Origin of the sequence: Salipiger pallidus, from assembly GCF_014643635.1 — a bacterium.
Taxonomy (GTDB): domain Bacteria; phylum Pseudomonadota; class Alphaproteobacteria; order Rhodobacterales; family Rhodobacteraceae; genus Salipiger; species Salipiger pallidus.
Genome location: NZ_BMJV01000001.1, coordinates 392396 through 449357, shown reverse-complemented (window position 1 = coordinate 449357; position 56962 = coordinate 392396). Strand labels below are relative to the sequence as shown.

At 64.2% G+C, this 56962-nt stretch carries 48 protein-coding genes, 3 tRNA genes and 2 pseudogenes (2 of these 53 cut by a window edge); 23 read left to right on the top strand and 30 right to left on the bottom strand.

What is annotated here, in order from left to right:
- The 4 genes from IEX41_RS02135 to IEX41_RS02120 all read left to right on the top strand — a co-directional run.
- Positions 1-170: the 3' portion of a YIP1 family protein gene (locus tag IEX41_RS02135; RefSeq protein WP_188788350.1), read on the top strand. It extends 418 nt beyond the left edge of the window; only the last 170 of its 588 coding nucleotides appear in the window; its start codon lies off the left edge, out of view; it ends in the stop codon at positions 168-170.
- Positions 163-1383 (top strand): cysteine desulfurase, encoded by a 1221-nt coding sequence (locus tag IEX41_RS02130; RefSeq protein ID WP_188788348.1) that lies wholly within the window; start codon positions 163-165, stop codon positions 1381-1383. The genes IEX41_RS02135 and IEX41_RS02130 overlap by 8 nt, the downstream gene beginning before the upstream one ends.
- 122 nt (positions 1384-1505) lie before the next feature.
- A complete protein-coding gene (locus tag IEX41_RS02125; protein WP_188788346.1) occupies positions 1506-1721 on the top strand; it encodes a hypothetical protein in 216 nt (71 codons plus the stop codon).
- Positions 1722-1940: 219 nt separating this feature from the next.
- Positions 1941-2017: transfer RNA gene (locus IEX41_RS02120), tRNA-Arg, on the top strand.
- A 527-nt stretch (positions 2018-2544) separates the two neighbouring features.
- Here IEX41_RS02120 and IEX41_RS21380 read toward each other — a convergent pair.
- Positions 2545-3147: pseudogene (locus IEX41_RS21380) on the bottom strand (hypothetical protein).
- Positions 3148-3939: 792 nt separating this feature from the next.
- Between IEX41_RS21380 and IEX41_RS21375 the strand changes: the two are divergent.
- Positions 3940-4341, top strand: coding sequence for a hypothetical protein (locus IEX41_RS21375; RefSeq protein WP_229672880.1), 402 nt, complete (start codon positions 3940-3942; stop codon positions 4339-4341).
- Positions 4342-4643: 302 nt separating this feature from the next.
- Here the strand turns inward: IEX41_RS21375 and IEX41_RS02105 are convergent, their stop codons facing one another.
- From IEX41_RS02105 to moaA, 9 genes are all read right to left on the bottom strand, one after another.
- Positions 4644-5828, bottom strand: coding sequence for a vWA domain-containing protein (locus IEX41_RS02105; protein WP_188788344.1), 1185 nt, complete (start codon positions 5826-5828; stop codon positions 4644-4646).
- Between the two features lie 64 nt (positions 5829-5892).
- Positions 5893-6618: an ABC transporter permease gene (locus IEX41_RS02100; protein WP_373285608.1), complete on the bottom strand. Its 726-nt coding sequence runs from the start codon at positions 6616-6618 to the stop codon at positions 5893-5895.
- Between the two features lie 44 nt (positions 6619-6662).
- Complete coding sequence (locus tag IEX41_RS02095; RefSeq protein ID WP_188788342.1) at positions 6663-7589, bottom strand: ABC transporter ATP-binding protein; 927 nt, start codon at positions 7587-7589, stop codon at positions 6663-6665.
- Positions 7586-8770 carry an ABC transporter permease gene (locus IEX41_RS02090; protein WP_229672877.1) on the bottom strand — a complete coding sequence of 395 codons (1185 nt, stop codon included), beginning with the start codon at positions 8768-8770 and terminating at the stop codon, positions 7586-7588. The genes IEX41_RS02095 and IEX41_RS02090 overlap by 4 nt, the downstream gene beginning before the upstream one ends.
- Positions 8771-8780: 10 nt before the next feature.
- Complete coding sequence (gene osmF / locus IEX41_RS02085) at positions 8781-9635, bottom strand: glycine betaine ABC transporter substrate-binding protein OsmF (protein WP_373285607.1); 855 nt, start codon at positions 9633-9635, stop codon at positions 8781-8783.
- Positions 9636-9895: 260 nt separating this feature from the next.
- A complete protein-coding gene (locus IEX41_RS02080) occupies positions 9896-10063 on the bottom strand; it encodes an apolipoprotein acyltransferase (RefSeq protein WP_188788339.1) in 168 nt (55 codons plus the stop codon).
- 11 nt (positions 10064-10074) lie between these two features.
- Positions 10075-11445, bottom strand: a complete 1371-nt coding sequence (locus IEX41_RS02075) for a DUF2927 domain-containing protein (protein WP_188788337.1) — start codon at positions 11443-11445, stop codon at positions 10075-10077.
- Entirely contained in the window at positions 11445-11897 is a 453-nt protein-coding gene (locus tag IEX41_RS02070; RefSeq protein WP_188788334.1) for a GNAT family N-acetyltransferase, read from the bottom strand. The genes IEX41_RS02075 and IEX41_RS02070 overlap by 1 nt, the downstream gene beginning before the upstream one ends.
- 388 nt (positions 11898-12285) lie before the next feature.
- Positions 12286-13290 carry a GTP 3',8-cyclase MoaA gene (moaA, locus tag IEX41_RS02065; protein WP_188788333.1) on the bottom strand — a complete coding sequence of 335 codons (1005 nt, stop codon included), beginning with the start codon at positions 13288-13290 and terminating at the stop codon, positions 12286-12288.
- A 141-nt stretch (positions 13291-13431) separates the two neighbouring features.
- Here moaA and IEX41_RS02060 point away from each other — a divergent pair, with 141 nt between their 5' ends.
- The 3 genes from IEX41_RS02060 (at position 13432) to IEX41_RS02050 (ending at position 16418) form a co-directional block, all read left to right on the top strand.
- Positions 13432-13863: a hypothetical protein gene (locus tag IEX41_RS02060; RefSeq protein WP_229672876.1), complete on the top strand. Its 432-nt coding sequence runs from the start codon at positions 13432-13434 to the stop codon at positions 13861-13863.
- A gap of 120 nt (positions 13864-13983) precedes the next feature.
- Positions 13984-14976 carry an LLM class flavin-dependent oxidoreductase gene (locus IEX41_RS02055; protein WP_188788329.1) on the top strand — a complete coding sequence of 331 codons (993 nt, stop codon included), beginning with the start codon at positions 13984-13986 and terminating at the stop codon, positions 14974-14976.
- Between the two features lie 71 nt (positions 14977-15047).
- The gene (locus tag IEX41_RS02050) at positions 15048-16418 is read left to right on the top strand and encodes a methyl-accepting chemotaxis protein (RefSeq protein WP_188788327.1); all 1371 of its coding nucleotides are present in this window, start codon (positions 15048-15050) and stop codon (positions 16416-16418) included.
- Positions 16419-16498: 80 nt separating this feature from the next.
- Here the strand turns inward: IEX41_RS02050 and IEX41_RS02045 are convergent, their stop codons facing one another.
- Positions 16499-17194, bottom strand: a complete 696-nt coding sequence (locus tag IEX41_RS02045) for a Crp/Fnr family transcriptional regulator (RefSeq protein ID WP_188788325.1) — start codon at positions 17192-17194, stop codon at positions 16499-16501.
- Positions 17195-18062: 868 nt separating this feature from the next.
- Positions 18063-18137, bottom strand: a tRNA-Phe gene (locus IEX41_RS02040).
- 726 nt (positions 18138-18863) lie between these two features.
- Between IEX41_RS02040 and IEX41_RS02035 the strand changes: the two genes are divergently transcribed.
- On the top strand, positions 18864-19487 hold the full coding sequence (locus IEX41_RS02035) for an SDR family oxidoreductase (protein ID WP_308421480.1): 624 nt from the start codon (positions 18864-18866) through the stop codon (positions 19485-19487).
- Between the two features lie 4 nt (positions 19488-19491).
- Here the strand turns inward: IEX41_RS02035 and IEX41_RS02030 are convergent, their stop codons facing one another.
- Positions 19492-20490 carry a GlxA family transcriptional regulator gene (locus IEX41_RS02030; protein ID WP_188788321.1) on the bottom strand — a complete coding sequence of 333 codons (999 nt, stop codon included), beginning with the start codon at positions 20488-20490 and terminating at the stop codon, positions 19492-19494.
- A 118-nt stretch (positions 20491-20608) separates the two neighbouring features.
- On the opposite strand from IEX41_RS02030, the gene IEX41_RS02025 reads away from it, so the two are divergent.
- A complete protein-coding gene (locus IEX41_RS02025) occupies positions 20609-21769 on the top strand; it encodes an S-(hydroxymethyl)glutathione dehydrogenase/class III alcohol dehydrogenase (protein ID WP_188788319.1) in 1161 nt (386 codons plus the stop codon).
- Positions 21770-21858: 89 nt separating this feature from the next.
- Here IEX41_RS02025 and IEX41_RS02020 read toward each other — a convergent pair whose 3' ends face one another.
- The 9 genes from IEX41_RS02020 to IEX41_RS01980 all read right to left on the bottom strand — a co-directional run bounded on the left by IEX41_RS02020 (position 21859) and on the right by IEX41_RS01980 (position 29662).
- Positions 21859-23271 carry a fused MFS/spermidine synthase gene (locus tag IEX41_RS02020; protein WP_188788317.1) on the bottom strand — a complete coding sequence of 471 codons (1413 nt, stop codon included), beginning with the start codon at positions 23269-23271 and terminating at the stop codon, positions 21859-21861.
- Between the two features lie 846 nt (positions 23272-24117).
- Positions 24118-24582, bottom strand: a complete 465-nt coding sequence (queF, locus tag IEX41_RS02015) for a preQ(1) synthase (RefSeq protein ID WP_188788315.1) — start codon at positions 24580-24582, stop codon at positions 24118-24120.
- 18 nt (positions 24583-24600) lie between these two features.
- Complete coding sequence (gene queE, locus IEX41_RS02010) at positions 24601-25311, bottom strand: 7-carboxy-7-deazaguanine synthase QueE (RefSeq protein WP_188788313.1); 711 nt, start codon at positions 25309-25311, stop codon at positions 24601-24603.
- Positions 25308-25661 (bottom strand): 6-carboxytetrahydropterin synthase QueD, encoded by a 354-nt coding sequence (gene queD / locus IEX41_RS02005; RefSeq protein WP_188788311.1) that lies wholly within the window; start codon positions 25659-25661, stop codon positions 25308-25310. Before queD ends, queE begins: the two co-directional genes overlap by 4 nt.
- Positions 25661-26362, bottom strand: a complete 702-nt coding sequence (gene queC / locus IEX41_RS02000; protein WP_188788309.1) for a 7-cyano-7-deazaguanine synthase QueC — start codon at positions 26360-26362, stop codon at positions 25661-25663. Before queC ends, queD begins: the two co-directional genes overlap by 1 nt.
- A gap of 195 nt (positions 26363-26557) precedes the next feature.
- A complete protein-coding gene (locus tag IEX41_RS01995; RefSeq protein WP_188788307.1) occupies positions 26558-26803 on the bottom strand; it encodes a hypothetical protein in 246 nt (81 codons plus the stop codon).
- Positions 26804-26902: 99 nt separating this feature from the next.
- A complete protein-coding gene (locus tag IEX41_RS01990; protein ID WP_188788305.1) occupies positions 26903-27541 on the bottom strand; it encodes a hypothetical protein in 639 nt (212 codons plus the stop codon).
- A gap of 40 nt (positions 27542-27581) precedes the next feature.
- Entirely contained in the window at positions 27582-28694 is a 1113-nt protein-coding gene (locus IEX41_RS01985; protein ID WP_188788303.1) for a zinc-binding dehydrogenase, read from the bottom strand.
- A gap of 167 nt (positions 28695-28861) precedes the next feature.
- Positions 28862-29662, bottom strand: a complete 801-nt coding sequence (locus tag IEX41_RS01980; RefSeq protein WP_188788301.1) for an IclR family transcriptional regulator — start codon at positions 29660-29662, stop codon at positions 28862-28864.
- Positions 29663-29990: 328 nt separating this feature from the next.
- On the opposite strand from IEX41_RS01980, the gene IEX41_RS01975 reads away from it, so the two are divergent.
- The 3 genes from IEX41_RS01975 to IEX41_RS01965 all read left to right on the top strand — a co-directional run bounded on the left by IEX41_RS01975 (position 29991) and on the right by IEX41_RS01965 (position 32459).
- Entirely contained in the window at positions 29991-30824 is an 834-nt protein-coding gene (locus IEX41_RS01975) for an SDR family NAD(P)-dependent oxidoreductase (RefSeq protein WP_229672875.1), read from the top strand.
- Positions 30825-30861: 37 nt separating this feature from the next.
- Positions 30862-31854: a DctP family TRAP transporter solute-binding subunit gene (locus IEX41_RS01970; RefSeq protein ID WP_188788299.1), complete on the top strand. Its 993-nt coding sequence runs from the start codon at positions 30862-30864 to the stop codon at positions 31852-31854.
- A 251-nt stretch (positions 31855-32105) separates the two neighbouring features.
- On the top strand, positions 32106-32459 hold the full coding sequence (locus IEX41_RS01965; protein WP_188788297.1) for a response regulator: 354 nt from the start codon (positions 32106-32108) through the stop codon (positions 32457-32459).
- 7 nt (positions 32460-32466) lie between these two features.
- Here the strand turns inward: IEX41_RS01965 and IEX41_RS01960 are convergent, their stop codons facing one another.
- The gene (locus tag IEX41_RS01960) at positions 32467-33672 is read right to left on the bottom strand and encodes a GAF domain-containing sensor histidine kinase (RefSeq protein ID WP_188788295.1); all 1206 of its coding nucleotides are present in this window, start codon (positions 33670-33672) and stop codon (positions 32467-32469) included.
- A 3723-nt stretch (positions 33673-37395) separates the two neighbouring features.
- Positions 37396-38131, bottom strand: a pseudogene (locus IEX41_RS01955) (IS5 family transposase).
- 324 nt (positions 38132-38455) lie between these two features.
- Between IEX41_RS01955 and IEX41_RS01950 the strand changes: the two are divergent.
- Complete coding sequence (locus IEX41_RS01950) at positions 38456-38848, top strand: TadE family protein (protein ID WP_188788293.1); 393 nt, start codon at positions 38456-38458, stop codon at positions 38846-38848.
- 2 nt (positions 38849-38850) lie between these two features.
- Positions 38851-40335, top strand: a complete 1485-nt coding sequence (locus IEX41_RS01945) for a pilus assembly protein TadG-related protein (protein ID WP_188788291.1) — start codon at positions 38851-38853, stop codon at positions 40333-40335.
- A 355-nt stretch (positions 40336-40690) separates the two neighbouring features.
- On the opposite strand, the gene IEX41_RS01940 is transcribed toward IEX41_RS01945, so the two are convergent.
- Positions 40691-40767, bottom strand: a tRNA-Ile gene (locus tag IEX41_RS01940).
- Positions 40768-40935: 168 nt separating this feature from the next.
- Positions 40936-41403, bottom strand: a complete 468-nt coding sequence (locus IEX41_RS01935) for a YbaK/EbsC family protein (protein ID WP_188788289.1) — start codon at positions 41401-41403, stop codon at positions 40936-40938.
- Between the two features lie 277 nt (positions 41404-41680).
- On the opposite strand from IEX41_RS01935, the gene IEX41_RS01930 reads away from it, so the two are divergent.
- From IEX41_RS01930 to IEX41_RS01920, 3 genes are all read left to right on the top strand, one after another.
- On the top strand, positions 41681-44467 hold the full coding sequence (locus tag IEX41_RS01930) for a [protein-PII] uridylyltransferase family protein (protein ID WP_188788287.1): 2787 nt from the start codon (positions 41681-41683) through the stop codon (positions 44465-44467).
- Positions 44464-44748, top strand: a complete 285-nt coding sequence (locus tag IEX41_RS01925; protein ID WP_188788285.1) for a hypothetical protein — start codon at positions 44464-44466, stop codon at positions 44746-44748. The genes IEX41_RS01930 and IEX41_RS01925 overlap by 4 nt, the downstream gene beginning before the upstream one ends.
- A 169-nt stretch (positions 44749-44917) precedes the next feature.
- Entirely contained in the window at positions 44918-47020 is a 2103-nt protein-coding gene (locus IEX41_RS01920; protein WP_188788283.1) for an OmpA family protein, read from the top strand.
- 139 nt (positions 47021-47159) lie between these two features.
- Here IEX41_RS01920 and IEX41_RS01915 read toward each other — a convergent pair whose 3' ends face one another.
- The gene (locus IEX41_RS01915) at positions 47160-48767 is read right to left on the bottom strand and encodes a peptide chain release factor 3 (protein WP_188788282.1); all 1608 of its coding nucleotides are present in this window, start codon (positions 48765-48767) and stop codon (positions 47160-47162) included.
- Positions 48768-48853: 86 nt separating this feature from the next.
- On the opposite strand from IEX41_RS01915, the gene IEX41_RS01910 reads away from it, so the two are divergent.
- The gene (locus IEX41_RS01910; RefSeq protein WP_188788280.1) at positions 48854-49108 is read left to right on the top strand and encodes a DUF7218 family protein; all 255 of its coding nucleotides are present in this window, start codon (positions 48854-48856) and stop codon (positions 49106-49108) included.
- A gap of 342 nt (positions 49109-49450) precedes the next feature.
- Here IEX41_RS01910 and IEX41_RS01905 read toward each other — a convergent pair whose 3' ends face one another.
- Entirely contained in the window at positions 49451-50467 is a 1017-nt protein-coding gene (locus tag IEX41_RS01905) for a Hint domain-containing protein (protein WP_188788278.1), read from the bottom strand.
- Between the two features lie 178 nt (positions 50468-50645).
- Between IEX41_RS01905 and IEX41_RS01900 the strand changes: the two genes are divergently transcribed.
- The 4 genes from IEX41_RS01900 to der all read left to right on the top strand — a co-directional run bounded on the left by IEX41_RS01900 (position 50646) and on the right by der (position 55244).
- The gene (locus IEX41_RS01900) at positions 50646-51425 is read left to right on the top strand and encodes an SDR family oxidoreductase (protein ID WP_188788276.1); all 780 of its coding nucleotides are present in this window, start codon (positions 50646-50648) and stop codon (positions 51423-51425) included.
- Positions 51426-51635: 210 nt separating this feature from the next.
- Positions 51636-52292 (top strand): tetratricopeptide repeat protein, encoded by a 657-nt coding sequence (locus IEX41_RS01895; protein ID WP_188788274.1) that lies wholly within the window; start codon positions 51636-51638, stop codon positions 52290-52292.
- Between the two features lie 36 nt (positions 52293-52328).
- Positions 52329-53660, top strand: a complete 1332-nt coding sequence (locus tag IEX41_RS01890; RefSeq protein WP_308421479.1) for an outer membrane protein assembly factor BamB family protein — start codon at positions 52329-52331, stop codon at positions 53658-53660.
- 117 nt (positions 53661-53777) lie between these two features.
- The gene (gene der, locus IEX41_RS01885; RefSeq protein ID WP_188788272.1) at positions 53778-55244 is read left to right on the top strand and encodes a ribosome biogenesis GTPase Der; all 1467 of its coding nucleotides are present in this window, start codon (positions 53778-53780) and stop codon (positions 55242-55244) included.
- 306 nt (positions 55245-55550) lie between these two features.
- Here der and IEX41_RS01880 read toward each other — a convergent pair whose 3' ends face one another.
- Both IEX41_RS01880 and IEX41_RS01875 read right to left on the bottom strand, forming a co-directional pair.
- A complete protein-coding gene (locus IEX41_RS01880) occupies positions 55551-56513 on the bottom strand; it encodes a zinc-binding metallopeptidase family protein (RefSeq protein WP_188788269.1) in 963 nt (320 codons plus the stop codon).
- A gap of 200 nt (positions 56514-56713) precedes the next feature.
- Positions 56714-56962: the 3' end of a TspO-related membrane protein gene (locus tag IEX41_RS01875; RefSeq protein ID WP_188788267.1), read on the bottom strand. Its footprint extends 453 nt past the window's final position; the window shows 249 of its 702 coding nt (coding positions 454-702); its start codon lies off the right edge, out of view; its stop codon occupies positions 56714-56716.

The following is a 56962-nucleotide window of genomic DNA, read 5'->3' as shown; positions in this document are numbered from 1 at the left end:
TGGTCGGGATCTGGATCCTTGCGAACTTCATCGATGTGGCGCATGGGTTCGGCAACGCTTGGAAGGCGGCCATGGTCCTGATCATGGCCGGTGCCTTAGCCAGCTTCGTGCTGGTTTCGGTGATGATGACTTTGGGCTTCGGGCCCGACACGGGTATCAATGATGTATGATGTGATCGAAATTCGCCGCGATTTCCCGATCCTCTCGCGCGAGGTGAACGGCAAGCCGCTGGTCTATCTCGACAATGGCGCCTCGGCACAAAAGCCGCAGGTGGTGATCGACGCGGTGACCCGCGGCTATGCCGAGGATTACGCCAACGTCCACCGGGGCCTGCATTACCTGTCGAACCTCTCGACCGAGAAATACGAGGGCACGCGCGGCATCATCGCCCGCTTCCTCGGCGCCAAGGACGAGGACGAGATCGTCTTCACCTCTGGTACCACGGAAGGCATCAATCTTGTCGCCTACGGCTGGGCCATGCCGCGCCTGCAGGCCGGGGACGAGATCGTGCTGTCGGTGATGGAGCATCACGCAAACATCGTGCCCTGGCATTTCCTGCGCGAACGCCTTGGCGTGGTTTTGAAGTGGGTCGACGTGGATGCCACCGGGGCGCTTGATCCGCAGAAGGTGATCGATGCCATCGGCCCCAAGACCAAACTCGTTGCCATCACGCAGGTGTCGAACGTGCTGGGCACCGTGGTGGACGTGAAGACCATCAGCCACGCCGCCCGCGAACGGGGCGTCCCGGTTCTGGTGGACGGCAGCCAGGGCGCGGTGCACATGCCCGTGGATGTCGAGGACATCGGCTGCGATTTCTACGCCATCACTGGTCACAAGCTTTACGGTCCCTCGGGGTCGGGCGCGATCTTCATCCGCAAGGAGCGCATGGCCGAGATGATCCCCTTCATGGGCGGCGGCGACATGATCCGCGAGGTCCGCAAGGATTGCGTGAGCTATGCCGAGCCCCCGATGAAGTTTGAGGCCGGTACCCCCGGCATCGTCCAGCAGATCGGCCTTGGTGTGGCGCTCGACTACCTCATGGACCTCGGAATGCACAACATTGCCGCCCACGAGGCCAACCTTGCCTCCTATGCCAAGGCGCGGCTCTCTGGCCTCAACTGGCTTCAGGTGCAGGGCCATGCGCCGGGCAAGGCTGCGATCTTCTCGTTCACGTTGGACGGAGCGGCGCATCCCCATGACATCTCGACGATCCTCGACAAGAAGGGCGTCGCAGTGAGGGCAGGGCATCACTGCGCCGGCCCGCTGATGGAGCACCTTGGCGTTTCGGCCACCTGCCGCGCGTCCTTCGGTCTCTACAACACCGAGGACGAGGTGGATGCGCTGGTGGACGCACTGGAACTGGCGCACGATCTCTTTGCCTGATCGCGGTCTGCAATAACGCCTGCGCAAGGTGTTCCCCAAGCTGTCCGTGACCATCGTTGGTTTTCTCAATGTGGCGGTGCCGGGGGCGTGCCCATGTGGAGCCGGCGTGGCTGTCGGATGGGATGTCTTCCATCGAAGGCGATGCGCTGACGGCGGGCTGGCTCGAGGGGCAGAACGCGATCCTGATCTCCTACCGGTTCTCGGGAGTGCCGGGCGCGATCCACGCGGACCTTCTGTCACGGGCCGACGTTCAACTGGCGACAGGCGGGCATTTTCTGGTCCATGGTTTCATGGTCCATACTGATCGCAGCGGCCCGTGGGCGGTGGCGCTCTGGTAACTGCTGCACACCGCAATCTTTCCCAAGGCGCGGTCTGCCGGCACCGATAGCCTCACAGTCTAGCTTACTGCGGCTGGTTTTGCAGCGGTCCAGATGCCCGAGATGATCCGCCTAGATGACCATGCTGGCCGAGCCCTGCTGCCCCTGTGCAAGGAAACCTGCGCCCGGCCCGATTTCCTGATTGCAGGCGCTTTGCGGATGGCTTATCACCCGCCTCAGGCACCCGTAGCTCAGCTGGATAGAGCGCTGCCCTCCGAAGGCAGAGGCCAAAGGTTCGAATCCTTTCGGGTGCGCCACTTTATCCCTTTGTTTTTTCTAAGATTACCCCGTTCGTTGGCAGCCAAGATTCGTGCGCCTCTGGCGCTTCGCCCCTTTCGCGGCCGACTAGCTTTAGGATGCCGACACGGTCGGGCGACTGAAAAATGAAACGCCACAGATAATTACACCGGCCTATCGCGGCTTACGCGGAAACCGCAAGGATTGCCGCAACGGACCGCATGGCCCCGTTAGCCTTGGAAACGCGCTGCGCGGGGGATGGGCTGCTTTGGTTTGCTGGTGAGGTGTCTGAAGCACCTCAAAAGCGCCTCCACTTGTTGTTCCGAAGAACGGGGTAACTCGTCGGCTTTCGAACCGGGCCCGATTTCAGAGACCTGGCTTTGGACGACCGATGTAGTGGGCGTGATGGAACGCGGCACGTATGCCAGTGCCTATTCCCTAAGCTCTAGCACTGGGTTTGCCGGTCGCCCACTTTGCGCGGGATAGAATGACGAAGCAATCGCTTACAAATTGTTCCGGATCACCTGAGCCTATTCCATCGCAAGGATCATGTTGCGCACCACCGGTAAATCTCGGACCGCCATCGGGGGCCGTTGAAGACGCCGTGGTGGCCTACGTTATCTTGAAGGTGATGTCGCTTCAGGCGAGGGCGCAGCGATGCTCACAAATCATGCGCTGCGGTGGTCTGGCCAAGCCCGCAGATGTCGTCGCGGCGGCCTTTGTCCGTCAGAGGGGCTGTGCGGGTGATCCCTGATGGATCACGCTTGCGGCCACGGTATGTCAAATCGCCGGTGGCCAATCCGGCTTGCTGAAAGTTGTGGTCGATGGTCTGGATGGAGAACTCCTCGGTGAGGTGGAGCACCGCGAAATTATCGTCGTAGAAGTCCTTGATGCGCTGCGCTTTCGCCGCTTCCCCGCCGGTGAGATGTTCGTAGAGCTTGCGATGCTGGCCACGGTGGCGGTCCATGTTCATAGGCATGAAGGCGGTCAGCTGCACGGCGCCGGGATAGACCCGCCGCCCGGCACAGGGGAGACGTCCGGGCACGGTGGAGATCACGTTGCGCTGTAACCAGGCCAGCGGCTTTTCATTGGCCAGATCATTCACCGAGCTGGGGCTGCGCACATCCACAGGCACGGCCACGAGTGGCATGCTGAGCGGGGTCGCGGTGCTTGCGGACATCACGGTGACTGCGGCGAGCGCCTGCACGCAGGGTTGGCAGACCCCGAGGATATGTCCGCCGCGGCCGATCTGTTCCATGAACCGGATGACATAGGCGACGTGATTCTCGCCTCCGAAGAGGCCGCCCTTCTGGGTGTTCTTCCAGCTGGTGATGTAGATGTCCTGATCCTGCCACAACGTCTGTAGGCTGCCTGCCAGCCGCGTCGCAAAGTGTTCTGAGAGGCGCCGTCACCAGCACCTTGGGTTGCCGGGTGTCGATGTCCTTGCGGAAGAGCAGAAGAGTGCCGAACGGCAGGTCAAGCGCAACCTCTTCGGTGACCGGCAGGTCGCGGTTGTCGGCCCTGACGCTGGTGATCTCGAAGGAGGGCCGTTCATGGCTGAGCCTCGATCGCGAAATCATGTCCGCGAGCCCCGCCTTGTGGCGAAGTAGCTCTGCCCATGGCCCCTCAGGGTGGGAGGGCCTGGAGGGCAGTTGCGCTGTGGGGCAGAAGGCCGATTTGTTCATCAAGCCTCTGGCATCGTGCATAAAACACGTTTGGTTATCTCCAGCTGCCTGTGAAAGGTCCGGCTAGAAAACGAACGCGCGCGACAAAAATTTCATGTCTCAGTGCAGCACGGTGCCGGTGAGACGTGGTCTTGGCCAAGGCAACACTGACCATTTCATCGAAGAGTTACTCGTCCTGAACGATGCGCGGCTGGTTGCTGTGCAAAACGTCCGACCGTGATTGCATGGAAGAGCCGGTGGACCCCACGGATGCGCAGATGCGGCAGAAACTGCTGCTGCCGTTCAAGGTGCGGATGCCGCGGCTGACCCATCGCAAGGTGCAGGTGTGGGACACGCTGGCCATCGCGGGCTATCTCAACAAGCTGTTTCCCGAGGCGGGGCTCTACCCGACCGATGTGGTGGCGCGGGCGCATTGCCGCGCGATCTCGGGCGAGATGCACGCGGGCTTCCACAACCCGCGCTCGGCGCTGCCCATGAACATCAAGGCGCGGCACGAAACGTCAAGATCTTCTCTGGTGCGCGCCCGGACATGGCGCGGGTGCTGGGGATCTGGTCCGAGTGCCTTGAGACCTGCGGCGGGCTTTTCCTGTTCGGGGCGCCCAGCATGGCCGATGCCATGTTCGCGCCGGTCCGCACCCGGCTTCGCACATACGCGGTAGAGCTCGACGATCCGCTTGACGCCTATATCGACCGGTTCCTTCCCTAAAAGCCGATGACCGAGTGGATTGCCGCCGCGCTGGGGGAGCCGGAGGAGATCGAGGGACTCGAGGTGAAGGTCTGACCCATCGGGCGCCGGGCTGAACGGCGCTGGTGGCTTTTTGCGTATTTTGAAAGAGAAGAAGGGGAAGGGCGCGCCCGGCGGCACGGTGCCGGGCGTTCGGGCTAGCGGGCGCAAGCAGCGGACTGGGCAGAGCGCGGAGCTGCCAATCGGTCACAGCTTTTGAGGACAGTCAGGCGTCGCTCATCTCGCCAGCGTTCTGATGCCGCGGTCCAGTCCTTCGAGGGTCATGGGCACCATGCGGTCTTCGAAGATCTCGCGGATCATGGCAATGCTCTGGGTGTATTGCCAGTGCTGTTCGGGGACCGGGTTGATCCAGAGGTGATCGGGCCATTGTGCCCGGGCGCGGGACAGCCATGTCTGGCCAGCCTCGGGGTTCCAGTGCTCGTTGGCTCCGCCTGGGTAGGCGATCTCGTAGGGGGACATGGAGGCGTCTCCGACGAAGATGCACTTGTAGTCCGGCCCATAGGTGTGAAGCACGTCCCAGGTTGGGGTCTGCGCCTCCCACCGGCGGCGGTTGTCACGCCACACGCCCTCGTAGAGGCAGTTGTGGAAGTAGTAGTATTCGAGGTGCTTGAACTCGGCGCGGGCGGCCGAGAACAGCTCTTCGACCACGCGGATGTGCATGTCCATCGACCCGCCCACGTCAAGAAAGAGAAGCAGCTTCACCGCGTTGCGCCGCTCGGGGCGGGTTTTGACGTCAAGGTAGCCGTTGTTCGCGGTCGCCCGGATCGTGCCGTCTAGGTCGAGCTCTTGATGGGCTCCATCGCGGGCCCACGAGCGCAGGCGCTTGAGCGCGACCTTGATGTTGCGCGTGCCCAGCTCCACGCTGTCGTCGAGGTTGCGGAACTCGCGCTTGTCCCACACCTTGACCGCGCGGCGGTGGCGGCTTTCCTTCTGCCCGATGCGCACGCCCTCGGGGTTGTAGCCATAGGCGCCGAAGGGAGATGTCCCGGCGGTGCCGATCCACTTGTTGCCGCCCTGGTGACGGCCCTCCTGTTCCTTGAGGCGTTGCTGCAGCGTCTCCATAAGCTTGTCGAAGCCGCCCAATGCCTCGATCTCGGCCATCTCCTCCGGGGAGAGGTGCTTTTCGGCCATCTTCCGCAGCCAATCCTCGGGGAGGTCCACGGCCTCGAGCACGTCCTTGGCGCTGATCGCCTCGAGCCCTTCGAAGCTGGCGGCGAAGGCGCGGTCGAAGCGGTCGATATGGGCCTCGTTCTTCACCATGGCGCTGCGGGCAAGGTAGTAGAAGCCCTCCATGTCATAGGTGGCCAGACCCGCGGCCATCGCCTCGAGGAAGGTGAGGTATTCGCGCAAGCTGACGGGCACATGCGCCTTGCGGAGGTTCTCGAAGAAGGGGACGAACATGCGCGGTCCTTTGGCCTGGTTCCGGCTTGACCTCAGGGTACGCGAATGGGGCGCTTCTGCAAGATCAGCTGCGGCCCATGCGGCGGGCGAGGCGGCGTTCGATCTGGACCATGGCATCGTAAAGCAGCGCTGCGAAGAGGCCAACGATCAGCCCGCCCTGAAGCACGAAGGCGGTGTTCGAGGTCAGCAACCCGGCGATGATCACCTCGCCCAGCGTCCGTGCCGCAACGGTGGACCCGATGGTGGCGGTGCCAAGCGCAATGACCAGCGACAGGCGGATGCCCGCTAGGATCACCGGAGCGGCAAGTGGCAGCTCCACCTGCCACAGGCGCTGGCGGCGGCTGAGCCCGGTGCCTCGCGCCGCCTCGAGCACCTGCGGAGGCAGTGTTGTGAGGCCGGTCATGGCGTTCTCGAAGATCGGCAGCAGGCCGTAGAGGAACAGCGCCACCAGGGTTGGGCCTACGCCGAAGCCCAATGCCGGCACAGCGAGGGCAAGCACCGCCACCGGCGGGAAGGTCTGGCCGATGTTGGTGATCGAACGTGACAGGGGGCGGAACGCTTCGCCCGCGGGGCGTGTGACGAGGATCGCCAGCGTCACCGCCACGATGGTCGAGGCCAGAGAGGCTGCCGCCACCAGTCCCAGATGCGACAGCGAGAGCGATAGCAGCGACGAGCGGGTGTAGATCACCGGGCCGCCCACGGGCGCGATGGGGGCGAAGACCGGCTCGAAGAGGCCTGGGGCAAGAACCAGAGCCGCGAGCAGGATGATGAGCGCGAGGCGCAGGGCCATGGGCGCGACGCGCAGGGCCATGGGCGCATTGCGGGGCGCTGTCGTCATGCGTGTGCTCCGGCGCGGCTACGGATTGCTTCCAGCGTCACGCGCTGGGTGGTGCCCCTCACCGGCAGCGACTCGCGGCCCGACCAGAGGCAGGCTGACAGTGCGTCGCGCAGCGTGGCATCGGGGGCAATCTCGGGCCCGTCCGCGGGCCCGCTTTCGGCGAGCTCGGACACCTGGAGCAGGGCGAGCAGGCGCAGGGGGCGGTCTGCTTCGCCCACCATCTCGGCCACGAAGGGGGTGGCAGGATGCGCGATGATCTCGGCGGGGGTGCCGTATTGCACTAGCTTGCCCGCATCCATCACGGCGATGCGGTCCGCAAGGCGGATGGCCTCGTCCATGTCATGGGTGACGATGAGGATCGTCGACCCGAGGTGCCTCTGGATCTGGCGCAGATCGTCCTGCGCGCGGGTGCGGATGATCGGGTCGAGCGCACCGAAGGGCTCGTCCATCAGCAGAAGGTCGGGCCGCGAGGCCAGCGCCCGAGCGACCCCCACGCGCTGCTGCTGGCCGCCCGAAAGCTCGGCGGGGAAGCGGTCGCGGAACTCGGACGGGTCCATGGAGAACAGCGTCAGAAGCTCGTCCACGCGAGCCGCGATCCTGTCCTTCGGCCAGCCCAGCAGGCGCGGCACCGCACCGATGTTGCGGCCCACCGTGTGGTGGGGGAAAAGGCCATGACCCTGGATGGCATAGCCGATGCGGCGGCGCAGCAGGTGCGGCTTTTCCGAATGGGTCGGGGTGCCGTTGATGCGCACCTCGCCCGAGCTTGGCTCGACCAGCCGGTTGATCATCCGCAGAAGGGTCGTCTTGCCTGACCCCGATGTGCCGACAATGGCGGTGATGGTGCCGGTCTCGATGGTCATGGACACCGCGTCGCAAGCGGGCTTGCCGTCGTAGAGGCGGGTGAGGCGGTCGATCTCGATCATCGGGCATGCTCCGGTGTGCGGCGGGAGAGGTCCACGAGGATGTCCATGGTGATGGCGGCAACCATGGCCAGCAGGACTGTGGGCAGGGCGCCCAGCAGGATGAGGTCCGTCGCGGTCTGGTTCAGCCCCTGAAAGACAAAGGTGCCGTAGCCGCCGCCGCCGATCAGCCCGGCAATGACCGCAAGGCCGATGTTCTGCACCAGCACGATGCGCACCCCTGCAAGAAGGACGGGAAGACCCAGCGGCAGTTCGACCTGCCACAGGCGCTGCATTGGGGTGAGGCCCATGCCGCGCGCGGCCTCGATGGCGGGTTTGGGCGCCGCATCAAGGCCCGCGACTGTGTTAGCGACCACCGGCAGCAGGGAATAGAGCACCAGCGCGACGAAGGCGGGGGCAAAGCCGATGCCGGCGATGCCCATGGCCTGAAGCGCCGGAAGCGCGGTGACCAGCGCGCCCAGCAGCGGGATCATGATGCCGAACATGGCCAGCGACGGGATGGTCTGCACGAAGCTGAGCGTGGCCAGCGTCGCCGCGCGCATGGCGGGGACCCGGTGGCAGGCGATGCCCAGCGGAAAGCCGATGGCGGCAGCCACGGCGAGCGAGCCCAGCGACAGCCACAGGTGCCGCACGGTGGCCCGCGCGAACCCGGAGGCGCGGGAGGCGTATTCGATGCCGATGGACAGCTCGGACAGCAGGCCCGATGCGAGGGTTGCCCACAGCGCGCCAAGTGCGCCCGCCAGCAGAACGGCCCGCAGCGCGGGGCCGGGGCGCATCTGCGCCAGTGCGTCGGCGGCCAGCAGAAGCGTCACCGCGAGGAGGCACCAGAAACCGGAGGCTGGTGAGACGCGGGCGTAGTCTCCGGCATCCTGCATCAACGCTGTTGCACCGTTTGTCAGAAGGAAGATTAACGCCGCCAGCGCCAGAAGCGCGCCGCCAAGGCGCAGCGCCGGGCGGGAGGCGGGCAGGCCAAGCGCCAGCCCGAGGGCGAGCACGGTGAGGCCGGGCAGGGTGATCCCCGGCTCGGCGATCTGCCAAGCGGGCAGACCCTCGCCCGCGACGATCCGGTTGGCGCGCAGAGTCATGAAGGGCAGCAGGAGAGACACTGCCCCAAGTACGGCAAACAGAAGCCCCGGAGGCGACAGCCCCCGGAGCCCTGCAGGTGTCGTGGCAGTATCGCTCACGCGGTCAGTCCTAGTTTCCGGCCAGCACCCCGGCGGTGGTCAGGTAGTCGCGGGCCACGGCCTCCGCCGGCTCGCCGCCAACCTGGATGCGGCCGTTCAGCTGCTGCAGCGTCTCCATGTCGAGCTCTGCGAAGATCGGGTCCAGCACCTCAGGGATCGAGGGGTACTCGTCCAGCACCTCTTGCCGCACGATGGGGGTGGGCTCGTAGACCGGCTGCACGCCCTGGTCGTCTTCCATCACCTTGAGGCCGGTGGCGCCGACACCGCCATCGGTGCCATAGACCATGGCCGCGTTCACGCCCGACGTGCCGCGCGCAGCGGCCTGGATGGTGGCGGCGGTGTCGCCACCCGACAGGATCACGGTCTGGTCTTCGGTCAGCTCGAAGCCGTAGGTCTCCTGCATGGCTGGAAGCACGGCGGGCGAGGACACGAACTCGGTCGAGGCAGCAAGGGTGATGTCGCCGCCATCCGCGATCCACTTTCCGAACTCGGTCATGGTGCTGAGGTTGTTTTCCTCGGCCAAGGGGCCGGTGACGGCGATGGCCCAGGTGTTGTTGGCGGGCGCGGAGGCCAGCCAGGCGATATCGTTGGCCTCGGCATCAAGCTCGGCGGCGCGCTCGTGGGCGGCCTCGGCGTCCTTCCAGACGTCGCTGTCCGCCTCGTTGAAGAAGAAGGCGGCGTTGCCGGTGTACTCGGGGTAGATGTCGATCTGGCCGGCCATGATGGCCTCGCGCACGACCTGCGTGCCGCCCAGCTGAAGACGGCGGTTCACCGGAAGGCCCGCATCCTCGAGTGCGAGGGCGATGATGTTGCCCAAGAGGCCGCCTTCAGTGTCGATCTTGGACGAAACGGTAATGTCGGCCATGGCGCTGCCCGCGATCGTGGTGGTGAGGGCGGTGGCCAGCGCGGAAGCGGCAAGAAGATTGCGGGGGGTCATGAGGGCACTCCCTGTGCGTAAAGTCTGCTTGATATCCTGTTGCAGGGCAAGTTAGCGGGATGAAGCGTTCTGCCAAGGGTGCGGATGGAAAGGATTGTGCCGGGGGACCGCGGACGGGTCCACCGCATGGCAACGCCGCACCCGGGGCCGGGCACGGCGATCAAATTCTTTGCGAAGGAATTTGGGGATCAGGTGACGGACTTTTCGATGATGATCGTGACGATCAGCCCGGCCAGACCGAAGGCGATGGCATAGACCACGACGAACTGCGCGATATCGGCCTTGTTTCCCTTGCGCTTGCGGGCGGTCATCCCACCCAGCACTGCGCCGATAAGCACGGCTGCGATCACGATCATTGTGGGTCTCCTCAGCCTCCCTTGACCGGATTGAGCGATGCGATTTCGCGCAGTTTGGCGCGCACCGCCCAGTCCGAGCCGAAGCCGTAGCGTGCCCAGCCGAGGGAGTCCAGACGGACCTGCCGCCCTTCAGCCGCGCGGCCCGAGAGCTCCATTGCCTCGGCGCGCAGCATCATCAGCGTGGACAGCAGGGCAGCGTTCTCGTGGCGCTGCGCGGTGTCCAAGTGGCGACCGATCAGGCTCAGTGCCTCGTTGGCCTGACCTGCGTTGATGGCATAGGCGGCCAGCTGAGAGGCGACATAGGCCTGGTGCAGTTCGGTGTTCGGAGCGGCGGAGAAATAGCGCTGCGCGAGGGCGAACTGGTCCTTGGCGGCGCTGGCGCTGACGCCCTGCAGTATACGGCCGAGGGCGTAATGGGAAAAGCCGCGGCGGTGATCGGTCCAGCCAAGGGTGGTAGCGATGCTCACCGCCTTTTGCGCAGCGGCCCGGCGCTGGCCCGGCGACGCCCCGGGTCCAAGGGCGGTCTGCACCGCCTCAAGCCAGGGGCGGGGGGTATGGCCGAGGCGCTGAGGTGCGATGGAAGTGCCTTGCGGGTTCACCCGAGACAGGATCGCCGGCAGCCGGGCCATCACGTCGGCCCGTGACATCCCCGACCGCAGGGACGGATCATAGTAGGCCCGCAGCACCATCATGTCATAGCCGGTCAGCACGGTGTGGATGTTGTCATCGTTGAACACCGAATCCGCCAGCCGGTACATGTCGTTGAGCGGACCCAGCGCCTGCGCGATCTCTTCGTGAAGGCAATCGCGCACCTCCTGCGGGGCGGCGTCCGAAGGCAGGAACACGGCCACGCGCTGGCGCACGGTGACGGTGGACCAGCTCACCTGCCCATTGCGACGGGCACCGAGGTACTCGTCGAAGGACGACACGTTCGGCACCACGAAACAGGCGGCCTGCGGCAAGTGGCGACGGATCTCGGCGCGGGGAATGGCGACCACGGACAGGTTGGCACGCGGCTCGGAGGTCTGGCGGATGTCGATCTGCGCCTCGGTGCGCAGCCGGTGCACCAGCCGGTTGAGATCCATGCGCAGCGACGGCGGCGGCGTCCCCGCGAGGCGGATTGTGATCGGCCCCTCGAACCGGGTGAAGGCGGGCAGCAGCCGACCGGATTCCAGCAAGAAGGACAGGTCGATGAAATCCCGCGCAAGGTCGGTGTTCGACACCCGCGGTGCCGTGGGGCGGGGATGCGAGAAGCTCTTCATCGTGGGCAGGCCGCTGGTGTCCTGAAACGAGATGGCCGTACGGGTCGCCGTGTCGGGCGAGGGCACCGGGACGCAGGCGCCCATGGCAAGGGCAAGGAGGGGGAGAAGGATCTTGCGCATCATGCCCTCTGGTACTTGATGAAGGGAGTCAGGGCGCCGATGCGGTCATAAAGCTGGCGGGCCGTGTGGTTGAACTCTTGCGTCGTCCAGTAGACCGATGGAGCGCCGGCCTCGTCGGCGGCGGCATAGACCGCCTCGATCAGCGCACGGCCGACGCCGGTGCCCCGGGCCTCCGGCGCGGCGTAGAGATCCTGCAGATAACAGACCTCTTCGATCTTCCAGTTGTGGCGGTGGAACAGGTAATGCACCAGCCCCACCAGCCTGCCGTCCATCTCTGCCACCAGCGCGTTCTGCTGCGGGTCGGCCTCGTCGGTCAGCCTTGAGAAGGTGGTGCCGTAAACCTCTTCGGGCACGGAACTTTCGTAGAACGCGAGGTAGGCGGTCCAGAGCGCCCGCCATTCGGTCTTGTCGGCTGCGGTCAGTCGCCGCACGGTCAGTCGATTGTCGGACACTTGGGTTTCAGCCTATCTGCTCAGTTCATCGGATGATCCATTGATTGACCGGCTTCTGGGCGCCTTATGGGAGACTATGGGGCAAAACGGCGATCTGGGTCTGTAGTACATGCAAGGACGGCTTTCGTTTTTTGAAAACCCTTTGTGTTTTTGGTTAAGTATATGTATTTTATTGTTTTTTTGATATTCTTGGGCCAGGTTCGCCCTTGTGGCGGCGCAAATCATTCCGGAAAGACCGGCGGAATGAGGCGGCAGAGTGCCCATGTCGCAAGCCTTTCACCCCCCGTGACATGCGAACGCCCGCGACCGAAAGCGGCGCGGGCGTGGCAGCGGTAACACGGGGGCAGGATGATGGCGGCAGCAATCGGCCGCAGTGCGGGCAGGGCGGTCAGCCTCCGGTGTGGCTCATGTGGCGGGACACGCGGCCATCGACCGACTGGCGCGAATAGTCGAAATCGTGGCCCTCCGGCTTCATCGAGATCGCCTTGCGGATCGCCTGTTCCAGCGGCGCATCGCTGTCGGGGTGGTTGCGCAGGGCGCTGCGCAGGTCGGCGCGGTCTTCCTGTCCGAGGCACATGAAGAGATCGCCGGTGCAGGTCAGGCGCACCCGGTTGCAGCTTTCGCAGAAGTTATGGCTCAGCGGCGTGATGAAGCCCACCTTCTGCCCGGTTTCCTCGAGGCGCACGTAGCGCGCCGGGCCGCCGGTGCTCTCGGGCAGATCGGTGAGGGTGTACTGCTCGGCCAAGCGGTCGCGCAGGTCGGTAAGCTTCCAGTACTGGCCCAGCCGGTCCTCGTTGCCGATGTCGCCCATGGGCATGACTTCGATCCACGTCAGGTCGATGTCACGCTTGGCGCACCATTCGGTCATGCTGAAGAGCTCGGGTTCATTGAAGCCCTTGAGCGCCACCGCGTTCAGCTTCACCCGCATGCCCGCGGCCTGCGCCGCGTCGATGCCGCGCAGCACCTGGGGCAAGCGGCCCCAACGGGTGATGTCCGCGAACTTCTGCTCATCAAGCGTATCGAGCGAGATGTTGACCCGCCGCACCCCTGCATCCCACAGCGGCTGCGCAAATTTCTCGAGCTGCGAGCCGTTGGTCGTGAGTGTCAGCTCCTTCAAGGCGCCGCTGTCCAGATGGCGGGTCATGGCGTTGAAGAAGGTCATGATCTCGCGTCGGACCAGCGGCTCGCCGCCGGTGATGCGCAGCTTCTCGACCCCGAGGCCGACGAAGGTGGAGCACAGCCGGTCCAGTTCCTCGAGCGTCAGAAGCTCCTTCTTGGGAAGGAATGTCATGTTCTCCGACATGCAATAGACGCAGCGGAAATCGCAGCGGTCAGTGACCGAGACCCGCAGGTAGGAAATCGGGCGTGCGAAGGGATCGATGAGTTTGTCCATGACAGTTACCTAGTTTGCCGATCAACGCGGGGCAAGCACGGCGATGATTGCCAAATCGGCGATTGGCGATACTCTTTGCACATGAAGATAGCATATGCCCTCCCGCTTGTCCTTTTGTCTGGCTGCGCCTCCGTATCCGGCATGTTCGATAAAACCCCCGATGCGGCCCCCGCATCCGTGACCGCGCCGCCTGCAGGCGACGCCCCGACGTCGCCCGCTGCCGAGGCCATTCGCCCCCCGGCGGGCGCCCGGACCGTCGACCAGTTCGACACCACCAGCGCCGAGGAACGTGCCGCGGCCTCTGCCCCATCAGAACCTGCGGGCGAACGCAGCCTGGGCACCACGGTGGCCTCGCTGGGCGATCCGTCCCGCTCGGGCTTCTGGCTTGAGACGCCGCTGGTCACCGCCGAGGGCAAGGGGCGGGTGGTCTACAATGGCAAGTCGGCGCAGGTCGATCTGATCCCCATTGCCGGGCCGGCCACCGGCGGCAGCCGCCTGTCGCTCGCGGCCATGCGCCTGATCGAGGCGCCGCTCACAGATCTGCCGACAGTCGAGGTCTACACGGGCGGCTGACTGCCGCGCACGGTTTCGTGACCGCAGCGCAACGTTTTTCCGCCGCCGAATATCCGGCGGCGGCCTTTCATGAGCGTCAGGCGTGGTTACATCGGGAACCTTACACAAAGGATGCAGCCCATGATCCCGCTTTCCGTACTCGACCTCTCCACCGTTCCCGAAGGCGGCTCCGTGCCGCAGTCGCTTGCCGATACGGTCGCGCTGGCGCAGCACGCGGAGAAGACCGGCTACCACCGGTTCTGGCTGGCGGAACATCACAACATGACCGGCATCGCCTCTGCCGCGACCTCGGTGGTGATCGGGCAGGTCGCTGCCGCTACCTCGCGCATCCGCGTGGGCGCAGGCGGCGTCATGCTGCCCAACCACTCGCCGCTGGTAATCGCAGAGCAATTCGGCACGCTGGCCAGCTTCTTCCCCGACCGCATCGACCTAGGCCTCGGGCGCGCGCCCGGCTCGGACCAGGTCACCGCCATGGCGCTGCGCCGCAACCACACATCGTCAGACCGTTTCCCCGAGGATGTGGTGGAGCTGCTCGGCTTCCTGGGCAACCCCGTGGAGAACCAGCCGGTGCGCGCGGTGCCGGGGCAGGGCACCTTCGTGCCCGTTTGGATCCTCGGCTCGTCTCTGTTCGGGGCTCAGCTGGCGGCGCATCTGGGCCTGCCGTATGCCTTCGCCTCGCACTTCGCGCCTGACGCGCTGGAGCAGGCGATCAGCATCTACCGCGACCGGTTCCAGCCCGGCGTCACCGACAAGCCGCATTTCATGCTGGCCGCGAACGTCTGGGCGGCCGAGACCGAGGCGCAGGCGCGCCGCCTCAAGACCTCGCAACAGCAGCAGTTCATCGCCCTTCGAACCGGCACCCCGGGGCGTTTCCCGTACCCCGTTGACGATATCTCATCGGTGGCGGATCCGCGGTTCGTCGCCTCTGCGGAACACGCGCTGTCGATCTCGGCAACGGGCAACCCCGAACAGGTGGGCGAGCAGCTGAGCGCCATCATCGACCGCTACCGCCCGGACGAGATGATCCTGTCCAGCGCCATGCACGATCCTGCGGCGCGGCGCGAAAGCTATTCCATCGCCTACGAGTCGCTGATGGCCAATGTGCCCGCCTGAGCGGGCATTCAGGCTTCGGTAAGAGTTGAGGGAGTATAGCAGACCACATCAGGCGGATAAGGGATTCGATAATGTGGTTTTCGCGCAAGGCCGAACATAAGCCCGAAGCGATCAGCGCGGATGCCGCGCTGATCCAGATCGTGGAAAGGACGCAGGCTGTCATCCATTTCTCACCGGATGGGATCATCCTGCATGCCAATGACAATTTTCTGAACGCATTGGGTTACACTGCCGATGAGGTGGTCGGGAAGCATCACAGCATCTTCGTGCAGCGCAAGTACCGCGAAACTGAAAACTACAAGAATTTTTGGGAACGGCTGAAGGCCGGGGAATTCTTTTCGGACGAATTCCCGAGGATCACCAAGGAAGACGAGGTGATCTGGATCGCGGCCACCTACGCCCCGGTCTTCGACGAGACGGGAGAGGTGGTGCGAATTACCAAGATCGCTACGGAGATCACCAGCCAGCGCGAGGCGATCCGCGAGATCGCGAAAGGGCTGGACGCGCTGTCCAAGGGGGACCTCACGGTGCGCGTGGATCTGCAGGAAAACGATCGCCTTTACGAGCTTGCGGACGCCTTCAATATCGCGGTCGAAACCTTTGCCACCCTCATCACGCAGGTGCGGGGCGTTTCGGATATGATCGACGGCATCGCCACGCAGATCGGCACCAACTCCGATGAACTGTCGCGCCGCACTGAAACCCAGGCGGCAACGCTCGAACAGACGGCCGCAGCGGTGGAAGAGCTGAATTCCAACGCTCGCTCCGCCGCGGACTACGCGTCCGAAGTCGGACGCGAGGCTGAGGACACCAAGGGCGCGGCCGAGGGCAGCAGCAAGGTGGTCGAAGATGTGACCACCGCGATGAAGCGGATCGAGACATCGTCGGAATCGATTTCGCAGATCATCTCGGTGATCGACGACATCGCCTTCCAGACCAACCTCCTGGCACTGAATGCTGGGGTCGAAGCCGCCCGCGCCGGCGAGGCCGGCCGCGGCTTTGCGGTAGTTGCCTCCGAAGTGCGTTCGCTGGCGCAGCGCTCTGCGGAATCAGCGCAGGAGATCAAGGGGCTGATCAGCGAAAGCGGTGATCACGTGAAAGCCGGGGTCGAGCTCGTGGTGCGCGCCAGCGGTGAGCTGACCAGTATCTTCGGCGGGGTCGAGCGTATCTCGGACCGGATCCGCGAAGTGGTGCATGGCCTGAATGAACAGACCATGACTCTCGGAGAAATCAACACCGCCATCTCGCAGCTTGATACGGTGACGCAGCAGAACGCGGCGATGGTCAACGAGACCACCAGCGTTACCCGGACTTTGTCAAGCAACAGCGCAGCGCTGAGCCAGAGCGTGTCCGTCTTCACGCTCAGCAAGCAGGCCGCAGCAGGTTCCTCCGGCTGGGACAGCGTGGACCTTGGCCTCCAGAAAGAGGCCAGCAGCTGGTGATCGGGCGCGTGGTCGCTGATCGTTCAGAGCAGCGACCTTCAAACGGGGCGGCCGCCGATTCAGCTTTTGACATGATCCGCTCAGCCCGACTGCGCGACGGTGCCAAGGCGTGGCGTGTCCGCAAGCTCTTCAAGAGCCGGATCGGATTGAAGGAGGCGGACTTCTCCCTTGGCGACCTCGATTATGCCAGCGGTACGCAGCCGACCGATCGCCTTGTTGATGCTTTGGCGCGAACATCCAAGGATTTCCGCAAGATGTGCCTGGTTCGCGCGAACCCGGTCGCGTCCATCACAGAGCGTCCTCAGCCTCAGGAAAAGACGTTGTTCAAGGGAGCCATGCTGATCAAGAGCCTTCATGGCATTGTCCTGCTCGAGCCTGCCGCGGAAAACCGACGCCACGTTGCGAATGAACAATGGCACGCGCAGGTAGTCCGCCACGACGGGCTGAGGGCACAGCAGAAGCGTTGCCAAGGGTTGTGTCCTGCATGACGCGATGCAGGGTTCCTGTGAAATGCACTCAATCTCTCCGGCAGTATCACCGGGACCCAGATGTGCGAGTAGCGTTTGCTCTCCGCCGTCCCCGTGAACAATCACGTCCATGCGGCCGTGCGCGATGAAAAAGATCCCCGGCGACAGCTCTCCCTGCTTCAGGACCGTTTCGGGCAGCTCGTAGGTGCGCGCGGTGCAACGGTCCAGCAACTCCGCCTTGTCATCATGGCACAAGTCGGCAAACAGTCGGCACTTCAGAAGCTGAGGATAAGCCACCGAATTCTTCATGGGCGTGAGGCCTTCGTGTGCAAGAGAATCTGTTTCGACAACAACAATGCCCGCCACCGGAACGGGCAGCAAGCTTGGACGTGAGGAACTTCATCAACCGGAGCACCTCTTGGATGACCGGACAGCAATCTGACAATTTCCAGTTTGCAGAACGAGGGGATCAGAACTTTTCGAAACGCAGAAGCCACGACGCTTGCTTGAGGGCTCGTGTGGCGTTGGAAGCCGTGAAGCGTAAGCGCGCCGTGTCAGATCTGGCCGCGGATAGGGGGAAACGCTGAACAGCGCGAGCTTAAAGCCGCGGACTCCAAGGGGAGCAGGTCACTTGACCTTGGCGATCTACACGGCCTGAGGCGTTCGGACCTGTTCTGCTCAGCCGACAGCATGTCGGGAACGGATGGCTTGTGTTCATCCAGCAGAAGGGACGCAACCGCAAACCCTTTCGGATGGAAATTCAGATCATCCCCGAGTTGCAGGGATCATTGACCAGACGCCGACCCGCGATCTTGCGTTCCTGGTCACGGTCTTCAACCGCCCCTTTACCTCTAAGGACTTCGGCATTCGTTTCCGCAAGGGGTTCGATGAGGCGGGTTTGAAAGAGTGTTCGGTTCACGGACACAGAAGGCAGCCGCCGCACGCCTTGTAGAGCTGGGACGCACCAAAGAGATCAACGCGATTACCGGCCATTGGAGAAGTAAAGAAGTGGCGCGTTATACCGGAGCAGCGAGTCAAAATTCGCGCCGAGTTCGCATTTCGCGGCCTTGCAGGAAAACAAAGCCAAGACAAATAGCGTCGCATCTTTCGCAGAAATGTCCACCAGTCGGACAAATCAGCGCCTGAATATATGAATTTATCATGATTTTATTAGTAATGGTGCCCGGGGGCGGAATCGAACCACCGACACGAGGATTTTCAATCCACTGCTCTACCCCTGAGCTACCCGGGCACTGGGTGAAGGGCGCTGCCCTTCGGGTGAGGGCGAAATAGCCGAGCTTCCGAGGACTGTCCAGAGCGTTGTCGGCAAAAAATGCGCCTTTCGGCAAATAGTTTTCGGAAGGTGACCCTTCGCGCGATGTTGCTGCCACGGCCTTCTACCTGAGGGGGAACTGCGGCGCTGCCAGAGCCGACACCTTGTATCTGCGAAGCGCGACACTCTGACGACAATGCATATTCGGCGCTCGTCAGGACTGCGCTCAGCGCCGGTTACAGGCTTGATCGGGTGCTGGAGTGTCGGATCAGGAACATGAGGCAATCGCAGACGCTTCGGCGGTCTTGCGTGGTAGGGCAGCCAGCATACTAGGCGGAGAGGCGGATTGGTTGCGGGAATGGGGCTGTTCTGTGCAAGCATTGCCGGGATTTTTGTGGCTCGCCATGCGTTACAGACCGACCTGAGCGGTTCATCCCGCCCTCAGCCACTTGTCTCACGCTCTAGGGGATTGGGGCGCGGGTACTCAGGATCGCCCGGCGCGTAGGGTGGCGATCACGGCGTGCTGCCGAACTTCAGGGTTTAGCAGGCTGTTCCGGCCAGTCCCGGCCATGGATGCGCAGGCCGAAGATCGTGGCGCAACGGGCGCTGATACGGAAGTGTCACAGATTTGAAGGATGCGCCGGTCCCGCTAGATTGCATGCCATGAACAGAGCTCTTGTCATAGGCGCGTCGGGAGGTATCGGGTTGGCGACAACCGAAGCCCTTCGCTCAAGGAATGTCGAGGTCACCGGGCTGTCGCGATCCGTCGATGGCTTCGACCTCACCAATGAAGAGACCATCGCCCGGGCGCTCGGGGCGCTGGAGGGACCGTTCGATCTGATCTTCGTTGCCACGGGGGCGCTGCGGATCGACGGGGCGGAGCCGGAGAAATCGCTCGACGCCGTCTCGGCGGAGGCGCTGGCGCAGCAATACGCCGTCAATGGCATCGGGCCACTTCTCGTGCTGAAACATGCGCGTCGCCTGCTACCGCGGGACAGCCGAGCGGTCTTTGCCGTGCTGTCGGCGCGGGTGGGCTCCATCGGGGACAACCGCATGGGGGGCTGGTACGGCTACCGTGCGGCCAAGGCCGGTGTGAACCAGCTGATCCATGGTGCCTCGATTGAACTTGCGCGCAAGTATCGCCACCTGAGCTGCGTCTGCCTGCATCCCGGGACCGTCCGGACGCGCTTTACCGAAGGCTATCAGGACCGGCATCCGACTGTGACCGCCGATGAAGCGGCTCAGCGCCTGTTGGCGGTGATCGACGGCGTGACGCCCGAACAGACCGGGCAGTTCCTAGACTACGCCGGACGGCAGATTCCGTGGTAGCCGCTCAGGCGCTGCGCGAGGTGGTAAATCTTGCGCGGTAGTCCCTTGGCGACAGTGAAAAGCGGCGGCGGAATACCTTGCGCATCTGCTCGTCCGAGCGGAAGCCGGCCCGCTGCGCGATGGCTTTGAGCGGCAGGTCGCCGTCCAGAAGCAGCGTGCGGGCCCGGTCGCTCCGAACCTGCTCGAGCCAGGCCATGGGCGACAGGCCGACTTCGGCGGTGAAGGCGCGGGTGAAGCTGCGCACGCTCATCCCGGCGCGGGTCGCGAGATCGTCCAGCGTCATGGGCTGCTCGAGGTTGAGGCTGGCCCAGCTGCGAACATCCGCCACGCCGGAGGCCCCGGACATCTGCCCGGTCAGGACTGTCGAGAACTGCGATTGTCCGCCGGGGCGCTTGAGGTACATCACCATGTCCCGTGCGACCCTCAGGGCGATGTCACGGCCATGATCCTGTTCGACGAAGGCCAGTGACAAGTCGATGGCCGCCGTCACCCCAGCCGAGGTCCAGAGGCTGCCGCTTTGCACGAAGATGGCATCCGCATCCACCTGAACCTCGGGAAAGAGCTGCGCCAGGCGCTCAGCGTAATTCCAGTGCGTGGCGGCAGGCTTGCCGTCCAGCAGACCCGCGGCGGCAAGGAAGAAACTGCCGGTGCACAGCGCGGCAAAGCGGTCGGCCTCACGCCAGTGGCGGCGGCACCAGCGCACGAGGTCGGCCTCGCGTTCCAGCGCGTCTTCGATGGCGGCGGCGCCAGCGATGAACACTGTGTTGGGCAGATCACCTTGCGGCAGTGCCTCGGTCGCCTCAAGCGACACCAGCGTATCGGATGGCACATGACCCGGGCGCGGGGCCATGACCGTGACGTCATAGCCCGTCGGGCGCCCGGCAACGCGCAGGTGTTCGTTGGCGTAATGGAGCACACTCAGGGGGCCAGTGGCCTCGAGCGTCTTGAAGCCGGGATAGATGACAAGCCCGATGCGGCGGGCGGGGGTATCTTGTGCAGACATGAACGTCTCGTAAGGCCGGATTGCGGTGCTGGTTGGCCGGATCTGCCGGGTATCGGCTCCATGGGGTCGAACGTTATTTCATAACATCACGGCAGACAACAACAAGAGGAATGATCCCATGAAAGTCCGCGCCGCCGTTGCCTGGGAAGCCAACCGCTCCCTCGAGATCGAGGAGATCGACCTCGAGGGCCCGAAAGAGGGCGAGGTTCTCGTCCGTATCGTCACCACCAGCCTGTGCCACACCGACATGTTCACCCTGTCGGGCCGCGATCCCGAGGGGCTGTTTCCCGCAGTGCTCGGCCACGAGGGCGTGGGCATCGTCAAAGAGGTTGGCCGGGGCGTCATCTCCGTGGTGCCCGGCGATCACGTGATCCCGCTCTACACCCCCGAAGACCCCAACTGCCCCTACATCAAGTCGGGCAAGACCAACCTCAGCCAGTCGATCCGTAAGACCCAAGGTCTGGGCCTGATGCCCGACGGCACCTCGCGGTTCAGCTACAAGGGGCAGATGATCCACCACTACATGGGCACCTCGACCTTCGCGGAATACACCGTGCTGCCCGAGATCGCCGTGGCAAAGATCTCGAAGGACGCGCCTTTGGCCAAGGCCTCGGTGATGGGCTGCGCCGTGCCGACCGGCATGGGCGCGGTACGCAACACCGCCAAGGTCGAGGCGGGCGCGACCGTTGCGGTCTTTGGCCTCGGAGCGGTCGGCATGGCGGTGATCCAAGGGGCGAAGATGCAAGGCGCAAGCCGCATCATCGGAATCGACACCAACCCGAGCAAGTTCGCCCTCGCCAAGCAGCTAGGCGCGCATGAGTGCATCAATCCCAGGGACTTCGGCCAGCCCATCCAGGATGTCATCGTCGATATGACGGACGGCGGCGTGGACTATTCCTTCGAGTGCATCGGCAACGTCAACGTTATGCGCTCGGCGCTGGAATGCTGCCACAAGGGTTGGGGCGAATGCACCGTGATCGGCGTCGCCGGTGCCGGCGAAGAGATCGCCACGCGGCCCTTCCAGCTGGTCACGGGCCGGGTCTGGCGCGGGTCGGCCTTTGGCGGCGTGCTGGGGCGCAGCCAGCTGCCGGGCATGGTGGACGAATGGTTGCGCGGAGATTTTGACGTGGATCCCTACATCACCCACAACATGACCCACGAGCAGATCAACACCGCGTTCGATCTGCTTCACGCGGGACAATCCATCCGGTCGGTCATCCACTTCCAGCCGAATGAGACGATGACAGGCAACCTTCCGGGCGTGATCATTCCGGCCTGATCGTCTTGACCTGATCCCCACCGGGGGCTGCGGTCCCATGACGACGCCCAGGCCGCCACCGTGCGGCTTGGGCACCCCGGAGCCACCTGCTAGCGGTGGCCGACCCAGCCTCGGTCGTCGGTGAAGGCGCGAGTAGGGCTCAGCTTTGCCGGGCCGTAGCCTTCAGGCAGCTGGGCCAGCGGGGCTAGCGGGCTGTCCGACGCGGCAAGAAGCACGTTGCCAAGTCCCCGTGCGCTGATGTTGCCCTGAACCACCTCCACGTGCGCGTAAAGCTGCGACAGGATCTGGTGCACCCCGCGCGCAAGCGGGCCATCGGGGCGGTCAATCAGGTTGACGTAGACGGGCCCGTCCACCACCTCGCGCAGCCGTTCGTAGGTTTCGACCGTCACAAGGTGCGCCGGGACGGAGCCCGAGGAAAACGCATCCATCACCGCCGCGTCAAAGCGCGCGTCCGTCTCGTTCAGATAGGCGCGTCCATCGGCGTGCACGATGCCAAGGCGCTGGTCCGGCCCGGCTGCAGGTTTCGTGGCGTCAAATCCGGCCTGTTCGATCATGGTGCTGGCGCGCGGCATGTGGGCCCGCACCACTTCGGTGACCAGAGGGTCGATCTCGACCGTGATTGCCTGTGCGTCGGGGCGCGAGTCGAGCAGCTCGGTCGGCAGGGTGTAGCCGCCTCCGCCAATGAACAGGACTTTGGCGTCGGGGCCGAGGTCGGTGTCGAGCCGCGACCAGAGCCAGTCAGTGTAGGGCAGCGCCAGTGTCGGGTCACCGTTTGCGGATACCTCCTGCTGCCGGTCCTCGGCGGCCTGCAGCACCCCGTCCGAAAACAGCCGCACCTCGGGGCCACGCGTTTCGACGTAAAGGCAGGACTGCCCGGATTCGAACTGGCAGGCCGGTGCGCCCGCCAGCCCGGCAAAGCCGACGAACCCGACCGCCGCGAGGATGGTGCCGCGCGAGCCGGGCGCACTGCCGCGCAGGAACGGCAGGCAGCCGAGCGCCAGCACCCCGCAGGTGGCGAAGGTGGCGGTGGCCCCGATCAGCGGCAAGGCCACGAAGCCGGACAGCACCGATCCAAAGATCGCCCCGACAGAGCCCGCCGCCAGCACGAAGCCCAGCGAGGAGCCTTCGCGTCCGGGTCGCGCCTCGATGGCGAGCTTGGCCAGCAGGGGCGAGGGCAGGGTGATGAACACCGAGGCGGGGAAGAACACGAGGATCACGCAGATCACCATGCCCGAGGTGCCGCGCGCGCCCCAGCCGTGGAACAACCCGAGCAGCGTCGGTGAGACGGTCATCAGTACCGCTGCCGCCACCAGCGCGGCGCGGGCGTGGCGGAGCGCCTGCGGCCGAGGGCGTTCGGCGACCATGCCGCCGATCCCACTGCCAAGGGAAAAGCCGCTGAGCACCGTGGCGATCACCGTGGTCCAGGTGATGAGTGAGGTTCCGAAGAACGGAGCAAGCACGCGGCCCGCGGCGATCTCGTAGGTCAGCCCCACGGCGGACATGACGAGGGTAAGGGCAATTGCGACGGGGAAGGAAATAACGGGCTCCTTTTCGGCAGCAGGGGTGCCTTGCGGTAGTGGCCCACATTGGCGGGCGGTTCCAGCCCATAGTCGGCGCGCGAACGTTGCCGCGCGCAAAGGCGAGTGATCATCATGGACCCGCATGTCGTCGCATAGCAGCGTGCAGGACGGGCGGTCGCACCAGACGCCTTGGAGAAGGTCGGTTGGCAGGCAATGGCGCTGGCATTCCGGCGCATCAAAGGCCTCGGATGCGCGACCATGCGCCAGCCACGTTGGCGCTGTGCGCTTTTGAGCCAGATGGCTGCCAGTCAGTCCGACGATGCAGACTGGTTGATCCGGTTGCAATGACGCTGCATCGCTTCTCGGCAGCTCGGCAGCTCGGCAGCTCGGCAGCTCGGCAGCTCGGCAGCTCGGCAGCTCGGGTGTTGCCACGGCATGCGCAGGGTCCGCCTGCCCGTGGGCCGGGCGCCCGCCGCATCATGTCGCTCTGCGTGGCAGGAAAGCCCGACCGTGTTCGGATGCCTCGCAATCTAGCTGGCCAAGTCCGCCTGCCCGTGGGCCTGGCGCCCACCTAATCATGTCGCTCTGCGTGGCAGGAGAGCCCGACCGTGTTCGGATGACTCGCAATCTAGCTGGCCATTATGACCAGTTTCTTGGGAGAGCCTGAACGTGTTCAGGCGACCCCCCTCATCGCAGACACTGGATCAGAAGGTATGCCCCGGCCTGTAGCCGAGCCAGCAGGCCTCGTGCTTTGAGGCATGTCCAGCACAGGACACGCTCGGCCATCAATGCCGTTCACTGACCACCAATCATGGAATGCCGGGCCGCTCAGCCTCGTCCGCGGTAGGGGGGGACGCCCTGATCGGGGATCCAGACGCCTTCGGGCATGGGGCCGGTTTGCCAGAACACATCGATGGGGATGCCGCCGCGCGGGTACCAGTAGCCGCCGATGCGCAGCCATTGCGGATCGAGGAACTCGACGAGCCGGCGGGCGATGGAAACGGTGCAATCTTCGTGGAAGGCCCCGTGATTGCGGAAGGATGTCAGATAAAGCTTCAGAGACTTGCTTTCCACCAGCCACTGCCCGGGCACGTAGTCGATGACCATGTGTGCGAAATCTGGCTGGCCGGTCATCGGGCATAGCGAGGTGAACTCGGGCGCGGTGAAACGCACGTTGTACTGCACGTCGGCCTGCGGGTTCTGCACCCGCTCGAGCTCAGCCGCCTCGGGGCTTTCGGGGATGCGGGTGTCGCCGCCAAGTTGGGTCAGGTTGCTGTAGATGCTGTCGGTCATGGTAAGGTCTCCGAAAGGTCAGACGCCGCGCTTGTTGCCCCAGATGAGCACATGCAGCTGCGGGAGGATACGGGGGGCGAACCAGCGGTCGGCCATGGCGGTGTCGGTCAGCCAGCCCAGCCGGTCCGACAGCGCGCCAAGGTCCACGGGCTCTTCCGGGTCCACCTCGGGATTGCCGGGCTGCAGATACAGCGGCAGATCCGGGAACCGGGCGTGAGCGTGCTTGGCCCAGTCGTAATCGGTGCGGTCGAAGATGACGATTTTCATGACCGTGCTGCGCGCGCCGCGCCCTGCCTCGACACAGTGTGCAAAGGCGTCCCAATCCACGGTCTCGCCGCTCGAGGGGGGCTTGGGCGACAGCACAAGCGTGTCGAGATCTGCAAACCAGGGCCGGGCCACCGACCCTTGGGTTTCGCAGGCAAAGCGGTACCCCTCGGCCCGGCCCAGCGAGATGAGCGGGCCGAAGTCCTGAATGGCCGGGTTGCCACCGCTTATCGACACGGTAAGAGGCTGGCCGCCCGACAGCTGCTGCAGCTCGGTCCAGATCGCCTCGGGTGCCATGGGGGCCCATTGGTGGCGATAGGCGCTGTCCACCGCGTGCAGGCTGTCGCACCACGAGCAGCGGTAATCGCAGCCACCCGCGCGCACGAACACAGTCGGCTCTCCGATGAGAGCACCTTCGCCCTGGATGGTGGGGCCAAAGATCTCGGCGATGCGCAGGCTGGTCATGGCCGGTACTCCGCCCATGTCTTGGGCGTCTCGCTGACCAGAACGGCGCTGGTTTCCGGCCAGCGGGCCTTGCACCAGTCGAAGAAATGCTTCGCCATGTTCTCGGCGGTCGAGGGCATGTCGAGCACATCGTTCAGGTGCCGGTGGTCGAACGCGCCGTCGATATAGCTCTTGAGCGGCTTGAGATCATGGTAATCGCGTACAAAGCCATCTGCGTTCAGGGTGCCCGAGGCCAGCTCGACCACAACGATATAGTTGTGCCCATGCAGCCGAGCGCACTGGTGATCGTCCGGCAGGTGGGTCAACTGGTGCGAGGCGGAGAAGTGGAATTCCTTGCGGATGCGGAACATCACTGCACCTCCCGTCCTGCGATGGCCTGCCGCCAGTAGTCGGGGTCCGCGTAGGCCGTTGGATCGGCCACGCCTGCGAGGTGGAACGCCTCGCGCCGCTCCACGCAGGTGCCGCAGCGCCCGCAATGCAGATCACCACCCTTGTAGCAGGACCACGTTTCGGCAAAGGGGGTCGCATGCCTGGCGCCCTCGACGACGATGTCGGCTTTGGTGCGGGTGACGAAGGGGGTATGGAGCGCCACGTCCGCATATCCGTCAAGCGCCATGCGCTGCATCGCCCCGAAGGCCTGGGTGAAGGCGGGGCGGCAGTCGGGGTAGATGAAGTGATCGCCGCCATGGACCGCCGTTGCAACCGCCTCGTCGCCGTTGGCGGCGGCAACGCCGAAGCCGATGGCCAGCATGACGGCATTGCGGTTGGGGACCACGGTGATGCGCATGGTCTCTTCGGCGTAATGGCCGTCGGGCACGTCTATGTCGTCGGTCAGCGCCGATCCGGTCAGCGCGGCCCCAATGGTGCGCATGTCGATGAGGTGAAAGGGAACGCCAAGGCGCGTTGCAGCGGCCTCGGCGAAGTCGAGCTCCTTGCGATGGCGCTGGCCGTAATCGAAGGAGACCAGCCGCGTGAGCTGATGCTCGGCAGCGGTGATGTGGGCGAGCGACACGGAATCGAGTCCGCCCGAGCAGATGACGAGAGTTTTCATTTTTGACCCTTGTTTTGTTGACCGGGTAGGCTGCGACCGGTTGCGGGGGCGTTTAGTGCTACGCGCCCAGTTGCGCAAGAGGGGGTGCGCAAGGACAGTCAGGGGACTGCCCGGCAAAACTGCCTGTGGTGATGCGAACAGCCGGCATTGCGTAAGAAGGGGCAAGACATGCCCCCTTACATCCGAGCCGTCGGCTCAGGTTTTGGACTCGTCGGCGATCTCGGGGTCATTGTAATCGGCGGGGTCGAACTCTTCCGGGTCGAATGCCTCGTCCTCGTCGCCGATGCCGGTCACGTAGGAGGTGCCGGTTTCTTCGTCGAACACGAGGCCATAGGTTGCCTTGCCCTCGGACTTGTAGCGCAGGTACTCGTGTATGCCTGCGTAAACGAATGCCAGCACGAAGGGCGTCAGTATCAGGACAATAACGATATGAGCGCTCATTGCGGGCCTCCTTGGGGAAGTTGGCGTTTGAGTTCCTTGTGTGCACGGGCGTGCCATGACGGGGAATTAATACCATTCGGCAAGGGAATAGAACAGCTATCAGCGTGAGCGGTTCCTGATTGGCGGATGATTGCGATGTCCCTCGCGCCGCCACCCGGCTGATCGGGGCGACGGCTGGAATTTTTCGATGGATGCAGATTTGTCCTTGCGTTCGAACCCGGCGCGAATTTCCAAGGCTCCAAGGCTCCAAGGCTCCAAGGCTCCAAGGCTCCAAGGCTCCAAGGCTCCAAGGCTCCAAGGCTCCAAGGCTCCAAGGCTCCAAGGCTCCAAGGCTCCAAGGCTCCAAGGCTCCAAGGCTCCAAGGCTCCAAGGCTCCAAGGCTCCAAGGCTCCAAGGCTCCAAGGCTCCAAGGCTCCAAGGCTCCAAGGCTCCAAGGCTCCAAGGCTCCAAGGCTCCAAGGCTCCAAGGCTCCAAGGCTCCAAGGCTCCAAGGCTCCAAGGCTCCAAGGCTCCAAGGCTCCAAGGCTCCAAGGCTCCAAGGCTCCAAGGCTCCAAGGCTCCAAGGCTCCAAGGCTCCAAGGCTCCAAGGCTCCAAGGCTCCAAGGCTCCAAGGCTCCAAGGCTCCAAGGCTCCAAGGCTCCAAGGCTCCAAGGCTCCAAGGCTCCAAGGCTCCAAGGCTCCAAGGCTCCAAGGCTCCAAGGCTCCAAGGCTCCAAGGCTCCAAGGCTCCAAGGCTCCAAGGCTCCAAGGCTCCAAGGCTCCAAAAGACGCGTCAGGTGCTCAGGCCCAAGGGGTCACGAGGTACTTCTCACCGGTCTTCATGCCGGCGTAATCCGTCACCGCTTCCTTGGTCAGCATCTCCTCGAGACCGACATGCGCCTTGTAGTGGCTGGCAAAGGTGGTCGTCAGCGTGTCGCGTACGCGCTGACGCATGCGCTGGACGGTCTCGGTGCCGGCAGATTGCAGGAAGGGGAACAAAAGCCAGCCGGACAGAGACCAGCCAAAGCCGTAGCCGGGGGTCAGCGTGGTGGGGCTGTTGTCGAGCCGGCCATAGATGAACATCCGCTTGAGCTGGTTGGAGCCATAGCGCGAATACTCGGTCATTTGGCTCACGGCGACCTTCTCCATGGCCTTGAAGACGGTATCCACCGTACGCCCGCCCCCGATGGGATCAAAGCCGTAGAAGGCGCCCGTGTCTTCAATTGCAGAGGTGAGTTGCTGCATGAACCCGTCGTCGGAGGAGTTCACCACGTTCGAGGCGCCCATTTGCGTCAGGAGCTCTGCCTGCTCAGCCTTCCGCACGATGTTCACGAGGCCGATGCCATCCTCCTTGCATATCCGCGTCAGCATCTGCCCGAGGTTCGACGCACCCACAGTGTGAAGGATCGCATCCTGCCCGTCCATGCGCGCGCTCTCGACAAAGCCGAGCGCGGTCATCGGATTGACGAAGGCACTGGCGCCGTCCTTGGCGGAATGATCGCCAAGAGGCAGGCACATAGCCGCTTCGGCAACACAATACTGGCTGTAGGCATTGCCCGGGACGCAGGACACCCGCTGCCCCATCAGCGCCTGTGCCGCGTCGCTGTCACCAGCGGCGATCACCGTACCGGCGCCCTCATTCCCGGCAGGGAGCTTAAGGCCGTGCCGGGCGCCCGATCCCGCGTTGACCGCTTCGGGCACGGTGGCGACGAACTTGCCCGGCGTGTAATGCGCGGTGTCGAGGTCTGCGCCACCCACGAGGATGGCAAGGTCCGACGGATTGATCGGCGCGGCTTCCATCTTGACCAGCACCTGCGATCCGGTGGGCTCGGGGATTGCGACGTCTTCTATCTTGACGGTCAGGGTGCCGTCCGCGTCCAGCGTGGTAAATAGTTGCTTGCCAGTCTGTGCCATGTCGGGATCTCCCATTGGGATAGTGTTTCGTGAGTGTGCAGTCCCGTGGCGCGCCCCGGGATGCCGTTGCCGGGAGAGTTAGGGCCATATTGGGGCAGGGCGACTGGAAACAGCCTTCGGCGCTGGGCGTCGGCCGGTCTTTGCCGCGACGTCATGGCCGCGCTGTCTCAGTCGATCCCACGTCCCGACGCGGCACCATAGAGGCGTTTCTCGAGGCGGGGCTGTTCATTCTTGAGGATGGTCACCACCTCGGGAATGCGGGGTTCGATGCGGTTCGGAACCCCGGCAAGCGAGATCGCCCCGCGAGGAGTGCCTTGCGGATCGAAGAATGGAATGCCCACCCCCCAGCTTTCGGCATAGACCCGGCCCGGGTTCACTGCATAGCCGTTCGCGCGGGTTTCGTCGATCAGCTCGCGAAGGAAAGGCGGCGGAAAGCCGGGGTGGTCCCGCGCCATTTCGTCGGCGTTGCGCTCGAGGATCCAGTCGATCTCGTCATCGGGGCAGGCGGCCAGGATGGCCAGGCTGCCCCCGCCCACGCCAAGAGGATACCGCCCGCCCACCTGCGCAGTGTGCGTGCGCACGGGATAGCTTCCTTCGTTGCGGGCAATGCAGACCGTATGGGTGCCGATGCGCTGCAGGAACAACGAAATGTCCCCTGCCTCGGCACTGAGCGAGGCCAGCGTCGCCTTTGCCACGTCTGTCATGCCGTACCGGCTTTCGGCCGCCAGCCCCATGAGCCACGCTTCGCGCCCGAGGTAGTAGCGGTCATCGTCGGGATCCTGTTCGACCAGCCCTTCGTTCTGCAAGGCGCGCAGCATGCGGTAGACTGTGCTTCGGGCAATGCCGGAGCGCTTGCAGATCTCCACGAGGCTCAACCCCCGCGCCGCATGGGACGAGATCATCCGAAGCAGTCCAAAGGAACGGTGCAGGCTTTGGGCGCCGGTGGTCTTTTCCTGTTTCGGGGCCATGGGGGGCTTTCTTATCAGCGGCGAAGGTCTGACCGATGTCTAGCGGGCGCTGGGCGCTTGGGCCAGCCCGGCTGCTCCGCGATTCTGCGGAAAGCGCAGCGAAGTTCATTTATTCTCATAATATGGTCATTGCTGCGTTCTGATGTGAGAGGGTGGTTGAAGGCATTTGATACGCAGAATCAATTAATTAATTCGCACTCATGCACACAATCCAATTCCTCAATGGACACTTACTCATCCGTGTGTTCCATAATATGAACATAAAGTGTTGCGCTGCAAGACAGGTTGGGAGTACCGGTCTGCGGCCATATCGGTGGAGGAGACAGCCGTGAAAACAGCCGGGAGCATCGTGCCCGCCCATCACAGGGCCGGCCGTGTGGATGGAAAGCGCGTGCTGCTGATCGGCGGCGGTTCGCCCGAGGAAGGGCTGTCGAACGGCAAGGCCTCGGCGCTGCTCTATGCCCGCGAAGGGGCGTCTCTGGTGATCGCCGACCGCGATCTCACTGCGGCCGAGCGTACCGCGGAGGCCGTCCGAGCAGAGGGCTTTGACGCGACCGCAATGCGCGCTGACATCACCTCTGCTGCCGATCTCGAGGCGCTGTCCGAGGGGGCCGTCAAGGCGCTGGGCGGCATCGACGTGCTGCACAACAACGTGGGCATTGCCGAAACCGGTGGGCCGGTCGAAACCTCCGAGGAAAGCTGGCGCCGGGTGCTCGAAGTGAATCAGACGGGGATCTTCCTTGCCTGCAAGCACGTGCTGCCGGTGATGGTCGAACAGGGTGCAGGCTCCATCGTCAACATCGGCTCGGTGGCCGCGCTTCGCTGGATCGGCTTTCCCTACGTGGCCTATACCGCCAGCAAGGCGGCGGTGATGGCGATGACTCAGAATATCGCGTTGCAATACGCGGCGCAGGGCATCCGTGCCAATTGCGTGCTGCCGGGGCTGATGGACACCCCGATGATCCGCACGCCGCTGACCGCGTCCTACGGAGGAGACGTGGACAGCATGATCGAACAGCGCAACCGCACCAGCCCTACCGGCAAGATGGGCGATGCCTGGGACACCGCCTACGCGGCGCTGTTCCTTGCCTCGGACGAGGCTCGCTACGTCAACGGCACGCAGATCGTCGTCGACGGAGGACTGTCGGCACGCTGCGCCTGACGCGGCTGCCATGAATTCGAAGAGGGAGGAGAACCTTATGACTTTCGGAAAACTGATCACCACCGCGGCGATGGCCGTAGCCCTTTGCGCGCCCGGCATCGCCAGTGCCGAAACCTTCCGGCTGTCGTCGGAAACCAACGAGAACAGCAGCCGCACCCAGGGCGCCGAGCGCTTTGCCGAGCTGCTGGATGAGGCGTCCGGAGGGGACATGACCGTGAAGGTCTTTCCCAACGCGGTTCTGACCGGAGGCGACCAGCTCAAGCAGGGCGAGATGCTGGCGCGCGGCTCGCTCGATTTCTCGGTGACCTCGGCGATCACCATCTCGACGCTCGTGCCCGAGATGTCGGCCTTCTCGCTGCCCTACCTGTTCTCGGGGTATGACGAGGTGGATGCAGCGGTGAACGGCCCCGCGGGCGAGGAAATGGCCCGCATCATGGAAGAGCACGATCTGAAGCTGCTCGCCTGGGGCGAAAGCGGCTTCCGCGAGCTGACCAACTCCAAGCGGCCCATCCGCACGCCCGAGGACCTTGCCGGTCTGAAGATCCGCGTCGCGGGCCCGATGTTCATCGATGTGATGTCCGAGCTGGGGGCCAACCCCCAGCAGATCCAGTGGACCGAGACGTTCTCGGCACTGCAGCAGGGCGTGGTGGACGGGCAGGAGAACCCCATCGGCGCGGTGATCATCCCGCAGCGCGTCTACGAAGTGCAAAAGTACATCACCAACTGGCACTATTCCTACGATCCCGCCTTCCTGATGATGAGCCTTGCCAAGTGGGAGGCGCTCGATCCCGAGCAGCAGGAGATGATCCAGACCGCCGCCACCGAGGCGATGGACTGGCAAAAGGAGTTGACCCGCGAGCAGACCGAGGAAGGCATCCAGCTGCTGAAGGACGAGGGGATGGAGGTCTACGATCCGACCCCCGAAGAGCTTGAAGCTTTCGCCGAGGCGGCAAAGCCGGCCTTCGATCTCTGGGCCGACAAGGTGGGCCGCGATCTGGTGGAACTCTTCACGCAGACGCCGGAAAGCTGAGGCCTGGCCAATCTCCTGCGCCCGCGCGATCTCACGTGCGGGCCCGCGCCAAGTCCCGGCGTCTTTCAGCCCCCCGTAGCATCTGCTTCGGGGGGCATCGCATTGGAGCAGGCGGGTTCGGGAGTGTTTGGGCTCAAGGTATCTTTCCGGGCACTGGAACCCTGCCGCCAGTCGTTCGTTGGGAACATGTGCCGTACGGCTTCTGTGTCAGACCTGCGCTGTAGACCCACCCCGGACACGGAGCCAAAGCCATGACCTGTCACCCCCTAGATATCCTTCTCGTAGAAGACGAGGTCATCATTCGAATGGACTTGGCCTTCAGCCTTTCCGACATGGGGCACCGCGTGGTCGAGGCCGGGAACGTGGCCGAGGCGCTTGAGGTGTTCGAGAACGCGGAACGCATGGATGTGCTTATCACCGACATCGACATGCCCGGACCGCTCAAAGGGCTGGCGCTCGCCGCCGAAGTGCGCCGACGGTCGGAACACTGCCGGATTATCGTCATGTCAGGTCGGCCGGTCCCGGACGTCGGTGCGCTGCCGGTAGGCGGCGTGTTCGTCGAAAAGCCGCTGGAAGTGGACGACCTGGCCCGCGCCATGGCCTGAGCGCGGTTCAGCCCTGCCGTGCTGGCATGCTGAGCGCGAAGGTGGTTCCGGCCTCAGCGGTGGACGTCACGTCGAGCCGGCCGCCGTGGGCCCGCGCGATCTCGGACGCGATGTAAAGCCCCAGACCCAATCCATGAAGGCTGTTCTGTCCTTTTCTGCGCGAAAAAGGTTGGAACAAAGACGCCTTCACATCTTCGGGAATTGGCTCGCCTTGGTTGGTGACCGAGGCGTGAAGCTGATCGCCGCGCTGTGCGATGTCGATGATGACAGGATGGGTGCTGTCCCCGTGGGTCACCGCGTTGCCCAGCAGGTTCGACAGCAGCTGGCCCAGCCGCTGGGGGTCGGCCACGATGGGGTTGGGCAGATCGATGTTGCATTCGACCCGCTGAGGCGCAACCTTGGTGATCTCAGAGATCACATCGCGGAACACCGGCTCGAGGTCCACGGGGCGAGGTGCTTCGACCTCGATTCCCGCGCCAAGGCGGCCCCGGGCGAAATCCATCAGGTTGGTGATGATCTGGCTGGCGCGGGTCAGCGCCCGCTGCATCTCCAAGATGACCATCTGCGTCTGTTCGGGGGGCAGGTCGCGTTCCGACATCATGCGCAGTCCGGAGGTGACCGCGGCGATCGGGTTGCGTAGATCATGGCCGACGATGGCGATGAACTCTTCACGCAGTCGGGCGGTGTCGCGTTCGGTTTGCAGGTTGGCACGACCTTTTTCCAGCTCGTCCTGCCGGTCGAGCTCGCGGGCAATGAGCCGTGCGAACAGCTGGAACAGCCGTTCCGTCTCGGGCGTCAGGTCGCGGGGCTTGGGGTCGAGGGCGCACAGGGTGCCCCAGAAGCTGCCGTCACTGCGCATGATCGGCACCGAGATGTAGCTCTTGAACTTGTAGGTGCGCGGAGTGTGGTGGCTGCAGTAGGTCTCGCTCGCGTCCACGTCAGGGATCAAGATCGTGCTGCGCGTCCCGCGCACTTCGTGACACAAGGTAGACCTTACATCGAGCTCATCACCGGGCTTGAGGCCGAAGTCGGCCTTGTCCAGTGCCATGCAAGTCACCCAGCGGTCCTCGGTCACCCGGGCGATTGCCGTGAAGCCCATTCCCGTCGCCGCATTGCAGGCCTCGAGAAGGAGCGAGATGTCGGCAATCACCCCGACGCGCTGGACGTCGTGGCACAGGGGGTCATCATCGGGGAGGGAGGTGATACTCGTCATTCACTGGCATTCTATCGTCGCAAGCGGCGAAATCAAGCCGATGCCTCTTGGTGTTATGCGGGCGCGTCGGCGAGGAAGCCGGTGTAGGGCCAGCCGCTGCGGGCGGTGCCGGTCAGGGACTCGAAGCGCTAGTTCTATTTTGCCGCGATGCCGCCGCCATATCAGATCATTTAGAGCAAAATGTCGGGGCCGGCGACCGTCAAGGCGCTGAATGGGGCCGGTTCGGCAAGGGGCTGCGCCGCCCCATGGTTCTGATCACCTTGCCGTGAAATGATGCGTCGGAGCACTCCTTCGATGTCAATGGTACCCTGTGCGCCCATGGCGAGAAAGCGCTGCCGCTGCACCACGCCGAAGTCGCAGTAGGGGGAGGTCGTGTCGCGCAGTGGGCGGCTGAGCTGTCCCAACCGGTCCGTCGCCCCCGGAAGCTCGAGCGCTTCTGCCCCCAAGTTGGATACAAGCTGGTCAAGGATCCGCGCCCGATAAATTGGGGCGGCCATTTCAGCGCCATTTGCGCCGAGGATGCGTCGTGGTGCTTGGCGATGTCGCATTGCGCCTCAATGCTGGCCCAGCTGCGGGGCCGGGACAGGAACTCGGCCGTGGATCACTCTGAATGTGCCGTGCCGTCGCCGGCGCGGGTGATTTCGGACGCGGTGCCGCCGCGCATGTACATTTTGGTCCGCACGCCAGCCAACCGCGTGCGGCGACCACGGCAGCCGTTCGATGTCGTTGTCCTGGAGCGACGGAAGGGCTTCCTGTTCGATCTCGCGCGACCACAGGTTTAACCGCAGTTGCAGTGACACCAGCTTGGACTGGCCAGGCGGGTCCGTGGTGGGTACGAACAGCTGCAGCTGCCAGCCGGTGACGTAAGACAGGCCATCGTCATGGATCTAGCCGGCCCGGATCGCGTCGGCAAAGATATGCAACTGTTCCTCGACGAGGTCAGCATGTCCGCCGCGTGCAACTGGTACAGGTGGATGGTGTCCACCTGCAGCCGCTGCAGTGGCAGCTTCAGCGCATTGTGCCGGCTGCGGCGCGACAGGCTGTGAGCCCTGATTGCGGGCCAGATGCTATAGCGGCCCTCGGTGGTAAGACTGGCGTGCTGCGTGACATCCAACAGCCGGACGGCGACATAGCGTCCGACAATCGCCTCGGTCTCGTCCCCGGCATGGACGCTCTGATGTGCCGATCAGGTTACCGTGCGCCTCCTCGAAGGCACCATTCACTTCAAGTGATTTATCTTCCTTCGTTTCAGCGCCGAATGTCATGGTGCCGAGCGTCAGTTCCCAATTGCTCCGGCTTGGATGTCCAAGGATGGTGTAGCTCATGTCGGCCTTCATTCTTTTCCGCCAGACAGACGCCTTGCCGCCCTGGCGTTCGACCTCGGCCCAGCCGGCGGTATGAAGTGTGGTGGGCCCGCCGCGCCACTGGCGCTGATGAGCGCTAGTCATGGAACGTAAAAGGCACCGGCCCATCATGTCACCGCGAAGGGGCCTGCCAGCGCGGCACCGGCCTTTACCGCAGCAAAACGCCGAAAGAGGGTGGGGGTGCCAACGGTATCTGAAGCGCTCGACCTTTACGGTATGCAAACCTCGTCTCACGCAGTTTGGCGCCATATCTCCGAGTCGCGGCGTTGAAACTTGATCCCTGAGTAACCACTTTGGGTTGAGTAGCATCCCTGATGCTGCCTTGCTGATCACGTTGCGATGCCTGATCAGAGATGCCGCAGAGCCCGACGGGGCTTTGCGGCATTGCTATGTCGCTGGCCGCTCGATGGCAGGGCTTGGGTCTTGTGGTTGGCCTCGGATCCGGATTGCCCGATTGCCGAACTTGCTTGGGCACCCTCCATAACTTCCCAGTCACCGCCGGCTTCAGCGTCCTTCTCTGGCATCGAAAGACGGTTGAAGCCAAGTTCGCCTTCCGGCGATCGCGGCGCGGAAAAGTGGTCACCCCTTGCGACTGAGCCGAACGGCTCGCACAAATGCAAAACCGTGATCACACTTTTCTAATACATGCGGACAATATGAAGTATTGAACCCGTTCGGTGGAAAGGTAGACTGTTCCCCGTGGCATCCATTCGCCACCCTTCTGATCACGTTGCGATGCTTGGTCAGATTCGCCGCAAGGTTCGACGGGGCCTTGCGGCGGTCTCTCTCTTATCCGAGGCGTAGCCAAGGCTGTGATTTCGGTTGCTCAGACACGATCGGCGGGCCCTTTCAGAAAGGACCCGCCGTACTACTGGCAACTCACACGTCGGGCATTTTGCGAGCGCGACAGTCTCGGCGGCGTTCTTCTGCACGGTGCGGGATAGCCGGGTTACTGACATCCGTGCTTCGGGTCCACGGTAGGGGGCGAGGCGTTAGCGGCCGAATTTCGTGTGCGAGTGGAGCAGCCGGGAGAATGACGCGTGCCTGCAAAGCCATAGCTTAGCTTAAACTCTGAAAGCCTCGGAAGACCTTTAAGATCGTCTTCTAACCTCAGAACGCATAGCGATAAATTTCACATTTGGGCCCTTGATGCGATGACTGGCCCTCATTTGTAGACCACCCCCTTCCATGACAGGCATCTCGCGCAGCATGAGGCATCGCGACAGGTCAGGGCGCCCATGGCTTAGCGTTCCGGCGCTACATGTCCCCCAGCGCACATAGGCCTTGAAGCTCGGCGCAGCGCGGTCACTTACTCGAAGTGGCCATTTGCGCGAGCGTGGGCTGGCGCTGTCGCATTTGGGTCCGGGATGAGGGTCGAAACCGCCGCGCGCCGCAATCCTGAAAGGTCTGTCTTAGGGGGAGAGCGAAAGATGCACAGGTGCATGCTGGAACGCCTTTCTTAAGTCAGATCGTGCGCAGGGCAAAACCGCCCGCGACGAGACCGAGCGTTGGAGGGTAAGCCAGGTTCGCAACGTCGACGACACGGCTTCTGGCAGGATCTCTCCGCTGGCGAGTGCCGAGTTCGTTGGCAGGTGGTAGACCCCTGTGGCGAGCGCCAGCCCCAGTTTTGGGCGGTAGCGATCGCCCACGGTCCGCGCGCGCTCCGGTCGCGCCGCGCGAGCCAGAGTGATCCGAGAAGACCTAGCAGCGCGGGGCCCGCCACGACCGGTATGGTCCGCGCGATGAACCCGCTGTTCACGGCGTACCATGCCAGGACTTCTTCTGGCGGCAGGGTGGTCCAGTAGCCGTCGAATGCGAGACCGATGCAGAGCATCGTGTCGGCGAACCCGGCCGATTCGAGGACCGCGAGAGAGGCGAAGAATACTCTCATGTGACGACTTTTCCCGCCGTACCCGCCGCGCGCGCAACGCCATTCCAGCCTTCATGTTAAGCGCGAGCAGGAAGATATTCACCGCCCCCGCGGCCAGTTCGACGATCTGTACGAGGACGAAAGGCGCGGCAAAATGGCCCGCTTGCGCCCGCAACCCGAGGAATACGGAGGATGGAACGAGCACGGCCAGACCGTTGGCCGCCGCGAGTGCCATGCGGTGACGCTTGCCCGGATGGGAGCCCCGGAGCGCCCCGCGAGACGCTGGCCCCGGCGGTGATCATGGCGATTACCAGCACCGGTACCGCATAGAGGATCGCCGTGCGGACTGCCACGACGCCGGGGGCGGACAGGACGAATTCAGCGGTCACTGTAGAAAGCCGATGGGTTGTGATGGTAAGAGGGGCCACGGTGCCATGCAATACGACTAGGCTCTGGACTCATTGAGTCTCACAGCCAGAAAATGACGATTTATGCGAGTATGACTGCCGAAAAGAAGGTTTGGGGACATCGGTCATAACGCGTCGCTACGCGTCTCAATTTCTTGAGGCCGTCAAACATGATCTTGATCCGGTTACGCCTCTTATATCTGCGCTTGTGCTAGCGGAGATGTGTCTTCCGCTGCTTTCCGCCAGGGAGGCAATGGCCTATCTTGTTGTCCTGAAATGCTTCTCTGAACCAGTCGGCATCGTAGCCGCGATCTCCGAGAAGCCACGTCACGTTGGGCAGCCCGCTGAAGAGCGCACGTGCCCCGATGTGGTCGCTGACGGGACCAGCGGTCAGGGATAGGTCCATGGGCCGGCCCTGGCTGTCGCAGATGGCGTGCAAGTTCGTGTTCATGCCTCCCTTCGTCCGGCTAATCAGGCGACCCCCCCCCTTTTTTGACGCCCTGGCTGGACGCCGTACGATGAGCTTTCAGATCAGTTGCTTCGATCAACACGGTCGTCTCCTCACCGTGCTCTGCGGCCAGCCTCGTCATGATGCCGGCGAAGACACCCCGGTCGCTCCACCGCTTTCAACGGTTGTAGAGCGTCTTGTGCGGGCCGTATTCCCTTGGCGCATCTCGCCAGCGCAAGCCGTTGCGATTGATAAAGACTAAGCCGCTCAGAACGCGCCGGTCATCGACATAAGGCCTGCCGTGTGACTTCGGGAACAAAGGCCCCAGACTCGCCATCTGCGCATCGCTAAACCAGAAAAGACCAGACATGCTCACCGCTCGGTTTCGAACGGTGACTCACGCGTGCCCAACCAAATCGATGGGTCCTAACCCTAACATGGCAGTTTATGAGACTTTTTTGCGCTCTCTATTCTATTAATCCTAACTTGGCAGGTCTTGAGCGTTTTTGTGCATTCGCATTGAAGCTATTCATTTGCGAAATTTTCTCTGGATCTGTGCCGATTTCCTCAATTTGACCCAAATTTTGTTCAACTAATCCTTATCGATATATTTCCAAACTAAGGTCGGGGAACGGTTTTGCTGAGTAATTTGTCAACACGTCTTCGGAAAGTGGTGCGCGACCAAAGTGGGTCGGTGACCGTTGAGTTCGCGATCTTACTACCAGTTTTTCTGGTGATCCTGACGGGCCTGTTCTGGCTGGCGCTGTATCTGATGACGATCTCCGATGTTCAGCAGCTGGCGCTCGAGATCGCGCGGCAAGCGTTGCAATACAGCGGTGATGCCTTGAGCCAGGCAGATCTATGCGACGACGTCGAACAGGAGTTGTTGCAGGCCCTGGCGGATACCTTCTCCCTGATCCGGCCTGAGTATCTCGGGTCGCCAACCTGCAGTGCGAGTGCTCAGACCGGCTGGAACATTATACAGCTATCCTACGATCTGTCCTATATGGGCTTCAGCTCCGTGTTCTCGACGATCAACGGCGGATCCTCGGAGATTGTCGGTCAAGCAGTCTTGATTGGGCGCTGACGATGAATTTCTGGAAAGAACAATATGGTGGGATCACCGCCGCCACCGTCGTGCTGCTTCCCGCAATGCTTCTGGGCGCGGCGGTTGTCTTCGATGTGCTTCAGATCAACAGCCACAGAAGCTACCTGCAGGGACAGGCCGACATGGCTGCGCTCGAGGCGGTGCGGCACTCGTATGAGGACGATGCGGCGCTACAGCAGGCGCGCCGTTCAATTGCCAACAACCAAAAGTTCGAGGCGTCTGATCCGCTGGCCGAACAGGTTCTGCTTGGGCGTTGGGAAAACCGTGTATTCACACCCAAAGAGCCGGGAGATTTGCGCCGGCCGAACGCCGCGCATGTCGTGGTGCGCTCGGTAGCGCACACCAATGCCGTTGCAACCTTGTGGGAGGGCATTCAGGCCCCGATTGCCCGCAGTGCCACGGCGGTTCAGCGCGAGCGGGTCAGCTTCAGCCTGTCAAACTGCCTGACGTCGCTCAACCTGTTCAGAGGGGCGCTGCAGCCTCTGCTGGGAGCGAACCTGGACCTGCTGTGCTCTGACGGGGCACTGGACCTTCAGGTCGATGCGCTGCTGGAAACGCTGGCGACAGATCTCGATGCGCCGATGACCTATGGTGATGTCCTCGATGCCGACGTCAGCCTGGCGCAGCTTTGGTCTGTGGCGCTCGGGCTGGATGTGCCGGCGCCGCCCGAGACGATCCGGCTTGGCGAAGTGCTCGAGATCGATGAGGCCAACCGCGGTCTTGAGGTGGGCGCAAGGATTCCTGGCGCGTCGGTGGATGGGTCTGATTTGGTCTTTGCGTCTCTGGAGCTGCTGTCTCAGCACATGGTGGATCTTGACCTGAGGGCTGATCTGGGCGGGATTGCGAACGTCCCGCTGTCCCTGACCGTGTTGGAGCCGCGCCGCATCGTTACCGACGTGGAGCCCGGATCGCCCGAGGCCTACGCCGAGACCGCCCAGATCCGCCTCGGGATCAATGGTCTCGACCTGCTCGGACTGGTGAAACTCAATCTCGGGCTCCAGGTGGCGCAGGCGACAGCGCAGCTGAGCGGTGCTTCCTCCATGTGCAGCGGGGGTGACAACGCCAGCGCGCTATTCAGCCCCGCCAGTGCAGCGCTTGCGGTGCTGGAGGTGGAACTGGAGCTTCTGGGCCTGTCCGTGCGCGAGGAAATTCACCTTGTGGAAGCCGCGGACTTGGCGGTGCGCTTCACCGCGGATGAGGTTCGGGACAGAACGGTCAAACAGATCTCGGCGCGGCTCGAGGGGACGCTCCAGAATATCACAAATGAGGCAACGGATCTCCTGGACCAGCTTCCCTTGGGCGGCTTGGGGGGATTAGTCGGAGGACTACTGGGCGGTGTCACGTCTTTGCTGTCACCGCTCGAGGCGCTGCTCGGGGCAATCGTACATGACATTGTGGGGCTGTTCATTGCCCCGGCGGATTTGCAGGTGCTCGGAGCAAGCTGCGAGGTGCGGCTGGTCCAGTAATATAGTGCGGCGGCACGCCAGGCTCAGATTGCCGGGGCGCACGCCAGTGACCGCCCCATCTGTTCGCGGTGCTGTTCTCGAGCCAGTTCAAGATCGTGATTGTGATGCTGTTTGACATGGCGCGCTGTTCCGATGGGCGCCCGGCATCCGGAATTTGTGGGGGCGCCTTTTCCATCGAGACAAGGCCCACAGTGTCCCTGTCCCATTCCACGGTATCACACCACCCTTGCTGACCGGCGCGACGCGCCTCGCGAAGGTGCTCCATTTCGCTTGCAAGTCAGTGATGTCACATGGACCAGAATGCGACTTCTGTGGTCCACGCCTCGATTGGGAACATCGGCTTTTGCGGTGTTTTTGGTAGGCCCGGCAGGACTTGAACCCGCAACCAAGGCGTTATGAGCGCCCTGCTCTAACCAATTGAGCTACAGGCCCACCGTGCCTGTCTCAGTACCATCCGCATCGGGCGGGTCAAGTACGATGCACAGGACATGGGATATGATGGCCACCGTGGTCCCGTGCTGAGAGGTGGTCCGGCAGTGCGTTTGCGCGGAAAATGCGGCGCTCTCGGACGAAGGACAGTGCAAGCCCCGCCCGTAAGGATCAGAGCGTGAACTCTGCCGCGACCGCACCGGTCAGCGAGGGCAAGCGGGCCGGGTCTATCGCGAAGAGGTGCCGTGGCGTGCCCGCCGCGGCATAGACTTGCGGGAACTCCAGCAGCCGGGGGTCAATCCAGGCGCGGATCGGCGACAGGTGGCCCACCGGGGACACGCCGCCGATGGCAAAGCCCGTCTGCGCCCGGATCAGCGCTGCGTCCGCCTTGCCCAGGGGCTCGCCCGCGAGGGCCGAGGCCTTTTCGGCGCAAACCTTGTTTCCTCCGGCGGTAAGGAAGAGCACCGCGTCGCCGCTATCCTGCGCAAGAAAGATGATCGACTTTGCGATCTGGTCGAGATTACAGCCAACGCTGTCCGCCGCCTCCTGCGCGGTGCGGGCCTTGTCGACCTCGCGGATGTCCACGGTCTGACCTGCATCTTCCAGCGCCGCGCGGACGCGCTTGAGGCTCTTGCTCATCGGTGACTCCTGTCTGTGCGTGGGAGACAGACCATTGCGGCCGGGAAGGTGCAAGTCCGCACGGCCACTGCATTCCGCTTCTCGCAAGTGTCCATATCCTGTCACACACGGCCGTACCTGACCTGTTGCGCGGGGGCGTTCCTCTGCGGTTGCAGACGGCCTTGCCGGTGCACGCGGGCGTGTCCTTTTTGCTGGCCATCGCTACGCCTGTTCCAAGAGACGCAACGACGCATGTCCCATTGCGCGCAGGCGACCGAATGCCCATACAAGAGGCACCATGAGTATCGCCAGCCGCATCACCCGCCTGCCACGCCCCTTCGAGACCGAGCTTGGCGAAGAAGCCCTCGCGTCCTGTCCCTGGGCCGACGGTCCCGTCGCCGAACTGATCGCAGGGGCTGGTGGGTCCAGCCCCTATCTGCATGGCCTGCTTCAGCGCGAGGGGGCATGGCTTGAAGACGCCGTGCAGGCCCCCGAAGATGCGCTCGAGGCGGTGCTTGCGGGCCTGCCAGAGCTGCCGGACGACAAGGTTGAAAGCGGCCTGCGGACCGCCAAGCGGCGGCTGGCGCTGCTGACCGCGCTGGCGGACCTGTCTGGGGCTTGGAGCCTCGAGGAGGTCACCGGCGCGCTGACCCGGCTGGCGGAGGGCGCGGTGCAGCGCGCGCTCGAGGTGTCGCTGGCGCGCGAGGTCAGGCGCGGCAAGCTGCCCGGTGTGTCGTCTGAGGATAACCTCGGCGACGCCTGCGGCATGGTGGTTCTGGCCATGGGCAAAATGGGCGCCTACGAGCTCAACTACAGCTCTGACATCGACCTCATCTGCCTGTTCGATCAGGACCGGTTCGACAGCGACGATTTCCACGAAGCGCGGTCTGCCTTCGTACGGGCGACGCGCCGGATGACGGCCCTACTGAGTGATCTCACCGGCGAAGGCTATGTCTTCCGTACCGACCTGCGACTGCGTCCCGATCCGGCGGTGACGCCGGTGTGCATCTCCATGGAAGCAGCCGAGCGCTACTACGAAAGCCTTGGACGGGCCTGGGAGCGGGCGGCCTACGTCAAGGCACGGCCCTGCGCCGGCGACATCGATGCGGGCGAACGGTTCCTCGATGCGCTGCGGCCCTTCGTGTGGCGGCGGCACCTCGATTTCACCGCGGTGCAGGATGCTCATGACATGCGGCTGCGCTACCGGGACCGTAAGGGCCATGGCGCGATCAGCCTGCAGGGACACGACATGAAGCTGGGCCGGGGCGGCATCCGGGAAATCGAGTTCTTCACCCAGACCCGCCAGATCATTGCCGGCGGCCGCGAGCCCGAGCTGCGGGTGCGCGGCACCGTGGACGGGCTGCGGGTGTTGGCTGAAACGGGATGGGTGCCGAGGGACGTGACAGATCGGCTGGTGGACCACTATCGCGCCCACCGCGAGGTCGAGCACCGGGTCCAGATGCTGCGCGACGCGCAGACCCATCAGCTGCCGTCTACCAACGAGGGGTTCCACCGGCTTGCCGCGCTCATGGGTGCCGACGCCAAAGACCTCGGGGATACGATCCGGGCTCGGCTTGACGAGGTGCATGCGCTGACCGAGGATTTCTTCGTGCCCGATGGTCCGACCTCGGCCTGCGGCGACATCCCCGAAGAGCTGGAATGCAGCGACGAGGTGGCACGCTGGCCCAACTACCCGGCGCTACGGTCGGGGCGAGCGGTGGAAATCTTCAAGCGCCTGCGCCCCGAGATCCTTGGACGCCTCGCCCGTGCCGACCGTCCGAAGGAGGCTCTGGCGGCCTTTGACGGCTTCCTCGCGGGGCTGCCTGCCGGGGTGCAGCTTTTCGCGCTGTTCGATGCCAACCCGCAGCTTATTGACCTGCTTGTGGACATCGTGTCGACGTCGCCGGACCTTGCACGCTACCTGTCGCGCAATGCTGCGGTGTTCGACGCGGTGATCGGCGGGGATTTCTTCAGCGCGTGGCCCGGGGCGTCGGCGCTGACCGCGGGCCTGTCGGAGGTGCTGTCGCGCGAGGAGGATTATGAGAGCCGCCTCGACATGGCGCGGCGCTGGACCCGTGAATGGCATTTCCGCGTGGGCGTGCACTTGCTGCGCGGGCTCTCCGAACCCGAGGAAGCGGGGCAGCAGTATGCAGACCTTGCGGGCGCCGTGCTTGCGGCGCTTTTTCCGGTCGTGCAGGAGGAGTTCGCCCGCAAGCACGGGCCCGCGCCGGGGCGCGGCGCGGCGCTGCTGGGAATGGGATCGCTCGGGGCGGGGCGGCTGCATGCTCTGTCCGATCTCGACCTCATCGTGATCTATGATCCCGACGGGGTCGAGGCCTCGGAGGGACGTCGCCCGCTGCCCTCTCGGCAGTACTATGCCCGGCTGACACAGGCGCTTATCACCGCGATGACCGCGCCCATGGCCGAGGGCAAGCTTTACGAGGTGGACATGCGCCTGCGCCCCTCGGGGAACCAGGGGCCAGTGGCCACGGCGCTGTCGTCCTTCAGCGACTACCAGCGCACCGAGGCTTGGGTGTGGGAGCACCTTGCGCTGACCCGCGCGCGGGTCGTGACCGGCCCGCCGGAACTGGCCGCCGAGGTCGAGGCGCTGCGCACGGATGTGCTGGCCCTCCCGCAGGAGGGTGACAAGGTACTGGCCGAACTCGCCAACATGCGCCGCCGTATCCATGCGGCCAAGGGGCAGGGCGATCCGTGGGATCCCAAGATCGGTCGGGGCCGCCTGCAGGATATCGAGCTTTTCGCGCAGGCCGCCGCGCTGCTGTCTGGCAGTGGGCCGCGGCGGACCTCGCGTGGGCTGGCCGCTGCGGCCAGGCTGGCGTTGGTGAGCCGCGAGGACGCTGACCACCTCGCCGCAACCGCCCGCCTGTGCTGGAGCCTGCAGATCGGCGCGCGTCTCATCACCGAAGGGGCGTTCGACGCGCAGGAGGCGGGGGCGGGCGGGCGCGCCTTCCTTACCCGGCTGACCGGCACGGAAAGCCCGCAGGCCCTGCGCGATACGTTGGCAGACATGACCGCCCGCGCCGCCGCCATCATCGACACAGCATTGCCCGAGGACAGCCAATGACCGCCATCGAAAATGCAGACAAGGGCCACGATCCCAAGGGCTTGATCCGAGAAGCCTACAAAATCGACGGCATCGGTCCGGGTGAATGCCGATCGATCTTTCTTGATTGGGCCCTGTCCCTGCCCGAGGACACCGAGACGGAGCGTCACATCGAGGCGCTGCTGCGCCGCCACGATGATGCGCCGGACCATCCCATGTCGCAGGTGCTGCGCGAAGGGCTGGTATCGGGCAGCGGCGCGCAACGCAGGGGCGGCGCACGGGGACGGCGCGGCAAGCTCTGACCCCGGGAGCGGAGGGCAGGACCTGAGGCAGGGTGGGGGGCTGGACCGCAAAAGGAGCCACTTGGCTCTTTCGGCAGAATCCCGCCGCTGGTTTGAACCAATACGATATGCCGTGCGTTAAAACCTTCGACCGCTGCCGAAACGCGGCACAGAGGAAAAGGACCACAGCATGACCAGACCGCTTCTCAAGACGACCACCATGCTGGTCGTCGTCGCCAGCCTGACCAGTCCTGCTTTCGCGCAGTCGCTGGGCAACCAGCAAGCCGAAGGGGAGCTTCGCGGCAACGGAGGCCTCAATCTTGGAGAAGGCCTTGGCAACCTTGGGGCCGATGAGCTGCGCAAGCGGCTGCCGCAGCTGAAGGCTGCCTGCGAGGACGGCACGGCGCCGGAAGGCGTCAATTGCGATCGCATCGCCGAGATGCCCAGCTTGGGCGAAGCGCGCCCCGGCAATGGCAATCAAGGCAACTCGGATCAGGCCGATGGTGGTCAGGATGACGTGCCTGCCGCAAATGCTGGCGACGGCGAAAACCGAGCTCTGGGCAATGCGAACCAAGGCAATGGAAACCAAGGCAACGGCAACAACAAAGCCAACGGCAACGCGGCTCAAGCCGACTCCAGCCCCGAGCCGCAGCCCGAACCCACGGAGCAAGCAGCTCCGGAGCAGGCCGATGCACCCGCTACCGCTGAAGCTGCACCTGAAGCAGCCGACTCCCAAGTCTCCGACGAAGACATCCAGCGTCTCGAAGGTGCTCTTGGCGGCGATACAGAGGCTGAAGGTTCGGCCAATGTCGAAGCTGAAGGCACCACCGACGCTGACGCCGCCGCGGATGGTTCGCTGAACGGTTCTGGGGACCAGCCTGCGCTGAGCGACCCAATCCCGGATGCTGCCGACCGTGCCATGAGCGCAGAAGATGCGCCGGCAGAGGCAGTCCCGTCTTCTGAAGAAGCCGCCGATCAGCCGCAGGAGACTGCCGAAGAGGCACCCTCCGACGCTCCGGCGATGGCTGAAGATGCACCGGAACAAGGGAATGCCGATGGTCAGGGCGTGACCGCCGAGGAGACCCCCGCCGGTAATTCCACCGACACCGACACCGACACCGACACCGCTGCCGACAGCCCTGAGCCCACGGCACCGGCCGATGATCAAGAGCAGGCCGATCTCGCGTCTCGCATTGCCGAGCGTCTTGGCGCAGGCTCTGCCGCTGCCGCAGCGATGTCCGGTGAAGGCGAGGAGCAGGCCGGTAACGAGCCTGAGGTCGTCGAGGAACAGCTATCGGAAGACGATGTGCGCAGCTCGAACGAAGACTTCCGCACCCGCATTGGCGAGGCCACCGGCCAGCTGACCGGCAATCGCAAAGACAAGGACGACGACGACGACGACAACTCCGCACGCAATGCCTTCGGCGCGGCCGCCCTGCTTGGCCTTGGTGCCGTGGCTCTGAACGAGATCCTCGGGGACAATGCCCGCGTGGTCGAGGACACCGGCGATCGTCTCGTGGTCGAGGAAAATGGCCAGTACCGCGTACTGCGCAATGACGACGTGCTGCTGCGCCAGCCCGGCTCGGACGTGACCACCTACCGCTACGATGACGGTTCCACCCGTTCGGTCGTGGCTTACGAGGATGGCACCTCGGTTGAGACCATCAAAGCGGCAGATGGCCGCGTGCTGCGTCGCGCCCGTACCCTCCCCAACGGTCAGGAAGTCGTGCTGTTCGACGACACCCGGCAGGAAACCGAGGTCGTGATAAACGAGCTGCCTCAAGCTCAGGACAACACCCGCCGGATGAACCTGCAGGAAGTGTCCGAAACTGATCTTGCGGCGGCACTTGCCTCGCAGAATACGGATGTGGGTCGGAGCTTCTCGCTCAACCAAGTGCGCAACATCGATGCGGTGCGGCACCTGATCCCCGAGATCAGCGTAGATTCGATCAACTTCGAAACCGGCTCCGCAGCGATCCGCCCCGAGGAGGCGCGGGCCTTGGCCAGCCTCGGCAACGCGATGAAGCAGATCATTGCCGACAATCCCGGCGAAGTCTTCCTGATCGAAGGCCACACGGATGCGGTGGGCGCATGGAGCTACAACCTTGCTCTGTCAGACCGCCGTGCGGAATCGGTGGCGCTTGCGCTGACCGAGTACTTCCAGGTGCCGCCTGAGAACATGGTGCTTCAGGGGTACGGCGAAGGTGACCTCGCGGTGGAAACCCAAGCCGCCGAGCGCGCCAACCGCCGCGCAGGTGTGCGCCGCATCACTCCGCTGCTTCAGGGCAGCTGAGCGCTTCGCGACCCGTGAAACGATAAGGGGCGGCCCGCTTGGGCCGCCCCTTTTTTTGTGTCCGGAAAGTTTTCTATCATGGATCGTGAAACGCCCGGTGACGGCCAAGGCTTGGAGCGCAAGCGCTCCTGCCGGTGCATCACACCATCATTTCCTTGGTCGCCGAGAGGGTCACGTCGGGATAGTCCCGCACCACCCTGTCGATGTCCCACTGCATCCGGGTGAGGTAGACCACGTCGCCGTCGTTATCATGCGCGATGTGCTGCTTGTTGGCGTTGACGAACTTGTCCACTGCCAGCTTGTCCCCATGCACCCAGCGCGCCGAGGTGAACTGCGAGCCCTCAAAACGCACGGGCAGGCCATATTCCTGCTCGATCCGCGCGCCCAGAACCTCGAACTGCAGCGCGCCGACAACGCCCACGATGTAGCCGGAACCGATATCGGGCTTGAACACCTTGGCCGCGCCTTCCTCGGCGAACTGGAACAGCGCCTTCTCGAGGTGCTTGGCCTTCATCGGATCGCCCGCGCGCACGCCCTGCAGAAGTTCGGGCGCAAATGACGGGATTCCGGTGACCTTCAGCGCCTCGCCTTCGGTGAGCGTGTCGCCGATGCGCAGTTGCCCGTGGTTGGGGATGCCGATGATGTCGCCGGCCCACGCCTCTTCGGCCAGCTCGCGGTCAGCGGCAAGGAACAGCACCGGGCTTGCGATGCTCATGGGCTTTTTCGTGCGGACATGGGTCAGCTTCATGCCGCGTTCGAAATGGCCCGACGACAGGCGGACAAAGGCGATGCGGTCGCGGTGCTTGGGGTCCATGTTGGCCTGCACCTTGAACACGAAGCCTGCCACCTTCTTCTCATCAGGCGAGATCTGCCGCGGCTCGGCTTTGGTGGGCTGCGGCTCGGGGGCGAGGTTGCCGATGCCGTCCATCAGTTCGCGCACGCCGAAGGAGTTGATCGCCGAGCCGAACCAGATCGGCGTCAGGTGGCCTTCGAGAACCGATTGCGCATCTAGCTGCGGCAGCAGCTCACGCGCCATCTCGACCTCTTCGCGCAGCTTTTCCAGCAGGTCGGCGGGGATGTGCTCGTCGAGCTTGGGATCGTCCAGCCCCTCGAGCTTGATGCTTTCGGCGACCTTGTTGCGGTCCGCCCGGTCCATCAGCTCGAGCCGGTTGCGCACCATGTCGTAGCAGCCGAGGAAATCGCGACCCATGCCGATGGGCCAGCTTGCCGGGGTCACGTCGATGGCAAGGTTTTCCTGGATCTCGTCGATGATCTCGAAGACATCGCGGGCCTCGCGGTCCATCTTGTTGCAGAAGGTCAGGATCGGCAGATCTCGCAGGCGGCAGACCTCGAACAGCTTCTGGGTCTGGGATTCGACGCCCTTGGCGCCGTCGATCACCATGACTGCCGCGTCCACCGCCGTCAGCGTTCGGTAGGTGTCCTCGGAGAAATCCGAGTGGCCGGGCGTGTCCACGAGGTTGTAACGGTACTGCCCGTAATCGAACGACATGGCCGAGGCAGAGACCGAGATCCCGCGCTCCTGCTCCATTTTCATGAAGTCCGACCGGGTGCGCCGGGCCTCGCCCTTGGCGCGCACCTGCCCGGCCATCTGGATGGCGCCGCCATACAGGAGGAATTTCTCGGTCAGCGTCGTCTTGCCGGCGTCCGGGTGCGAGATGATCGCAAAGGTACGGCGGCGGGCGATTTCCGCGGGCAGGTCGGGGCGGTTCGAAGGGGTGTCCAGCATGGGCGCGATATAGCTGCGCCGTGCGCTATTGGGAAGGGGAACCGCACGGGTCTCCTGAGCGTTTCGACCGTAAAGGGAGAGACGCCATGCCCAATCCGAGCCTCAAGGACGAGAAACTCTACGAAGACCTGCGCGACAAAGGCATGTCCAAGGAAAAGGCCGCCCGCATTTCCAATGCCAAGGCCAATCCCGACATGCACCCCTCAGAAAAAGGCGGCAAGGCGCCTGCCTACGAGGACTGGACCAAGGATGACCTTTACAGCCGCGCGCAAGAACTGGAGATCGAGGGACGCTCGGACATGACAAAGGACGAGCTGATCAACGCGCTGCGCAATCACTGACTGGCAAAGGGATGCGCAGACCCTCCGTCGGTCGGGAGCGGCGTTCAGGGCAAGCCATCCCGACCCCGAGCCGTCATGCCCAAGATGCCGCGCGGCCACCTCGGGTCGCATCGCGCCGCCGCCTCAGCGACAAGGACGCCAACGTTATGGTGTTCACTCTCCGTTTTTCCAAATACCCTGGGAGTTCCCAAAATACGCGGGGGAGTGTTTGTGCGCCACGGTGGCAGAGCTCTATCCCAACACCCCCCCAACCCGTGATGGCCTATCCAATCGCGCTGGGGGTGGGATTTGCCCACCGTCCTATAACCACGCCCACCGGCGTTCAAGCAACGAAGCGCAGGCCTAGCCGCGCGATGACTTGCGCAGCAGTTCCGCAAGGTCGGGCCGGTCCAGAAGGGCCTCGTGAACCTCGAGATCCCCATGATCGCTCTTGCGATGACTAGGCAGGAGCTGCCCGATCCGGTCGCCCAGTTCCTCGGGCAGGGCAGCGCGCGTCCGGGTGTCCACCAGCATGGATTCGGCGGCGATCCCCTCGGCATAGATGATCTGATGATGGTCGAAAATCATCTGGTAGAAATCGATGAACCCACCCTCAACCCTGGTGATCGTGTCGCCATTCACCAAGTGACGCGCCTTGACCAGAAGCTCGGCTCGCCCGGCTCCAAGCCGATCCTGCCGCTGGTAGATGAACAGACGGTGATCAGGGCCCACCAGGAGGTCGCCTGAGTTGTTGAGCACACCGGCTTTGATCAGGATCGGCGCGAAGGCCCCGGCGGCGCGGGTGGTATGGTGGCCCAGCCAGCGCACCGGCTGCGGCCCGTCGTCACGGGTCAGCACCCGGTCTCCCACCGCAAGCTCCTCGACCGGCTTCTGCGCGCCCGATGCCATGGTGATCAGTGTGCCGCGGGTGAAAGACACGCAAGCTACCTGCGCGAATGTCTGCAACGCCGCCTCGCGCGAAATACCCACCAGCGCGTAATCCTGCCGCGGGGTCATCGCCCCCAACGCCAGGAACAGCACGCCCGCGACGCCGCCGTCCTCGTCGGTTTCCACCAGCACCAGCCCCTCGGTGGTCTGGCCGTCGCCGGACATGAAGGTCACCGCGCAATCAAGGTGCAGGTCGGCACCGGGCGCAGCGATTTCGGTGTCGGGCGCAATTGCGAAAGGCTGCTCGCTCGACGGATAAAGCGACAAGCGGTGCAGCCCGGCAACCGGCGACAGACGGTAGATGTCGTCCAGGACGAGGTCGTCGGCAAAGCTCAGCCCGTCGCCGAGATTTGCGCCGTTGACGACGCGTATCTGTTCGGCGCGATAGACGCGGACGCTGTGCGCTGCGCGTGCTCCGTGCGACTGGCTCATGCAGTTCCTGCCTTCCAAAAAGCGGGACGCGCTCCGCGCTGCGGCCCCATCGACCTGTGCGCCGCCTCGAAGCCGTCTCGCGACACCGGCACCATGCGGCGGTAGCATAGCCCCATTGTCTGAAAAGGGAATGTGTCATCATATGGCACCCGGTCGGAACGAAAACGAGGCACCTGTCATGGATCTTCACATCAAAGGCCGCCGTGCGGTGGTCTGCGCCTCCTCGCAGGGGCTCGGGTTCGGGTGTGCCGAAGCGCTGGCAGAGGCGGGCTGCACCGTGGTCATCAACGCCCGCCGCGAAGGCCCGCTGCTCGAAGCGGCCCAAACGCTGCGGGACCGCACCGGTGCCGAGGTCCTCACGCTCGTAGCGGATGTCACCACCCAAGACGGCCGCGCCCGGCTGCTCGACGTGGCGGGCGATGCAGACATCCTCGTCACCAACGCCGGTGGCCCGCCCCCCGGAGACTGGCAGGACTGGAACCGCGACGATTTCATCGCCGCCCTCGACGGCTCCATGCTGAGCCCGATTGCCCTGATGCAGGCGCTGGTGCCGGGGATGATGCAGCGCGGCTGGGGCAGGGTGGTCAACATCACCTCGAGCTCGGTCAAGGCACCGATCCGGCCGCTCGGCCTGTCGAACTCCGCCCGCGCCGGCCTCACCGGATTTGTCGCCGGCATGGCCCGGGAGGTGGCGAAACATGGCGTTGCCATCAACAACCTGCTGCCCGGCGTGCATGACACCGCCCGGATCGACCAGATGGACGACCATGCCGCCAGCCAGCAAAGCATCACCCGCGCTGAAGCCCGCGCAAGCCGCGCGGCCTCGATCCCAGCCGCGCGCTACGGGGACGCCGGCGATTTCGGCCGCATGTGCGCCTTCCTCTGTTCGTCCCACGCGGGCTACATCATCGGTCAGAACATCCTTCTCGACGGTGGCGCCACCAACGCCACCCTGTAACGCGCCTCGGATTTCCTTTGACCTCAAGTATCCCGGGGGAGACCCGCAGGGTCGGGGGCAGCGCCCCCCTCTTGCGCCCCGTTCCGCCGCCCGCCACCGGCGTATCCGGGGCGCGGAAGTCCTGGCCGCATCAGGCGGATGCTCGAGGGTGCCTTGGCACGCCCGGCACAGGCCTGTAAGGAGGGGGCGACACAAGACCGGAGAGGCCCCTTGAGCGATACCGACAGTTTCATCGACGAGGTGACAGAAGAGGTCCGCCGCGACCGCCTTTACGCGCTGATCAAGCGCTGGGGCTGGGTGGCGGTGCTGCTGGTGGTGGTGCTCGTGGGCGGCGCCGCCTGGCACGAATATTCCAGCGCGCAGGACCGCGCCGCGGCGCAGGCGCTCGGAGACGAGATCCTTACCGCGCTCGAGGCCGAAGAGCCTGCCGCCCGCGCCGAGGCGCTGTCGGCCATCGACGCGCCCACCGCCGGCTCCGAGGCGATCCTGTCCATGCTGCTCGCCGCCGAGGCAGGCAGGGCCGGGGACGAGGCCGCTGCAACGCAATCGCTCGAGGCGGTCGCTGCCAATGATGGCGTGCCGGAGATCTACCGCGAGATCGCCAGCTTCAAGGCCCTGAGCCGCCCTGGCAGCGGCTTGTCTGCGGATGACCGCCGCGCCGGGCTCGAGGCCCTGGCGATTCCCGGCAAGCCCCTGAGGCTGCTAGCAGAAGAACAACTTGCCCTGATCGAGATCGAAGCCGGCGACAGTGACGCGGCGATCTCACGGCTGCGGGGCATCACCGAGGATTCCGAGGCGACCTCGGGCTTGCGCCAGCGCGCGTCGCAGTTGATTGTGGCGCTGGGTGGCGAAACGGACGCCGGCTGACCGGTGCGGACAAGACGGCAGAACAGGACGAGGGCAGTGGATTTGCGTATCACCACAATCACGGCGGGGCTCATCGGGCTGACCGTCCTTGCGGGCTGCGAAGAGGCCGATGTCATTCTTCCCGGCGAACGCTACGGCACGCGCGAGGTGCTCGAGGGTGCCTCGACCACCGACCCCGCGCCGATGAACGGCGCGCGGGCTATCTCCCTTCCCGCCATTTCCAGCAACGGCGCCTGGGCCCAGAGCCCGGCATCCCCGGCGATGCGCGTCGGCAACGCGGCACTGGCCGCGTCGCTGAGTCCGGTGCTGTCTGTGGACATCGGCGCGGGGGACAGCCGCCGCAACCGGCTCAATGTCGACCCGGTCGCCGCGGACGGGCGCATCTTCGCCATGGACAGCGAACACGTGCTGACCGCAGTGTCGACCTCGGGTCAGGTGCTGTGGCGCAAGCCGATGATTCCGGCCCGTGACACGGCGCAGCAGGCGCAGGGCGGCGGCCTGGCCGTCTCTGGCGGTCGGCTCTATGTCGCGTCGGGCTTTGGCAGCCTCACTGCCCTCGATCCGGCGACGGGAGCCGAGATCTGGCAACAGCAGCTGGGGGGCACAGCCACCGGCGCGCCGTCGGTGCAGGGTGATCTGGCCTACGTCGTGTCGGGCGACAGCCGTGCCTGGGCGATCGAAACGGCCACGGGCCGTATTCGCTGGCAGATCGAAAGCGTCGAGAGCATTCACAACTTCGCCGGCGCGCCGTCCCCCGCCATCGGGGCAAAGTCGGTGATCTTCGGCTTCGGCAATGGTGGCGTTCAGGCCGCCTTCCGCGAGGGTGGCATGCGGCGCTGGAACGGCGCTGTGTCGGGCAGCCGGGAGGGATATGCCATCGCGACGGTAAGCGACCTCACCGGCGGCCCTGTGATTGCCGATGGCAGGGTTTATGTAGGCAACCACTCGGGCCGCGTCGCTGCCTTCTCGGAAGGTAGCGGTGACCGGCTCTGGACCGCGCAGATGGGCACGCTCGCTCCGATCTGGCCCGCGGGAGATTCGGTGTTCCTCGTATCCGACACCTACAAACTCGTGCGACTTGATGCGTCCACGGGCGAGCAGGTTTGGTCCGTGGACCTGCCGGGCTACGAAGAGGTCCGCCGTCCGCAGCGCCGCCGCGACAGCGCCTATGCGCATCACGGCCCGATCCTCGCGGGGGGGCGGCTCATCGTTGCATCGTCCGATGGCTACCTGCGCAGCTTCGATCCCACCAATGGCGCTCTCACGGGTGTAACCGAGGTGCCGGGCGGGGCCACAACCATGCCGATCGTTGCAGGTGGTACGCTTTACGTGGTCAGCACCGATGGCCAGCTGCTCGGCTATCGCTGAGCCGGCCCGACCGATCATATCCGGGAAAAGGGGGCTTCGGCCCCCTTTTTTCATGGCCCCTTTTCCCTTGGGCACAAATGCGCTATCGGGGCAGCTTGTGATCCCGAGGTAATCCGCATGACCTTCTCGCTCGCCATCGTCGGCCGCCCCAACGTGGGCAAGTCGACGCTCTTCAACCGGCTCGTGGGCCGGCGTCTCGCGCTGGTGGACGACCAGCCCGGGGTGACGCGCGACCTGCGCGAAGGCGAGGCGCGCCTTGGTGATCTGCGCTTTACCGTGATCGACACCGCCGGTCTCGAGGATGCCACCGACGACAGCCTGCAGGGCCGCATGCGCCGTCTGACGGAACGTGCGGTGGACATGGCCGACGTGTGCCTGTTCATGATCGACGCCCGTGTCGGCGTGACCCCGGTGGATGAGATCTTTGCCGAGATCCTGCGCAAGCGCTCCAAGCACGTGATCCTTGCCGCCAACAAGGGCGAAGGCTCTGCCGCCGACGCGGGCGTGATCGAAGCCTGGGGTCTTGGTCTCGGCGAGCCGCTGCGCCTGTCTGCAGAACATGGCGAAGGCCTGCCGGAACTCTACACTGCGCTGCAACCGCTGGCCGACGGCTATGCCGAACGCGCCGCCGAAGAAGCGCCAGAAGTCGAGGTCGACCTCCCCGAGGATGAGGACGAAGAAGACGTCGACACCTCGCTGCCCGAGCTGACCGACAAGAAGCCGCTTCAGATTGCCGTGGTGGGCCGTCCCAACGCGGGCAAGTCGACGCTCATCAACAAGATTCTCGGTGAGGACCGCCTGCTCACTGGTCCCGAGGCAGGGATCACCCGCGACGCCATCTCCGTCCGCATGGACTGGGAGGGCACGCCGATGCGCATCTTCGATACCGCCGGTATGCGTAAACGGGCCAAGGTTCAGGAAAAGCTCGAGAAACTGTCGGTGTCCGACGGTCTCCGCGCGGTCAAGTTCGCCGAGGTTGTGGTGGTGCTTCTGGATGCCGCGATCCCCTTCGAACAGCAGGACCTGCGCATCGCCGACCTCGCGGAGCGTGAGGGGCGCGCCGTGGTCGTTGCCGTGAACAAGTGGGATATCGAGGACAACAAGCAGGAAAAGCTGCGCGACCTGAAGGAAGCCTTCGACCGGCTTCTGCCGCAGCTTCGCGGCGCGCCGCTTGTGACCGTTTCGGCCCGTACCGGGCGTGGCCTCGACCGTCTCAACGCCGCTATCATGAAGGCGTGGCAGACGTGGAACCGCCGCATCTCCACCGGTCAGCTCAACCGCTGGCTCGAGGGCATGGTGTCGAGCCACCCGCCCCCCGCGCCGCAGGGCAAGCGCATCAAGCTGCGCTACATGACCCAGGCCAAGACCCGCCCGCCGGGCTTTGTCGTGATGTGCTCGCATCCCGACAAGATGCCCGACAGCTACACGCGATACTTGGTCAATGGCCTGCGCGAGAGCTTTGACATGCCCGGCACGCCGATCCGGCTCTACATGCGCGGACAAGGAGACCGGAACCCCTACAAGGGCCGCCGCGAGAAGAACGCGGGCGCACTGAAAAAGCACCTCGGCAAAAACCGGGGCTGACCTTCAGTGCGCTCCCCCCGATGACATTGCCTCAGAGGGGGCACCCATGCAGATGTTTGCAGTGCCCTGTTGATCCAGCGACGCCTGCGGGGGGGGGGACGAGCTTGTCGACCAGACATCATGCAGCTTCGCAAGGTGGCACAATGCGCGCTGCTCCCTTCCTGGCCAAATGGCTAACCTATTCCTGACGCCTTCTCGAAAATACGCCCCTCAGGGTGCCGCTCTGTTTCCATTAGCCTCAGATGTCTAGGGGGCGGCCGCAGGTAGCGGAGCAAAGCACCCTCTGAAGCCAAACGGCACGAAGGATCAGCTGGCGTTGCGCCTCAGCCATCCGTGCGCAAAAGAGATCTTCTCGCGAACGCCCTGGGTGAGGACGAACGGGTAGAGGTCCGGCAGATCCATCGCACGGTTCACGTGGTTGATGGCGATAGCCATGTCCACCGCCATGGAAATCTCGGCATCCACATCGGCGGTGGCATAGGGGTCGTGGCCCGGTTTCGGTCCTTCGGGAAGTGACAGCGAGACGGCGGCGGCACTGTCCAGAAGATCGATCAGATGCATCAGATGCGCCAGGGTTTCCGCCCAGTCCTCATGGGGGTGAGCGTTGGCGTAACTCGTGATATGATCGTAATCTGCCGGCTCGGGGTCATCATAATGGCGCTCGAGTGCCTTGCCGTAATCGGCACGCTCATCGCCAAAGACGGTGCGGAACTGGTCAAGGAACTCGGGCGAGTCCGACAGACGCACAAAGAGGAAATGCGCCGTTTCGTGGCGCATGTGCCCCAGCATGGACCGGTAAAGCTCGCTCAGCTGTTCCTGCCGTTTGACAATCTCGGCCTCGCTTGCCTCCGACACGTTGATCGTGATGGTGCCGTTTGCGTGGCCCATGACCACGTTGGCGTCCCCGGCGGCTGTCACTTCAGACAGCATCTTGAACACTGGCCTGTCCCCGGGATCGGCAGGGGTAAACCAGCCCCACCGCATGAGGCTGGCAAGCATCCAGCGCTTGGCCAGTTCCGAGGTTTCCCAAAGAGGGCGGTTTGCATCTTCGCGCAGGTCGGGGAGCACTTCTGTCATGGCACAGGAGCGGCACAGCCCTCCGTTCTCCGCCAGCCAGTTGCAACCGATGATCTCACGATTGGCACAAGGGTCGCGCAGCGGAACCATGGCCTGGCTGTCCGGGGCAAAGCTGACCTGTTCGCCGCAGACACAGCCGGTGTTGTGAAAATAGAGAGACGCGCCGCAATTGGGGCATGTGAAAATCTGCATGTGACGTCGGTCCTGATCACGTGGTGCAGGCAGGAACGTTCCGCCGTCATCGGCGGTTCCCGCGACGCGATCAGGTATCTGCCCGATCAATCCGGAAATGTCGGGACAAGGATCGCGCAGCACCCTTCAAGGCAAAGGCAGGGAGCGAAGAGGCGAGGAGGAAGGGCAAGGCGAACCTGTCGCCTTGCCCTTCTCTGGTATCATTCAGTATCGGTCGCTCGCAGCGCGAGGATCGCCACGATGCCAATCACAGCCACGCCGACCACGGCGATGTTGAGCGGTGCGGTGTTGGCGATGATGACCGCGACCAGCGCCCAGATCACCGTGATGCCGTAAAGCGGCGCACGGTGCAGGCGGTACTGGATCACCAGCGCAATGGCGAGGGCGATCCCGAGCCCCACCAGAGCCGCCGATGTCGGCCCGAGCAGGCCGTAGCCGCCCAGCAGAAA

What these genes read in the sequence shown, in the direction of transcription:
- IEX41_RS02130 (WP_188788348.1), top strand. Translation starts at nt 163, where the DNA reads ATGTATGATGTGATCGAAATTCGCCGCGATTTCCCGATCCTCTCGCGC.
- IEX41_RS02125 (WP_188788346.1), top strand. Translation starts at nt 1,506, where the DNA reads ATGTCTTCCATCGAAGGCGATGCGCTGACGGCGGGCTGGCTCGAGGGG.
- IEX41_RS21375 (WP_229672880.1), top strand. Translation starts at nt 3,940, where the DNA reads ATGCGGCAGAAACTGCTGCTGCCGTTCAAGGTGCGGATGCCGCGGCTG.
- IEX41_RS02105 (WP_188788344.1), bottom strand. Translation starts at nt 5,828, where the DNA reads ATGTTCGTCCCCTTCTTCGAGAACCTCCGCAAGGCGCATGTGCCCGTC.
- IEX41_RS02100 (WP_373285608.1), bottom strand. Translation starts at nt 6,618, where the DNA reads ATGGCCCTGCGCCTCGCGCTCATCATCCTGCTCGCGGCTCTGGTTCTT.
- IEX41_RS02095 (WP_188788342.1), bottom strand. Translation starts at nt 7,589, where the DNA reads ATGATCGAGATCGACCGCCTCACCCGCCTCTACGACGGCAAGCCCGCT.
- osmF (WP_373285607.1), bottom strand. Translation starts at nt 9,635, where the DNA reads ATGGCCGACATTACCGTTTCGTCCAAGATCGACACTGAAGGCGGCCTC.
- IEX41_RS02080 (WP_188788339.1), bottom strand. Translation starts at nt 10,063, where the DNA reads ATGATCGTGATCGCAGCCGTGCTTATCGGCGCAGTGCTGGGTGGGATG.
- IEX41_RS02075 (WP_188788337.1), bottom strand. Translation starts at nt 11,445, where the DNA reads ATGCGCAAGATCCTTCTCCCCCTCCTTGCCCTTGCCATGGGCGCCTGC.
- moaA (WP_188788333.1), bottom strand. Translation starts at nt 13,290, where the DNA reads ATGGACAAACTCATCGATCCCTTCGCACGCCCGATTTCCTACCTGCGG.
- IEX41_RS02060 (WP_229672876.1), top strand. Translation starts at nt 13,432, where the DNA reads ATGTTCGATAAAACCCCCGATGCGGCCCCCGCATCCGTGACCGCGCCG.
- IEX41_RS02055 (WP_188788329.1), top strand. Translation starts at nt 13,984, where the DNA reads ATGATCCCGCTTTCCGTACTCGACCTCTCCACCGTTCCCGAAGGCGGC.
- IEX41_RS02050 (WP_188788327.1), top strand. Translation starts at nt 15,048, where the DNA reads ATGTGGTTTTCGCGCAAGGCCGAACATAAGCCCGAAGCGATCAGCGCG.
- IEX41_RS02045 (WP_188788325.1), bottom strand. Translation starts at nt 17,194, where the DNA reads ATGAAGAATTCGGTGGCTTATCCTCAGCTTCTGAAGTGCCGACTGTTT.
- IEX41_RS02030 (WP_188788321.1), bottom strand. Translation starts at nt 20,490, where the DNA reads ATGTCTGCACAAGATACCCCCGCCCGCCGCATCGGGCTTGTCATCTAT.
- IEX41_RS02025 (WP_188788319.1), top strand. Translation starts at nt 20,609, where the DNA reads ATGAAAGTCCGCGCCGCCGTTGCCTGGGAAGCCAACCGCTCCCTCGAG.
- IEX41_RS02020 (WP_188788317.1), bottom strand. Translation starts at nt 23,271, where the DNA reads ATGTCCGCCGTGGGGCTGACCTACGAGATCGCCGCGGGCCGCGTGCTT.
- queF (WP_188788315.1), bottom strand. Translation starts at nt 24,582, where the DNA reads ATGACCGACAGCATCTACAGCAACCTGACCCAACTTGGCGGCGACACC.
- queE (WP_188788313.1), bottom strand. Translation starts at nt 25,311, where the DNA reads ATGACCAGCCTGCGCATCGCCGAGATCTTTGGCCCCACCATCCAGGGC.
- queD (WP_188788311.1), bottom strand. Translation starts at nt 25,661, where the DNA reads ATGTTCCGCATCCGCAAGGAATTCCACTTCTCCGCCTCGCACCAGTTG.
- queC (WP_188788309.1), bottom strand. Translation starts at nt 26,362, where the DNA reads ATGAAAACTCTCGTCATCTGCTCGGGCGGACTCGATTCCGTGTCGCTC.
- IEX41_RS01995 (WP_188788307.1), bottom strand. Translation starts at nt 26,803, where the DNA reads ATGAGCGCTCATATCGTTATTGTCCTGATACTGACGCCCTTCGTGCTG.
- IEX41_RS01985 (WP_188788303.1), bottom strand. Translation starts at nt 28,694, where the DNA reads ATGGCACAGACTGGCAAGCAACTATTTACCACGCTGGACGCGGACGGC.
- IEX41_RS01980 (WP_188788301.1), bottom strand. Translation starts at nt 29,662, where the DNA reads ATGGCCCCGAAACAGGAAAAGACCACCGGCGCCCAAAGCCTGCACCGT.
- IEX41_RS01970 (WP_188788299.1), top strand. Translation starts at nt 30,862, where the DNA reads ATGACTTTCGGAAAACTGATCACCACCGCGGCGATGGCCGTAGCCCTT.
- IEX41_RS01965 (WP_188788297.1), top strand. Translation starts at nt 32,106, where the DNA reads ATGACCTGTCACCCCCTAGATATCCTTCTCGTAGAAGACGAGGTCATC.
- IEX41_RS01960 (WP_188788295.1), bottom strand. Translation starts at nt 33,672, where the DNA reads ATGACGAGTATCACCTCCCTCCCCGATGATGACCCCCTGTGCCACGAC.
- IEX41_RS01945 (WP_188788291.1), top strand. Translation starts at nt 38,851, where the DNA reads ATGAATTTCTGGAAAGAACAATATGGTGGGATCACCGCCGCCACCGTC.
- IEX41_RS01935 (WP_188788289.1), bottom strand. Translation starts at nt 41,403, where the DNA reads ATGAGCAAGAGCCTCAAGCGCGTCCGCGCGGCGCTGGAAGATGCAGGT.
- IEX41_RS01930 (WP_188788287.1), top strand. Translation starts at nt 41,681, where the DNA reads ATGAGTATCGCCAGCCGCATCACCCGCCTGCCACGCCCCTTCGAGACC.
- IEX41_RS01925 (WP_188788285.1), top strand. Translation starts at nt 44,464, where the DNA reads ATGACCGCCATCGAAAATGCAGACAAGGGCCACGATCCCAAGGGCTTG.
- IEX41_RS01920 (WP_188788283.1), top strand. Translation starts at nt 44,918, where the DNA reads ATGACCAGACCGCTTCTCAAGACGACCACCATGCTGGTCGTCGTCGCC.
- IEX41_RS01915 (WP_188788282.1), bottom strand. Translation starts at nt 48,767, where the DNA reads ATGCTGGACACCCCTTCGAACCGCCCCGACCTGCCCGCGGAAATCGCC.
- IEX41_RS01910 (WP_188788280.1), top strand. Translation starts at nt 48,854, where the DNA reads ATGCCCAATCCGAGCCTCAAGGACGAGAAACTCTACGAAGACCTGCGC.
- IEX41_RS01905 (WP_188788278.1), bottom strand. Translation starts at nt 50,467, where the DNA reads ATGAGCCAGTCGCACGGAGCACGCGCAGCGCACAGCGTCCGCGTCTAT.
- IEX41_RS01900 (WP_188788276.1), top strand. Translation starts at nt 50,646, where the DNA reads ATGGATCTTCACATCAAAGGCCGCCGTGCGGTGGTCTGCGCCTCCTCG.
- der (WP_188788272.1), top strand. Translation starts at nt 53,778, where the DNA reads ATGACCTTCTCGCTCGCCATCGTCGGCCGCCCCAACGTGGGCAAGTCG.
- IEX41_RS01880 (WP_188788269.1), bottom strand. Translation starts at nt 56,513, where the DNA reads ATGCAGATTTTCACATGCCCCAATTGCGGCGCGTCTCTCTATTTTCAC.